The organism is Pokkaliibacter sp. CJK22405, from assembly GCF_046614695.1.
Taxonomy (GTDB): domain Bacteria; phylum Pseudomonadota; class Gammaproteobacteria; order Pseudomonadales; family Balneatricaceae; genus Pokkaliibacter.
Window position 1 is genome coordinate 1 of the sequence record NZ_JBKKHQ010000028.1, and the last position, 57,671, is coordinate 57,671.

General features: G+C 55.0%; 50 protein-coding genes (1 of these 50 running past the window's edge). 23 read left to right on the forward strand and 27 right to left on the reverse strand.

The annotated features are described in order from the left end of the window. Positions 1-129: 129 nt before the first annotated feature. The 7 genes from csrA to hpxO all read right to left on the reverse strand — a co-directional run bounded on the left by csrA (position 130) and on the right by hpxO (position 8,399). Positions 130-324: a carbon storage regulator CsrA gene (gene csrA, locus ACKC9G_RS17655; RefSeq protein WP_411407865.1), complete on the reverse strand. Its 195-nt coding sequence runs from the start codon at positions 322-324 to the stop codon at positions 130-132. A gap of 390 nt (positions 325-714) precedes the next feature. Further along, positions 715-1,950 (reverse strand): aspartate kinase, encoded by a 1,236-nt coding sequence (locus tag ACKC9G_RS17660; protein ID WP_411407867.1) that lies wholly within the window; start codon positions 1,948-1,950, stop codon positions 715-717. Between the two features lie 105 nt (positions 1,951-2,055). Beyond that, positions 2,056-4,689, reverse strand: coding sequence for an alanine--tRNA ligase (gene alaS / locus ACKC9G_RS17665; protein WP_411407869.1), 2,634 nt, complete (start codon positions 4,687-4,689; stop codon positions 2,056-2,058). A 237-nt stretch (positions 4,690-4,926) separates the two neighbouring features. Next, the gene (locus tag ACKC9G_RS17670; RefSeq protein ID WP_411407871.1) at positions 4,927-5,463 is read right to left on the reverse strand and encodes a regulatory protein RecX; all 537 of its coding nucleotides are present in this window, start codon (positions 5,461-5,463) and stop codon (positions 4,927-4,929) included. After that, on the reverse strand, positions 5,463-6,494 hold the full coding sequence (gene recA / locus ACKC9G_RS17675) for a recombinase RecA (RefSeq protein WP_411407873.1): 1,032 nt from the start codon (positions 6,492-6,494) through the stop codon (positions 5,463-5,465). The genes ACKC9G_RS17670 and recA overlap by 1 nt, the downstream gene beginning before the upstream one ends. 109 nt (positions 6,495-6,603) lie before the next feature. Beyond that, positions 6,604-7,155 (reverse strand): CinA family protein, encoded by a 552-nt coding sequence (locus ACKC9G_RS17680; RefSeq protein WP_411407875.1) that lies wholly within the window; start codon positions 7,153-7,155, stop codon positions 6,604-6,606. A gap of 83 nt (positions 7,156-7,238) precedes the next feature. Continuing rightward, a complete protein-coding gene (hpxO, locus tag ACKC9G_RS17685; RefSeq protein WP_411407877.1) occupies positions 7,239-8,399 on the reverse strand; it encodes an FAD-dependent urate hydroxylase HpxO in 1,161 nt (386 codons plus the stop codon). A 447-nt stretch (positions 8,400-8,846) separates the two neighbouring features. Here hpxO and ACKC9G_RS17690 point away from each other — a divergent pair, with 447 nt between their 5' ends. Next, on the forward strand, positions 8,847-9,731 hold the full coding sequence (locus ACKC9G_RS17690; protein ID WP_411407879.1) for a formate/nitrite transporter family protein: 885 nt from the start codon (positions 8,847-8,849) through the stop codon (positions 9,729-9,731). Positions 9,732-9,774: 43 nt separating this feature from the next. Continuing rightward, the gene (locus ACKC9G_RS17695) at positions 9,775-11,529 is read left to right on the forward strand and encodes a protein kinase domain-containing protein (protein WP_411407881.1); all 1,755 of its coding nucleotides are present in this window, start codon (positions 9,775-9,777) and stop codon (positions 11,527-11,529) included. Here the strand turns inward: ACKC9G_RS17695 and ACKC9G_RS17700 are convergent. The 3 genes from ACKC9G_RS17700 to ACKC9G_RS17710 all read right to left on the reverse strand — a co-directional run bounded on the left by ACKC9G_RS17700 (position 11,526) and on the right by ACKC9G_RS17710 (position 15,447). Next, positions 11,526-12,632, reverse strand: coding sequence for an MBL fold metallo-hydrolase (locus ACKC9G_RS17700; RefSeq protein ID WP_411407883.1), 1,107 nt, complete (start codon positions 12,630-12,632; stop codon positions 11,526-11,528). The genes ACKC9G_RS17695 and ACKC9G_RS17700 overlap by 4 nt on opposite strands. Positions 12,633-12,874: 242 nt before the next feature. Further along, positions 12,875-13,852: a GntR family transcriptional regulator gene (locus ACKC9G_RS17705; RefSeq protein ID WP_411407885.1), complete on the reverse strand. Its 978-nt coding sequence runs from the start codon at positions 13,850-13,852 to the stop codon at positions 12,875-12,877. A gap of 62 nt (positions 13,853-13,914) precedes the next feature. After that, positions 13,915-15,447: a UxaA family hydrolase gene (locus ACKC9G_RS17710; protein WP_411407887.1), complete on the reverse strand. Its 1,533-nt coding sequence runs from the start codon at positions 15,445-15,447 to the stop codon at positions 13,915-13,917. A gap of 192 nt (positions 15,448-15,639) precedes the next feature. On the opposite strand from ACKC9G_RS17710, the gene ACKC9G_RS17715 reads away from it, so the two are divergent. From ACKC9G_RS17715 to ACKC9G_RS17735, 5 genes are read left to right on the forward strand one after another with little or no spacing between them, the layout of a single operon-like run. Further along, entirely contained in the window at positions 15,640-16,659 is a 1,020-nt protein-coding gene (locus ACKC9G_RS17715) for a TRAP transporter substrate-binding protein (protein ID WP_411407889.1), read from the forward strand. A gap of 57 nt (positions 16,660-16,716) precedes the next feature. After that, a complete protein-coding gene (locus ACKC9G_RS17720; RefSeq protein WP_411407891.1) occupies positions 16,717-17,229 on the forward strand; it encodes a TRAP transporter small permease in 513 nt (170 codons plus the stop codon). Next, positions 17,223-18,485, forward strand: coding sequence for a TRAP transporter large permease (locus tag ACKC9G_RS17725; protein ID WP_411407893.1), 1,263 nt, complete (start codon positions 17,223-17,225; stop codon positions 18,483-18,485). Before ACKC9G_RS17720 ends, ACKC9G_RS17725 begins: the two co-directional genes overlap by 7 nt. 3 nt (positions 18,486-18,488) lie before the next feature. Beyond that, a complete protein-coding gene (gene araD1, locus ACKC9G_RS17730; protein ID WP_411407895.1) occupies positions 18,489-19,508 on the forward strand; it encodes an AraD1 family protein in 1,020 nt (339 codons plus the stop codon). Between the two features lie 40 nt (positions 19,509-19,548). Continuing rightward, complete coding sequence (locus ACKC9G_RS17735) at positions 19,549-21,114, forward strand: aldehyde dehydrogenase (NADP(+)) (protein ID WP_411407897.1); 1,566 nt, start codon at positions 19,549-19,551, stop codon at positions 21,112-21,114. Positions 21,115-21,249: 135 nt separating this feature from the next. Here the strand turns inward: ACKC9G_RS17735 and ACKC9G_RS17740 are convergent, their stop codons facing one another. From ACKC9G_RS17740 to ACKC9G_RS17750, 3 genes are all read right to left on the reverse strand, one after another. Then, entirely contained in the window at positions 21,250-22,230 is a 981-nt protein-coding gene (locus ACKC9G_RS17740) for a GTP pyrophosphokinase family protein (RefSeq protein WP_411407899.1), read from the reverse strand. Next, the gene (locus tag ACKC9G_RS17745; RefSeq protein ID WP_411407901.1) at positions 22,227-23,318 is read right to left on the reverse strand and encodes a nucleoid-associated protein; all 1,092 of its coding nucleotides are present in this window, start codon (positions 23,316-23,318) and stop codon (positions 22,227-22,229) included. The genes ACKC9G_RS17740 and ACKC9G_RS17745 overlap by 4 nt, the downstream gene beginning before the upstream one ends. A gap of 244 nt (positions 23,319-23,562) precedes the next feature. Next, a complete protein-coding gene (locus ACKC9G_RS17750) occupies positions 23,563-24,702 on the reverse strand; it encodes an iron-containing alcohol dehydrogenase (protein WP_411407903.1) in 1,140 nt (379 codons plus the stop codon). A gap of 227 nt (positions 24,703-24,929) precedes the next feature. Between ACKC9G_RS17750 and ACKC9G_RS17755 the strand changes: the two genes are divergently transcribed. The 5 genes from ACKC9G_RS17755 to ACKC9G_RS17775 all read left to right on the forward strand — a co-directional run bounded on the left by ACKC9G_RS17755 (position 24,930) and on the right by ACKC9G_RS17775 (position 30,539). Beyond that, complete coding sequence (locus ACKC9G_RS17755) at positions 24,930-25,865, forward strand: LysR family transcriptional regulator (protein ID WP_411407905.1); 936 nt, start codon at positions 24,930-24,932, stop codon at positions 25,863-25,865. 485 nt (positions 25,866-26,350) lie between these two features. Next, the gene (locus tag ACKC9G_RS17760) at positions 26,351-27,325 is read left to right on the forward strand and encodes a tripartite tricarboxylate transporter substrate binding protein (RefSeq protein WP_411407907.1); all 975 of its coding nucleotides are present in this window, start codon (positions 26,351-26,353) and stop codon (positions 27,323-27,325) included. A 63-nt stretch (positions 27,326-27,388) separates the two neighbouring features. Continuing rightward, entirely contained in the window at positions 27,389-27,835 is a 447-nt protein-coding gene (locus ACKC9G_RS17765) for a tripartite tricarboxylate transporter TctB family protein (RefSeq protein ID WP_411407909.1), read from the forward strand. Between the two features lie 9 nt (positions 27,836-27,844). Beyond that, positions 27,845-29,473, forward strand: coding sequence for a tripartite tricarboxylate transporter permease (locus tag ACKC9G_RS17770; protein ID WP_411407911.1), 1,629 nt, complete (start codon positions 27,845-27,847; stop codon positions 29,471-29,473). Between the two features lie 10 nt (positions 29,474-29,483). Continuing rightward, the gene (locus tag ACKC9G_RS17775) at positions 29,484-30,539 is read left to right on the forward strand and encodes an Ldh family oxidoreductase (RefSeq protein ID WP_411407913.1); all 1,056 of its coding nucleotides are present in this window, start codon (positions 29,484-29,486) and stop codon (positions 30,537-30,539) included. 272 nt (positions 30,540-30,811) lie between these two features. Here the strand turns inward: ACKC9G_RS17775 and ACKC9G_RS17780 are convergent, their stop codons facing one another. Beyond that, on the reverse strand, positions 30,812-31,999 hold the full coding sequence (locus ACKC9G_RS17780) for a fumarylacetoacetate hydrolase family protein (protein WP_411407915.1): 1,188 nt from the start codon (positions 31,997-31,999) through the stop codon (positions 30,812-30,814). A gap of 182 nt (positions 32,000-32,181) precedes the next feature. On the opposite strand from ACKC9G_RS17780, the gene ACKC9G_RS17785 reads away from it, so the two are divergent. Both ACKC9G_RS17785 and ACKC9G_RS17790 read left to right on the forward strand, forming a co-directional pair. Beyond that, positions 32,182-33,165 (forward strand): LysR family transcriptional regulator, encoded by a 984-nt coding sequence (locus tag ACKC9G_RS17785; RefSeq protein ID WP_411407917.1) that lies wholly within the window; start codon positions 32,182-32,184, stop codon positions 33,163-33,165. A 153-nt stretch (positions 33,166-33,318) separates the two neighbouring features. After that, positions 33,319-33,861: a hypothetical protein gene (locus tag ACKC9G_RS17790; protein ID WP_411407919.1), complete on the forward strand. Its 543-nt coding sequence runs from the start codon at positions 33,319-33,321 to the stop codon at positions 33,859-33,861. A gap of 31 nt (positions 33,862-33,892) precedes the next feature. Here the strand turns inward: ACKC9G_RS17790 and ACKC9G_RS17795 are convergent, their stop codons facing one another. Together ACKC9G_RS17795 and ACKC9G_RS17800 are read right to left on the reverse strand one after the other, a co-directional pair. Next, positions 33,893-34,861 (reverse strand): DMT family transporter, encoded by a 969-nt coding sequence (locus ACKC9G_RS17795; protein ID WP_411407921.1) that lies wholly within the window; start codon positions 34,859-34,861, stop codon positions 33,893-33,895. Then, complete coding sequence (locus tag ACKC9G_RS17800; protein WP_411407923.1) at positions 34,858-35,430, reverse strand: TetR/AcrR family transcriptional regulator; 573 nt, start codon at positions 35,428-35,430, stop codon at positions 34,858-34,860. Before ACKC9G_RS17800 ends, ACKC9G_RS17795 begins: the two co-directional genes overlap by 4 nt. A gap of 471 nt (positions 35,431-35,901) precedes the next feature. Between ACKC9G_RS17800 and ACKC9G_RS17805 the strand changes: the two genes are divergently transcribed. Both ACKC9G_RS17805 and ACKC9G_RS17810 read left to right on the forward strand, forming a co-directional pair. Beyond that, complete coding sequence (locus ACKC9G_RS17805; protein WP_411407925.1) at positions 35,902-36,609, forward strand: transporter substrate-binding domain-containing protein; 708 nt, start codon at positions 35,902-35,904, stop codon at positions 36,607-36,609. Positions 36,610-36,708: 99 nt separating this feature from the next. After that, a complete protein-coding gene (locus ACKC9G_RS17810; RefSeq protein WP_411407927.1) occupies positions 36,709-38,208 on the forward strand; it encodes a carboxylesterase/lipase family protein in 1,500 nt (499 codons plus the stop codon). 129 nt (positions 38,209-38,337) lie between these two features. Here the strand turns inward: ACKC9G_RS17810 and ACKC9G_RS17815 are convergent, their stop codons facing one another. From ACKC9G_RS17815 to ACKC9G_RS17835, 5 genes are all read right to left on the reverse strand, one after another. Beyond that, positions 38,338-39,792 (reverse strand): sulfatase-like hydrolase/transferase, encoded by a 1,455-nt coding sequence (locus tag ACKC9G_RS17815; RefSeq protein ID WP_411407929.1) that lies wholly within the window; start codon positions 39,790-39,792, stop codon positions 38,338-38,340. Between the two features lie 77 nt (positions 39,793-39,869). Beyond that, on the reverse strand, positions 39,870-40,601 hold the full coding sequence (locus ACKC9G_RS17820; RefSeq protein WP_411407931.1) for a class II aldolase and adducin N-terminal domain-containing protein: 732 nt from the start codon (positions 40,599-40,601) through the stop codon (positions 39,870-39,872). An 88-nt stretch (positions 40,602-40,689) separates the two neighbouring features. Continuing rightward, on the reverse strand, positions 40,690-41,523 hold the full coding sequence (locus ACKC9G_RS17825) for an ABC transporter substrate-binding protein (RefSeq protein ID WP_411407933.1): 834 nt from the start codon (positions 41,521-41,523) through the stop codon (positions 40,690-40,692). A 33-nt stretch (positions 41,524-41,556) separates the two neighbouring features. Further along, entirely contained in the window at positions 41,557-42,423 is an 867-nt protein-coding gene (locus ACKC9G_RS17830) for a phytanoyl-CoA dioxygenase family protein (protein WP_411407935.1), read from the reverse strand. A gap of 18 nt (positions 42,424-42,441) precedes the next feature. After that, on the reverse strand, positions 42,442-43,941 hold the full coding sequence (locus ACKC9G_RS17835; protein WP_411407937.1) for an amino acid ABC transporter permease/ATP-binding protein: 1,500 nt from the start codon (positions 43,939-43,941) through the stop codon (positions 42,442-42,444). Positions 43,942-44,356: 415 nt separating this feature from the next. Here ACKC9G_RS17835 and ACKC9G_RS17840 point away from each other — a divergent pair, with 415 nt between their 5' ends. The 5 genes from ACKC9G_RS17840 to argE all read left to right on the forward strand — a co-directional run bounded on the left by ACKC9G_RS17840 (position 44,357) and on the right by argE (position 49,010). Next, the gene (locus tag ACKC9G_RS17840; RefSeq protein WP_411407939.1) at positions 44,357-45,280 is read left to right on the forward strand and encodes a LysR family transcriptional regulator; all 924 of its coding nucleotides are present in this window, start codon (positions 44,357-44,359) and stop codon (positions 45,278-45,280) included. A gap of 166 nt (positions 45,281-45,446) precedes the next feature. Beyond that, the gene (locus tag ACKC9G_RS17845; RefSeq protein ID WP_411407941.1) at positions 45,447-46,703 is read left to right on the forward strand and encodes a flavin-containing monooxygenase; all 1,257 of its coding nucleotides are present in this window, start codon (positions 45,447-45,449) and stop codon (positions 46,701-46,703) included. 45 nt (positions 46,704-46,748) lie between these two features. Continuing rightward, entirely contained in the window at positions 46,749-47,183 is a 435-nt protein-coding gene (locus ACKC9G_RS17850; RefSeq protein WP_411407943.1) for a RidA family protein, read from the forward strand. After that, entirely contained in the window at positions 47,180-47,854 is a 675-nt protein-coding gene (locus ACKC9G_RS17855) for a DUF1028 domain-containing protein (RefSeq protein WP_411407945.1), read from the forward strand. Before ACKC9G_RS17850 ends, ACKC9G_RS17855 begins: the two co-directional genes overlap by 4 nt. After that, positions 47,847-49,010, forward strand: a complete 1,164-nt coding sequence (argE, locus tag ACKC9G_RS17860) for an acetylornithine deacetylase (protein WP_411407947.1) — start codon at positions 47,847-47,849, stop codon at positions 49,008-49,010. The genes ACKC9G_RS17855 and argE overlap by 8 nt, the downstream gene beginning before the upstream one ends. A gap of 50 nt (positions 49,011-49,060) precedes the next feature. On the opposite strand, the gene ACKC9G_RS17865 is transcribed toward argE, so the two are convergent. Further along, positions 49,061-49,852: a phage tail protein gene (locus ACKC9G_RS17865; protein WP_411407949.1), complete on the reverse strand. Its 792-nt coding sequence runs from the start codon at positions 49,850-49,852 to the stop codon at positions 49,061-49,063. Positions 49,853-50,186: 334 nt separating this feature from the next. Between ACKC9G_RS17865 and mutS the strand changes: the two genes are divergently transcribed. Together mutS and fdxA are read left to right on the forward strand one after the other, a co-directional pair. Beyond that, the gene (mutS, locus tag ACKC9G_RS17870; RefSeq protein WP_411408027.1) at positions 50,187-52,736 is read left to right on the forward strand and encodes a DNA mismatch repair protein MutS; all 2,550 of its coding nucleotides are present in this window, start codon (positions 50,187-50,189) and stop codon (positions 52,734-52,736) included. Positions 52,737-52,807: 71 nt separating this feature from the next. Beyond that, positions 52,808-53,131 carry a ferredoxin FdxA gene (fdxA, locus tag ACKC9G_RS17875; protein WP_411407951.1) on the forward strand — a complete coding sequence of 108 codons (324 nt, stop codon included), beginning with the start codon at positions 52,808-52,810 and terminating at the stop codon, positions 53,129-53,131. Between the two features lie 77 nt (positions 53,132-53,208). Here fdxA and ACKC9G_RS17880 read toward each other — a convergent pair whose 3' ends face one another. The 5 genes from ACKC9G_RS17880 to ACKC9G_RS17900 all read right to left on the reverse strand — a co-directional run. Continuing rightward, positions 53,209-53,628: an OsmC family protein gene (locus ACKC9G_RS17880; RefSeq protein ID WP_411407953.1), complete on the reverse strand. Its 420-nt coding sequence runs from the start codon at positions 53,626-53,628 to the stop codon at positions 53,209-53,211. Between the two features lie 64 nt (positions 53,629-53,692). Further along, positions 53,693-54,493, reverse strand: coding sequence for an indole-3-glycerol phosphate synthase TrpC (trpC, locus tag ACKC9G_RS17885; RefSeq protein WP_411407955.1), 801 nt, complete (start codon positions 54,491-54,493; stop codon positions 53,693-53,695). Between the two features lies 1 nt (position 54,494). Continuing rightward, positions 54,495-55,523, reverse strand: a complete 1,029-nt coding sequence (gene trpD, locus ACKC9G_RS17890; protein WP_411407957.1) for an anthranilate phosphoribosyltransferase — start codon at positions 55,521-55,523, stop codon at positions 54,495-54,497. After that, positions 55,520-56,113 (reverse strand): anthranilate synthase component II, encoded by a 594-nt coding sequence (locus ACKC9G_RS17895; RefSeq protein ID WP_411407959.1) that lies wholly within the window; start codon positions 56,111-56,113, stop codon positions 55,520-55,522. The genes trpD and ACKC9G_RS17895 overlap by 4 nt, the downstream gene beginning before the upstream one ends. A gap of 159 nt (positions 56,114-56,272) precedes the next feature. Next, positions 56,273-57,671 carry the 3' portion of a diguanylate cyclase gene (locus ACKC9G_RS17900; protein ID WP_411407961.1) on the reverse strand. It continues 86 nt past the right edge of the window, so the window shows 1,399 of its 1,485 coding nt (coding positions 87-1,485); the start codon falls outside the window, past its right edge; it ends in the stop codon at positions 56,273-56,275.

The following is a 57,671-nucleotide window of genomic DNA, read 5'->3' on the forward strand; positions in this document are numbered from 1 at the left end:
GGATTCGAACCCTCGATAGAGTTTCCCCTATACACCCTTAGCAGGGGTGCGCCTTCAGCCACTCGGCCAACTCTCCAAACAACGCGGCGAATATTACCGCATTGATTTTAAAAAGAAAAGAAAATTTTATTATTCAGATGAGGAAGGATCCTGATCCTGCTTTTCCTTCTGGATACGCTGATAAATCTCTTCACGATGAACCGACACATCCTTGGGTGCGTTAACACCAATACGCACTTGATTGCCTTTAACTCCCAGAACAGTAACGGTGACTTCATCACCTACCATTAAGGTCTCACCAACACGACGGGTAAGAATCAGCATCTCCGTTCTCCTTAAATTTGTCCTTAACTATGGGGCAGCGCTCCAGCGGCCCGCACATACCTAGACTTAGCTATCAATCCCGATAACTTCAAGCCTCGCGCGGGCGTCGAATTGTATGCAGCCCCCTGATCGGGTGTGAAGTAAAAAAAGCCACTTTTTTGTAGTTCATCGTTAAGCTGCGTAACCTTGGCGCCTGGGAGTGACATTTCAGTCCAAAAAGTCATGGTCGATACAAGCGTTACAAGATTTTTCCCATGATTTCAGCAGGCCGTTTCAGCCTCATCATGATGAGTTACGGGCATGTTTTTACTGTAGACAGATATAAAAAAACCGCACTTTTTTTAATGCCTTTCGGCACTATAAAGTGCGGTTTTTACATCAGGCTGACAATTACTCAGCGATGGTATCAGCTTTATCCAGCTCGAATGCGGAGTGCAGTGCACGCACAGCCAACTCCAGATACTTCTCGGCGATAACGACAGACACCTTGATCTCGGAAGTGGAGATCATCTGGATGTTGATGCCTTCTTTGGCCAGCGCAGCAAACATTTTGCTGGCAACGCCTGCATGGGAACGCATACCGACACCGACAATAGAGACCTTGGCAATCTTTTCATTGCCACTCACTTCACGTGCATTCAGCTCTTCACAAACACGCGTCAGCACTTCTTTGGTTTTCTCGAAGTCATTACGGTGGATAGTGAAGGTGAAGTCAGTGGTCTGATCAGCAGCAACGTTCTGCACAATCATATCGACTTCAATATTGGCATCGCTGACGGGGCCAAGAATACGCGAGGCCACACCAGGAATATCAGGTACGCCCAGAACGGTCAGTTTGGCTTCATCACGGTTGAAGGCGATTCCGGAGATAATCGGCTTTTCCACAGCGTCTTCGTCCTCTAAGGTAATCAGGGTGCCTGGGCCTTCGGCAAAACTCGAAAGGACTCGCAGGGGCACATTGTATTTGCCAGCAAATTCAACAGAGCGAATCTGAAGGACTTTAGAGCCCAGACTCGCCATTTCCAGCATTTCTTCAAAAGTAATCTTGCTCAGACGGCGAGCAGTATCCACAACACGCGGATCGGTCGTGTAAACACCATCGACATCAGTGTAGATCTGACACTCATCTGCTTTCAGTGCAGCTGCCAGGGCAACGCCTGTGGTATCAGAACCGCCACGTCCCAGGGTCGTGATATTGCCCTGCTCATCGACGCCCTGGAAACCAGCAACAATGACCACGCGGCCATCATTCAGATCAGCACGAATTTTCTTGTCGTCGATCTGCTGAATACGTGCCTTGCCGTAAGCGTTATCCGTATGAATCGCTACCTGCGCGCCCGTATAGGAACGAGCCGGAACACCACGCTTCTCAAGCGCAATCGCCAGCAAACCAATAGTCACCTGCTCACCAGTGGACATAATCGCGTCCATCTCACGAGCGCTAGGCTCAGGGGTAATGGACTTGGCCAGCTGAATCAGGCGGTTAGTTTCGCCAGACATCGCAGAAACCACCACGACCACATCATGACCCTGATCGCGAAAGCCTTTCACTTTCTCTGCAACGGCTTCAATACGCTCGACCGAGCCTACCGAAGTGCCGCCGTATTTTTGCACGTACAATGCCATTTTGAACTAAGTCCCCAACAGGTAGGTTCCCCAAAAGGAGAGGCCGGCGTCGAGGCCGGCGCTTGTTTCTTATAACGTTCTTTTGCGTATAGCTGAATTGGCAGCTTAGAGCTGGGAGCCAACCCAAGCAGTCGCTTCGCCCAGTGCAGCAGGCAGCGCATCAACCTGAGTACCGCCACCCTGAGCCATGTCAGGACGACCACCGCCCTTACCGCCCACTTGCTCGGCAACCAGACGAACCAGATCGCCCGCCTTGACCTTACCAGTCACTTCCTTGGCAACACCTGCCACCAGGCTGACTTTATCCTGCTCGGTGCTAGCCAGCAGAACCACGCTGTTACCCAGTTTGTTACGTAGCTGATCCATCAGATCACGCAGACCTTTGGCTTCAACGCCCTCGACAGTGGTGATCAGTACTTTCACACCATTGACATCCGTAGCACGCGCCAGCAGCTCATCACCGGCACTGCTCGCCAGTTTGCGCTTAAGCTGCTCGATTTCCCGCTCCATCTGACGACTGCGTTCAATCAAAGACTCAATCTTCTCAACCACAGAGTCGCGGCCACCTTTGACCAGTCCCGCCACTTTCTTCAGTGACTCTTCTGTCTGGTCAACATATTTAAGCGCTTCGGCGCCAGTCACGGCTTCAATTCGACGCACCCCTGCTGCGACACCGCCTTCAGCGATGATGCGGAATACGGCAATGTCACCGGTACGGCTAACGTGAGTACCACCACAAAGCTCCATTGAGAAGGTATCGTCGTCGTTGCCCATGGAAACCACGCGCACATCATCGTCGTACTTCTCGCCAAACAACGCCATTGCGCCAGCAGCCTTGGCTTCGTCAATCTTCATCAGCCGCGTACCGACTTCAGCATTGGCTCGAATATCGGCATTCACCAGCGCTTCGATCTGGCGCAGTTCTTCAGGTTTGACCGCCTCAAAATGGCTAAAGTCAAAGCGCAGACGTTCCGGTGCCACCAGAGAACCTTTCTGCTGAACATGCTCGCCCAGCACTTTACGCAGGGCTGCGTGCATCAGGTGAGTGGCAGAGTGGTTAAGGGCAATGGCCTGACGACGCTCAGCATCGACATGGCTCACCACCTTGGTATCAGCTGCCAGTCGACCTTCCACCATACGGCCGTGATGCAGGAAAACCTTGCCTTCCTTGGTGGTATCACGCACTTCAAAGCGGCCATTTGGCCAGGCCAGATAACCACTGTCACCTACCTGACCACCGGACTCGGCGTACATGGCGGTTTTATCCAGAACGACAACGCCTTCAACACCGGCCTCCAGTGCGCTTACCTTGTCAGAGCCCTGCAGCAGAGCAACCACGTTGCCTTCGGCTACCAAATGCTCATAACCATGGAAATCTGTGTGGCCATCCACATCCAGTGAGTCGTTATAGTCAACGGCAAACTGGCTGGAGGCACGGGCACGGGCACGCTGGGCTTCCATCTGTGCTTCGAAGCCTTCCATATCCATGTCAAAACCACGCTCACGTGCCACGTCAGCCGTCAGGTCGACAGGGAAACCGTAGGTATCGTAAAGCTTGAAGATGGTCTCGCCGGAAATCACATTACCCTGAATTTCTTCGATAGCCTGCTCCAGCAGCTTCATACCCTGGTCCAGCGTTTTGGCGAACTGGATCTCTTCTTTCAGGATCAGCTGTTCAACCTGCTGCTGAGCAGACAGAAGTTCTGGATAGGCTTCGCCCATCTCGGCAACCAGAGGCGCGACCAGACGGTGGAAGAAAGGCTCGATAGCACCCAGTTTGTGACCATGACGAATTGCACGACGCATGATACGGCGCAGGACATAACCTCGACCTTCGTTAGAAGGTACAACGCCATCAACAATCAGGAAGGAACAAGAGCGAATATGATCCGCAATCACCTTGAGTGACTGGCTGCTCATATCACTGGCACCGGTAACATCCGCTACCGCACGAATCAGATTCTGGAACAGGTCGATTTCATAGTTGGAGTGAACGTGCTGCAGCACCGCAGACACACGCTCCAGACCCATGCCGGTATCCACTGATGGACGCGGCAGATCGTGCATTACGCCATCCGCAGTACGGTTGTACTGCATGAAAACCACGTTCCAGATCTCAATATAGCGATCACCGTCTTCGTCAGGGCTACCGGGAGGGCCACCTGCGACGTCAGGACCGTGATCATAGAAAATTTCGGTACAGGGACCGCAAGGGCCGGTATCGCCCATCGCCCAGAAGTTATCGGACGCGTAGGGAGCACCTTTGTTATCGCCAATGCGAACGATGCGCTCAACCGGTACACCGATTTCCTTCGACCAAATATCGAAGGCTTCGTCATCGGTGGCGTAAACCGTCACCCAGAGTTTGTCCTTAGGCAGGCCCATCCAGTCGCCGGAAGTCAGAAACTCCCAGGCAAAACGGATAGCGTCCTGTTTGAAGTAATCACCAAAGCTGAAGTTACCCAGCATTTCAAAGAAGGTGTGGTGACGCGCAGTGTAGCCTACGTTTTCAAGGTCATTGTGCTTACCGCCTGCACGTACGCAACGCTGCGAGGTGGTCGCTCGGGAATAGCTGCGTGGATCTGTGCCAAGGAAGACATCCTTGAACTGCACCATACCGGAGTTGGTGAATAGCAGCGTTGGATCATTGGCGGGGATCAGAGAACTGCTGGGAACAATCTCGTGACCTTGACGCTTGAAGTAATCAAGAAAGGCTTGGCGAATTTCTGCGCTCTTCATATACCTGCCTAATTGGGGATGAGGTCGCTGTATACCAGCGAAGTTGATTGCCCTCGTGCAAAGCGCGACAACTCTGAACCGCTGGACAAGTTATTGCGGGCTAGTATATCTGCCTGTACGAGGAAAAACAGCCCGAATCCTTGTTGAGGTTTTGGCCAAAGTTCGAGGCAAAACAGCGAAGTGAGAAGTGAAGAGTTAAAGAAGCGTGATATGAAAAGAGGTAGCAGAGGAAGAGGCTCAGCTCTCCCACTCATTGACTTGCATCGCCGCCATCGCCTGAGATTGCGAAAAACCACGATAGAGTAAAAAGCGCAGTTGCCGTGCCTTCTCTTTAGGCGTTTCCGGCAAAGCCTCACCAAAGCGCCGGGTACGAACTTCGCGCGCCTGTTGCATCCAGTCAACGTCGTCTTCAACGTCATTGAGCGCAGTAGGGTTCAGTGACTTGTACTTCAGTTCAGCGGAGATACGTCGTGGCCCCTGCCCTTTGGCAACACCCTGACGCACCAAAGTCGCGGAGACTCGCTCATCGTTTAAATAACCGTAATCCAGCAAACGCAGAATTATCGCTTCGACTTCATCCCGGGCCTGAGCTTTAAACACTTCAGCATCCGCACCGGAAAACATCGGCTCATCACCAGACTGAGCCGCTTTGTGTTCATCCAGCAACTGCTTCTGGCGAAGCTGCTCAAGCCGTTTTGCCAACTCGGCGCGACCATAATCACGCCGGGTCAGCAAGCTCAAAGCCTTATCCCAGAGAGAGACCGTCTTGAGCATTAGTCTTCTGCGGTTTCAAGCTCAGCTTCTGCTTTCACTACCGGAGAGCTCAGCAGACGATTGCGCAGTTCAGTTTCGATTTCTTCTGCAATGGCCGGGTTATCTTCCAGGAATTTACAGGCATTGGCCTTACCCTGACCAATCTTGTTGCCCTGATAGGCATACCAGGCACCGGATTTTTCAACCAGCCCCTGAGCCACACCCAGATCAACCACTTCGCCCATACGGTAGATACCCTTGCCGTACATGATCTGGAAGTCTGCCTGACGGAAAGGAGGCGAAACCTTGTTTTTCACCACCTTCACACGGGTTTCGTTACCCACGACTTCATCGCCCTGCTTAATAGAACCTGTACGACGAATATCCAGACGAACAGAGGAATAGAACTTCAGCGCATTACCACCGGTCGTGGTTTCAGGGTTACCGAACATGACGCCGATTTTCATACGGATCTGGTTGATGAAGACCACCAGACAGTTGGCATTCTTGATGTTACCGGTGATTTTACGCAGCGCCTGGGACATCAGACGTGCCTGCAGACCGACGTGAGTGTCACCCATTTCACCTTCGATTTCCGCTTTCGGTACCAGCGCCGCCACGGAGTCAATAATGATGACATCAACCGCGTTGGAACGAACCAGCATGTCGGCAATTTCCAGTGCCTGCTCGCCGGTGTCTGGCTGAGAAACCAGCAGGTCATCCACGTTAACGCCCAGCTTTTCCGCATAAATAGGATCAAGAGCGTGCTCAGCATCGATAAAGGCACAGGTTTTACCCTGACGTTGTGCCTGAGCAACCACCGACAGCGTCAACGTAGTTTTACCGGAGCTTTCGGGGCCATAGATCTCAACGATACGGCCATATGGCAAACCGCCGATTCCCAGGGCGATATCCAGGCTCAGGGAACCGGAAGAAACAGCAGGAATGGCTTCACGGGGCTGATCGCCCATACGCATGATGGCGCCTTTACCAAACTGACGCTCGATCTGGCCAAGAGCAGCTGTGAGAGCTCGCTGTTTGTTCTCGTTCATTCCAACCTCGCAAAGGAAAAATACTGTATATATGATCAGCATTATTCCACAGATTTGAGTTTACGCAACCCCAAGACAGGAAAAACTGACAGGGAAAATATTGTGGGAATCAGTGGCCGTTAAAGACCTGCGGGGGGAGCTTTCGAAAAGCCGAGCGGCTTAAAATGGCTTGCGACGCCAGTGCCAACAAGCCTTCCGCAGCCGCAATGGCTGCAGCCTCACGCACCTCATTACGGTTACCGGGGAAGAGAAAACGGGCTGACCATGTCTGTAGCGGTGTGGACCAGGCAATCCAGACCGTACCGACGGGCTTCTCCTCAGAGCCACCATCAGGGCCTGCAATACCACTAATAGCAGCAGAGAAATGTGCCGCACTTCGCGTACAGGCGCCCTGTGCCATTTCCTCGACGACGATCCGGCTCACCGCCCCCGCCGCCTGCAGACTCTCTGGCTGGACGCCAAGCATCTGAATCTTGGCCTGATTGGCGTAGGTGACCCAACCAAAACCAAACCAGCGCGAACTGCCGGGGAGTGCCGTAAACGCCGTCGCAAGGCCACCGCCCGTACAGGACTCTGCCGTGGCCACTTGCTGTTGCTTGTTGATGAGTACATCCGCCAGCTGGCTCACCAGTGATTCCAGTACAGCATTGGATTCCGGCACGTTTTGCTTCCTTATGTCGCGAAGATAAGACTTAGGGCTGTTTGTAGCTTATGGCTCTTCGCATCACAAGGGTGAGGTTGACGCTAGGGTAACGGGCAGCCATCGACGGTCTGTTTCAGGCCCGCCAGAATATTGGCGCCGGATTCATTCGCCAACTCGTCGTACCACTGCCGGGTTTTTTCAGGCTCCGTGCCGTGCGTAATATCACAGCGCTTGCGAGCCCGAAGCACAATGTCACCGACGCGTTCAACCCGCCGGGCATCATAGGCATTCAGGGCAGAAATCAGTGAACCCGAGGTTTTCAGGCATTCGGTGAGCACCCAGGCATCCTCCATCGCCTGACAACCGCCCTGCCCCAGGTCCGGTGTCATGGCATGAGCGGCATCGCCAATGAGCACAACCCTTCCCCGATGCAGGCTGCCAAGAGGTGTCACGTCATGAATCTCCACTCGCGCCATGCGCGCGGGGTCCAGCCGCTCGATCAGCCGCTGCACCGGCTCAGCCCAACCGGCAAAGTGCTGGCTTAGCTCCTGCCGATACTGGGACCGGTCATTCTCGGTGCCAGCAGGCAGTGGCACGTCAAAGAAAAAATAGAACTCATCATTGCCCATCGGCATGAGTGAACAACGCTTGTGATCGCCGACAAACTGGCGCCACTCATGGGCATTGGCCAGATCCGGCGCAATCCTCACCCGGCCATTCCAGTTCACATAGCCGCGATACTCACGCTGAATAGTTTGCCCGACGACATAATTTCGCAGCTGTGAATGGGTGCCATCGGCGGCGACAAGAAGATCTGCGGCGATTTTCTCGCCAGAACTCAGGGTAATCGTCACGCCCTCGCTGTGTTCTTCGACCTGCTCGCAGCTCACTCCCAGAGTCACGGTGTCTGACCCGACCGCCTCCAGCAACATATCCTGCAGCAACGCCCGCGCGACCGGATGCGCCCGCTCTTTAACCTGCGCATACAACGGCTCCAGGCTGAAATCCGTCAGGACCTTGCCGCTCTTGTCGTAGTAACTCATCTGCTGCATGTCGCCACTGATCGCATCCAGCTTGTCCTTAAGCCCCAGCGCGTTGAGGACTCGCACACCGTTAGACCAGATAGAAATCGCGGCACCAATGGGTGCAAGCTCACGAGTCCGCTCAAAAATGCGTACCTGATGTCCAGCGCGCCTGAGCGCCAGTGCCATGGTCAGTCCACCCATTCCGGCGCCCGCAATGACAATATTCAGCGTCTCCATTCGTCATCCTTATTGAATCTGTACAGGGTCAGAACTTCACAAGCAAAAAATCAACCAACTGGTTAATTTTAGCGCTCAAATCCTGTAAACCCGGCTTTTCCGGTCGTTGACTTACACCTTAAGGCTAGTTCAGTCGAAGGAAGTGCGCCCATCAAGTGAACTTGAGCGTCGCAATTGACGCCCCGCTGCACCAGAAATGGACAACGAAGCACGGCGAAAACCTTCAGCGATTGCTAAGTGATTGATTTATAAATAAGGAAGAAAATGGCACATCCCTTGCTAATCTGATGACAGATCAGACGCTCAATGGCGAGTGTTTGCTCCAACAACAATGTGCTGGTTTGGGTAAAGAAGCCCTGAGCACTGCAGCTAAACGGTTGCAGCGCTCAGGGCTTTTTTCGTTTTCGGCACCGGCATTTGATCACTAATGATTGAGAGGCAATGACAATGTCTTACTTAGAACCGAGCGAGTTTGTGACCAAAATGGTCGATCAGGGCGAAGCCAAGGTTTATATGTCAGCCAAGGACACCCTGATTCGTGCCTTTATGGCCGGAGCCATTCTGGCGCTGGCTGCTGTTTTTGCTATCACTGTCGCAACCAAAACCGGCTCGCCACTGACCGGTGCCATCCTGTTTCCTGTCGGCTTTATCATGCTCTATCTGATGAAGTTTGACCTGCTGACCGGGGTCTTCACGCTGGTGCCACTGGCCCTGCTGGATAAGCGTCCCGGTGTGAATATCAGTCAGGTGCTGCGCAACTGGGGTCTGGTGTTTATTGGCAACTTCGCTGGTGCCCTGACCGTCGCTTTTATGATTTCCTTTATTCTGACCTATGGCTACAACACCGATGGAGGCGAGCTGGCGGCCAAAGTCGCCAAGATTGGTGAGTCCCGAACCCTTGGCTATGCCGCTCACGGAGTGGATGGCTGGTTCACCATTTTTATCCGCGGCATGCTCTGCAACTGGATGGTGTCCATGGGAGTGGTCGGCGCGATGATCTCCACCTCCGCCAGCGGCAAAATGGCGGCCATGTGGATGCCCATCATGCTGTTCTTCTTCATGGGCTTTGAGCACTCCATCGTGAACATGTTCCTGTTCCCCTTCTCCATGATCATGGGCGGCGACTTCACCTTTGCCCAGTACATCATCTGGAACGAAATCCCCACTGCGCTGGGAAATCTCGTGGGAGGTTTTGTACTCGTCGGCCTGCCGCTGTATTACACCCATGTGCGCACCAGCCCTGAGCGTGCGCTGAAAAACCGCCCTGCCGCAGCGACAACTCCTGCGCCCTCGAAAGAAGCCGCGTCCAGCTCCGTTCGCATCGGCGCCTGATGCCACCATGCACTCAGCAGATCCGATAACTGAGCGCCCGATAATGCCGGACAGCCCGACTCGCCAGAGCCGGGCTTCTGTGCCGGGCTTGCGTATTTCGCTCGGTCAGGTGACGGATAAAGGCACCAAGCCCGTAAATCAGGACTTTCACGGAGCTGTAGTGCCTGCGCCTCATCTGGTGGCAAGTAAAGGCATCGCACTGGCTCTGGCCGACGGCATCAGCAGCAGCGATGTCAGCCAGATCGCCAGCGAAGTGGCCGTCACCAGTTTTCTACAGGACTACTTCGCAACGCCGGAATCCTGGTCGGTTAAAAGCGCTGGCCAGCGGGTGATTCAGGCGGCCAATTCCTGGCTCTTCTCCCAGACGCGCCAGAGTGAGGGCCGCTACAACCTCGATAAAGGCTACGTCTGTACCTTTACCGCACTGGTGCTCAAAGGCCGCAGCGCGCACTTCTTTCATATCGGTGATGCGCGTTTGCTGCGCTTAAGCGGCAACGCGCTGGAGCCACTGACACAGGAGCACCGGCTTTGGTCGAGCCCGGAAAAAAGCTATCTGAGCAAGGCGCTGGGGATTCATGCCAGTCTGGATATGGACTATGGCCAATGTGAGCTGGACCTGCACGACTGTTTTATTCTGATGACCGATGGCGTGTATGAGTTCGTCAGCACCACGCTCATCAGGGAGCACATCCGTGAACATGCCGATAATCTCGACCTTGCCGCGCAGGCAGTTATTAATGCCGCACTTGAGGCCGGCAGTGATGACAACCTCAGCATTCAGATTGTGCGTATTGATGCCCTGCCCGAACATGGGGTGAGTGATCTGAACCAACAGCTGGCCCAACTGCCCTTTGCCCCGGAGCTGCGCTCACGCATGCCGTTTGATGGCTATACCGTGCAGCGCGAACTGCACGCCAGCAGCCGCAGTCACGTATTTCTGGCAACCGATGATGCGAGCGGTGACAAGGTTGTCCTCAAGCTGCCCTCTGTTGATTTACGCGGCGACCCGGACTATCTGGAACGCTTTCTGATTGAGGAATGGGTGGCGCGGCGGGTCGATAATCCGCACCTGCTTAAGCCTGCTCACCCGGATCGCACGCCCACTGCGCTCTACACCACTTTTGAATACATCGAAGGCCAGTCGCTGCACCAGTGGATGCTGGATAACCCAACGCCTGAACTTGAAACAGTGCGGCGCATCGTTGAGCAGATTGCGCGGGGGTTACAGGCGCTGCACCGGCAGGAAATGCTGCATCAGGACTTACGCCCTCATAACGTGATGATTGATGCCAGCGGCAACGTCAAGATTATCGACTTTGGCTCGGTACGCATCGCCGGTGTGGCGGAGCTGGCGCGTGACACGGCCTCCCAGCCAATACTTGGCACCGCTCAGTACAGCGCGCCGGAATATTTTATTGGTGACTATGCCGATGAGCGGGCGGATCTTTATTCCCTCGCTGCCATCACCTATCAGATGCTGAGTGGCCGCTTGCCCTACGGCCCGGATATCGCCCGAGCAACCACAAGGGCTGCGCAAAAACGGCTGCGTTATCAGTCCGTGCTGGACCCTGAAAGGTCGATTCCACTCTGGGTGGATGATGTCCTTCGAAAGGCGCTGCAGCCAAACCCGGACAAACGCCAGCGCGTGCTTTCCGAATTTATTCAGGATTTGCGCAAGCCCGATCCTGCCCTGCTGCAACGCCATCGCCCTTTACTGGAAAGCCGTCCGCTACTGTTCTGGAAAGGCCTGTCGCTTGGGCTGTTTATCATCATTCTGCTGTTACTGGCTTATCGCTAAAGACTTTCCTGGTTACCGGTCAGCCACCATTGCTGGCTGGCACCCACCGGGTTATCCAGCGCCATCACGCTGCCCATTTCCGGCGTGACCAACTGCCACGGATGATTCGCACTGGCGCTTGTCACGCGCTGGAAAGGATCCGCCCAGGAATGAAAGGCCAGAGAAAACCTGCCCACATGGGCAGGCATATAGGCTTTGGCGCGAAGATCATCCGCCGCCTGTACGGAATCTTCCGGCATCATGTGCACATAGCGCCATTGCTGGTTGTACTGACCAGAATCCAGCATCACCAGATCAAAGGGGCCGTACTGATCGCCAATGCGCTTGAAGTGGCTGCCGTAACCACTGTCGCCGCTGAAATAAATACGACGGCTCGGCGTTTCCAGCGCATAGCTGACCCACAGGCTCTGGTTCCGATCAAACAGGCGACCCGAGAAATGCCGCGCCGGCAGCACATGTATCTTCAGGCCATTATCAAGTGCGACGCTGCTGTCCCAGTCCTGCTCACGCAGCTGTTCCTCTGCAAAACCCCAGCGACGAAAATGCGCGCCGACGCCCACACCCATAATGGCCATGCCGATTTTGTCTTTCAGTGCCGTTAACGTTGGGTAATCGAGATGATCCCAGTGGTCATGGGAGATCAGCAGGTAATCCACTGCGGGAATGTCTTCCGGCTGATAGGGCGAAGTGCCGGGAAAAGCGGTGATCGTCATAGGCACCGGCGAGGCATTCTGGCTCAGCACCGGGTCAATCAGGAGACGCTTTCCGGCAAGCTGAATAAAGAAGCTGGAGTGCCCAAGCCAGACCACCAGATCCTGCGTGGGGTCGAGGCTGTGAAGATCCGTTTTTTCGAAGGGTAGCGCATGGTCAGGCACGCGATTGCCATCGGAGAACAACATGTCCGTCCAGCCTTTTCGCTCCTCGCCTTCAGCCAGCGTACTGACAGGCATGGGTTCAAGGTTCTGAAAGGCGCCGTTCTGGTAATGAGATGACTGGCTAAGCACCGCCTGATCGGCAATGGCGCCAAACTTCGGAAGTTGCAGATAGCCGACCACACCAGCCCCGAGCACAGCCACCGCGCCCAGCAGACTGCCGCCCCACACTTTCCACCGGCGTCTGTTTACACCCTTTTTAGTCACACTCGCCTCGCTTACACAATTCATTCAAAGTTTCATCATAGCCATGAATGTGCGCGGTAAAAGCCAGCAGTGCTTGAACAGACTTATTAATAATCCTCATCAATGACGAAGGGCGCTGGTCGCAATAAGTAAAAATGCCGGAGCAGACAAAAGGTCCACTCCGGCATTTTTATTAACCATCAGACGGTTTATTAACAGTCAGGCGTTTATTCCGCCGATAACCAGCGCAAATACTCCGGTGAGGGTACGTGCTCCTTCTGCCGGTATTCCGCCAGACGGGTGCGCACCTTGGCCTCCGACGCCTGAAGGTGGCGCTTTAGCGCTTCGCCCGCTTCCTTGCCCCGTCCTTCCAGCATCAGGTTGAGCACCGTGCTGTGCTCTTCCAGAAACGGATCAGCCGAGGGCAATTCCACATAACCACCGAGCAAATGCTTGCTGATCAGCAGAATCGGCCGCGTACGCCCAAGCATGGTGAGAATTTCCTGATTACCGCCGTAATCCAGCGTTTTGGCGTGCAGGTCATGCTCAAGCGCATCCAGCTCATGGGCTTCCACATTGGGATAGCTGCGCGACACCCGCTCCAGATCCGCAAGGAATCCCTGAAGAATCTCACTGGGAATGCGCGCTGTCGCCCGCTCCACCATAAAAGGCTCCAGCAGCAGACGTGCCTCATAAAGCTGATGCAGACGCTCATCATTGAGCGGCACCACATTCCAGCCGCTGTACTTCTCACGCTCAACCACACCGATATACTGCAATTGCAGCAGGATTTGCTGCGTCACCGCCCGGCTGACCCCCAGGGCATTGGCCAGTTGCAGCTCGTTGATTTCCCAGCGCCCGACCATGGAACAGAGCACGGCATCGCGCTCGACTTCTGCTGCCAGGTCATACCAGGAATGCTCGCGGGTGATGGAGGTACCACCACCTGGCTTGAATTCATCGCTCTGAATTTCCCGACGAATCACCTGCTCAGGCGACTGGCCGACCAGATAGCCCCGCCCTTCAAAGCGACTGACCAGCCCTTCATCGAACAGACGCTGCAACGTATCACGCACCGGCGAGCGGCTCATGGTGAAAAGCCGCGCAATGCGGCTTTCCAGTAACACCAGCCCAGGCTCAAGGGATCCTGCTTCAATGCTGGATTTCAGTGCCTCATAAAGCTGGTCTTTCAGGGTTTCAGCCATACCTATCCTATTGGCCAAGAGAGACTAAAGTGAGCAGCGCCTGCCGCTACAGGGGTCAGCGATCAGGTGATCGCCCCCACCGGCCAGGGCACAAACTCGTTATTGCCATACCCCAGCGCTTCACTGGCGGTTTCCTCACCCGAGGCCACGGCAATAATCTTCTCAAAAATTTCCTCACCGACTTCTTCAATGGTGCGACGGCCATCGGCGATGGTGCCGCAGTTAATATCCATATCCTCGGCGATACGCTCATACATGGCGGAGTTGGTCGCCAGTTTGAGGCAAGGCGCGGGTTTGAAGCCGGAAACGGAACCACGTCCTGTGGTGAAACATACCACATTCGATCCGGTGGCAATTTGCCCCGTCACCGAGATGGGATCATAGCCGGGGCTGTCCATAAAGTTAAAGCCGGGCACGGTACGAGGCTCGGCGTACTCCAGAACATCGTTGAGGCTGGAGCTACCTGCCTTGGCCACCGCGCCGAGGGATTTTTCCAGAATGGTCGTCAGGCCACCGGCCTTGTTACCGGGGGACGGGTTATTGTTCAGCTCGGCATGGTTGATCCGGGTGTAATGTTTCCACCAGTCGATTCGCGCCAGTAGCTTCTCCGCAACGGGCTTGCTGATGGCGCGGTCGAGCAGCAAATGCTCAGCGCCGTAGATTTCCGGCGTTTCCGCCAGCACGACACTGCCACCGTGTTTGACGATCAAATCCGCCGCATAGCCCAGCGCCGGGTTAGCGGTAATGCCGGAGTAGCCATCGGAGCCACCGCATTGCAGGGCGACACACAGCTCGCTGATCGGTACCGCCTGGCGGGGCGCCGCCCGAAATTCAGTCGCCATTTCCAGCAGTTTTTCCCGCGCCAGCTTGATACTGGCACGCGTGCCACCGGCATCCTGAATGTTGAAATAGTAAATATTGCGCTCGCCGCCGGCCTTCTCCTGACGGGCAATCATGTCCTTGACCTGATAGGTCTCACAGCCCAGACCAATCACCAGCACAAAGGCAAAATTCGGGTGCGCCGCATAACCGCGCATCACCCGATCGAGGAACTGATAGCCCTCGGCTTCGGTATTAATCGCGCAGCCGGAACCGTGGGTAATCGCCACCACGCCGTCATAGCCCATGGCTTTAAGCTCTTTGGATTCATCGAGTTGGCTCGCCACCGCCTTGGACACCGTTGCCGAGCAGTTCACCGTCGACAGAATGCCGATGAAGTTGCGCGTTCCCACTTTGCCGTTCGGGCGAACAAAGCCCTGGAAGGTTCGCTCATGAGCCATCACAGGTGTCGGTGCATGGGGCTCGAAATGCTCAACGGAGGAGGAACGCTCGTGCATGGCAACGTTATGCATATGCACATGGCTACCGGGGGCAATGGCCTGGGTCGCATAACCGATCACCTGCCCGTACTTGAGAATATTCTCCCCTTCAGCGATGGCCTGAATCGCAATTTTATGACCGGGCGGAATGGTCTGCAGGGTGGTGATATTGCCAATGCCTATCGCGCCCCCTTCGGGGATGCCATCGATGGCAACGGCGACATTGTCTCGCTCACTGAGCCGTCTGACGGTACTTGAAGACGTAATGAGTTCCATGGGATTCCTCGGCGTTTTATTTATTTTCTGAGTGCTCACACCTCACTTCCGAAAGGTCATTCCGGACAGTGCTGACTGCCATACTCACACAAATGTCTATTGCAGACAATGTTCAATTACTGTAGTTTTGAAAATATGAAATCTTTGAAAGATTCATAAGTAGTTGAAAAATAAATATAAAAGGCGAAAACAATGAATAAGAACGCAAAGAGACTCCTTGCCAATCTCTCCTCCTGCCTGTTCGTCGGAACCCTGTTAGCGGGCGCTGTCCAGGCCCACGCCACCACCCTGCGACTGGCCCATACCTTCAACCCCGGTGAAGCCAGTTATGAAGTGCTGGCCAAGCTGAGCAAGACGGTCGCGGAGAAGAGTGATGGTGATCTGAAAATTCAGGTCTTCCCCAGTGAGCAGTTGGGAAGCGAAGTGCAGTTGCTGCAACAGGCCAAGAACGGCTCGGTCGATATCGTCGTCCCCGGCTATTCCGGTGCCAGCACCCTGCTGCCTGGCCTTGAAATCTCCAACGCCCCTTTCATGTTCAAGGACTGGAAGGAAGCCAAGTACGTTATCGAAAGCGATGCCTATCAACCGATGTTTGATCAGCTGGAGAAGCAGGACAACCTGATTCCCCTGTCAAAAACCTGGTACTGGGGCTGGCGTAACTTCACCTTCAAAGGTCACGACGTGCATAGCGTTGCAGACATGAAAGGCCTGAAGGTGCGTGTGCCGGAATCCCCCATCTGGGTTGAGATGATCAAATCCTTCGGCGCATCTCCTGCACCGATTCCCTTCAGCGAAGTCTATCTGGCGCTGCAACAGGGCACCGTCGACGGACAGGAAAACCCCACCCCGACCATCTACTCCCGCAAGTTCTATGAAGTTCAGGACGAGCTGGTTGTCAGCCACCACATGCTGCAAAGCCAGGTGGTACTGATGAACGCCCAGCGCTGGAAATCCCTCACCGACAAGGAACGGGACATTCTGACCCAGGCCTTCAAGGACGCGGCAGAAGAGAACTATCAGCTGCAAACCTCCCGCGAAGACAAGATGCTCGATGAGCTGAAACAGGGCGGCAAGATCAAAGTAGTCACCGATATCGACCGTGATTCCTTTGAGAAAGCCGCCGCAAGCGCGCGTGAGAAGCTGATCGACCGCTGGGGTTCTGATAACTACCAACGTGTCATGCAGAAAATCGAAGCCTACCGCCAGCAGTAATCGACGGTTCTGGTAACAGGCTTCTGCCCGACGGTGGAAGCCTGACGGAGAGATCGCATGAAAAGTATCCTGTTGTCCTGCAACCGTCGGATTCTGCAGACAGAGAAAGCCCTGCTGGGCCTGTGTCTGACGCTGATGGTCGCCCTGCTCGCCGCAGGGGTGTTCTTCCGCTACGTGCTCAATGACCCGCTGGTCTGGAGCGAAAGCATCGCCAAGCTGTTAATCGTCTGGATGACCTTTATCGGCACCAGCGTCTGCTTTGCCGAAAATAACGCCATTCGCGTTGATTCTCTGGTGGAGTGCTTCAGCCCCAAAGCCAAGCGCGCGGTGCGCACCCTGATTGACCTCATCACCCTGGGCACCATCGCCTATATGGCATGGCTCGGCTTTATTTACTTCAGCACCACCCTGACCTCGACCTCACCGATCCTCGGCATTTCCATTGGCGTGTTCTCCCTCGGCATGCCGCTGATGTTCGTGTTCTCGTGCCTGCACATCATCACCAACCTGATCGCGCCGCTCTCGGCAGAGTTCAGTGCCGCGCAGGATCTGGAGGTAAAAGCATGCTAGCCACCATCGTCGTCCTTCTGCTGATTGCGATTCTGCTGGGTGTGCCGGTGGCAGTTGCCATGCTGGGCGCCTCCGTCATGGCGATTATCTCCCTCGATATTCCCATGAATGTGCTGGCCCAGCGCGTCTCCTCCGGGGTTGAATCCTTCCCGCTGCTGGCGATTCCTCTCTTCATGCTGGCCGGTGCCATCATGAACAAAAGCGGTATCAGCGAGCGCCTGTTCGATTTCTGCCGCTCACTGGTCGGCCATGTTCGCGGTGGCCTGGCCCATGTGAATGTGCTCTCCAGCGTGCTGATGGCCGGTATTTCCGGCTCGTCACTGGCCGACTGCGCCGCCACCACCCGGGTGATGGTGCCGCAAATGGAACGTCACGGTTATGACCGCGGTTTCTCTGTGGCTCTGACCGCCTCCTCCGCTACGCTTTCGCCGATTATTCCGCCGTCGATCCTGATGATCGTCTACGGCTGGCAGGCCAACATCTCCATTGGAGACCTGTTCCTCGCGGGCATTCTGCCTGGGCTGCTGATTGCCGCCGTGATTACCTCCCTGATCGTCTGGATCAGCATTCGCAAACAGTATCCGAAGGATGAGGCCTTCTCCCGTCACCGGGCGATGCGTACCTTCCGCCAATCCCTTTGGGCGCTGCTGATGCCACTGTTGATCATCGTCGGCTTTCGTCTGGGGGTTTTTACCGTCACCGAGATTGCTGCCATCGCCGTGGTCTACTCCTTCTTTGTCGGTAAATTCGTTTACCGCACCCTGAGCTGGAAAGACCTTGTCGAGCTGCTGCCGCAGACCGGCCGCGAGGCTGCCAGCATCCTCTTTATTATTGCCGCCTCGGCACCGCTGGCGTGGTCCTTCAGCATTCTGCAGGCGCCGCAGGAAATGGTGACCTTCGTTACCGGCCTGACGAACAGCCCCTGGGTCACCCTGCTGCTATTAAATGTCGCGCTGCTGGTCATCGGCATGTTTATGGAAACCATCGCCGTCATCATCGTACTGGTGCCGATTCTGGTGCCCCTGCTGCAGGCGATGGATATCAGTCTGGTGCACTTCGGCATCATCATGCTGGTGAACCTGCTGATCGGGCAGATTACGCCACCTCTTGGCGTGCTGATGTTCGTCAGCTGCGATATCGCCAAGCTCAAGACCGTCGCCTTTATTCGCTCGGCGGTGCCTTTCTTCTTTGCTCTTCTCGCGGCGCTGGTGGTCATCACCTATGTGCCCTGGTTCTCACTCGCACTGGTTGGATAACACATGAGTCACTTAAACCTTGTTCAGATCAACACACCCGCGGGCGAGCGTGCAGCGCTGGTTCGTGACAACACCCTGCACGTCCTGAGCCTTGGCATGTATGACCTGGCGCTCAAGGCGGCGAATCAGGAAGTTTCCATCGCCTCCCTGCTGGACAGCCACTACACCGGCGAGACGCTGGATTATGACCAGACCATCGCCGCCGGTTTAATCCGCCCGCCGATCACCCAGCCCAACGCCCAGAACACCATTCTGAGCGGCACGGGTCTGACGCATCTGGGCAGCGCGGCGCCACGCAACAAAATGCATGCAGCCAATAAACAGGACGCCGCCCCGAAAACCGACACGGCCGCCGCACCTGTCACCAAAACCGATACCCAGCGTATGTTCGAGCTGGGCATGGAAGGCGGCAAAGGCACCCTCAGCAATCCGGGTGTCGCGCCCGAGTGGTTCTATAAAGGCACAGGCGATTGCGTCAGCGCTCCTTTCGCGCCCCTGACCATGCCCGAGTTTTCACTGGATGCCGGTGAAGAAGCGGAGCTGGCGGGTATCTACGTCATCAGCGATGCGGGCAAGGTGTTCCGTGTTGGCTATGCGCTGGCGAATGAATTCTCTGACCACGTGACTGAAAAGCAGAACTATCTCTACCTTGCCCATTCCAAACTGCGTAACTGCAGCTTCGGGCCGGAAATTCTGGTGGGCGAGCTGCCTGAGGAAGTCACCGGCGAAGTGCGTCTGAGCCGTGGCGATACCGTACTGTGGGAACACGATTTCCGCAGTGGCGAGAAGCACATGTGCCACAGCATTGAGAACCTCGAGTACCACCACTTCAAGTACGACCATTTCCGCAAACCCGGCCAGCTGCACGTGCATTTCTTCGGTGCCGCTGTGCTGAGCTTCTCTGAGGGCATCCGCATGCAGGCGGGCGATGAAATCAGCATCAGCTGTAATTTCATGAGCCGTCCGCTGGTGAATCAGGTCGGTATCACCGCGCTGTCGCCCCTTTCCATCCAGAGCCTTTAAGCCATCACCCGCCTTTCAGGCCAAGCCAAGGAGACCCACGATGCTGAACGGAAAACTGTTAATTGGTCAGGAAGCCATCCGCGGCACTGAGCAGGACATTCACGCCGAAAACCCCGCCACCGGCGAAACCCTTTATCCGGCCTACCCCGGTGCCAGTCTGGCTCAGGTCAGGGAAGCCTGCGCACTGGCCCAACAAGCCTTCGACCCTTTCCGCGCCCTGTCTGATGAAAAGCGCGCGGTATTTCTGGAAACCTGCGCTGAGGAAATTCTCGCCATTGGCGATGAGCTGATCGAACGCGCCATGGCCGAAACCGGCCTGCCACGCGGCCGTCTGGAAGGTGAGCGTGGCCGCACCTGTGGCCAGCTTAAGTTGTTCGCCAGCGTGGTTCGCGCCGGTCATTATCTGGATGCCCGTGTGGACCCGGCCCTGCCTGAGCGTGCGCCCCTGCCCCGGGCAGATCTGCGTTTACGCAAAATTGGCCTTGGCCCCGTCGCTGTGTTCGGTGCCAGTAACTTCCCGCTGGCCTTCTCCGTCGCCGGTGGTGATACCGCCTCAGCCCTGGCCGCCGGTTGCCCGGTCATTGTCAAGGCTCACTCGGCGCACCCAGGCACCGCCGAACTGGTCGGTAAAGCCATGCAACGGGCGGTGGAACGCTGCGAACTGCCTGCCGGGGTTTTCTCCCTGCTGTACGGTTCCGGCCGCATTGTCGGAGCTGAGCTGGTGCAGAACCCGGCGATTCAGGCCGTCGGTTTTACCGGCTCCCGTAGCGGCGGCGAAGCCCTGATGAAACTGGCCAACGCCCGTCCGGTGCCGATTCCTGTGTATGCAGAAATGAGCGCCTGCAACCCGGTCTTCCTGATGCCCCACGCCCTTAAGCAGCGCGGCGAAGCGATCGCCAAAGGCTTTATTGCGTCCTTAAGCCTGGGTGCCGGTCAGTTCTGTACCAACCCCGGTCTGGTGGTCGCCACTCGCGGCGCTGAACTGGATGCCTTTCTGAAAGCCGCCGATCAGGCCATTCGTGATGTGGCTCCACAAACCATGCTGACGGCCGGTATTCATCAGGCCTACGAGCAAGGCGTCAGCCAGCTGCAACACCATAGCGCGGTAAAGGCTGTGGCCCAGGGCCATGCAGCGGATGGCGTCAACCAGTGTCAGGCGCACCTCTTTACCACCAGCGCGGCGGAGTTTCTGGCCGATGAAAGCCTGCAAGGGGAAGTGTTCGGCGCCTGCTCACTGGTCGTGGTCTGTGACAATAACGCCGAGTTCGCCCAGGTCGCCGAACATCTGGAAGGCCAGCTCACCGTCACCCTGCAACTGGATGCCGAAGACCACGCCGAAGTCGCGCAACTGCTGCCCATTCTGGAACGCAAAGCCGGCCGCCTGCTGTGCAACGGCTTCCCGACCGGCGTTGAAGTCTGTCATGCCATGGTTCACGGCGGCCCTTACCCTGCCACCTCCGACAGCCGCACCACCTCCGTCGGTTCCGCAGCGATCCAGCGCTTCCTGCGCCCGGTCTGCTATCAGGACTTCCCCGACGCCCTGCTGCCTGCAGCGCTCAAAGCCGGAAATCCGGATAACACACCGCGTTTGGAAGATGGCAAGTAAGGAAAGCTGGAAGTGAGATTCAGCAAGGGATTGCTGAGGGTTTAAAAGGAAGAGGTCACAAAAGGGATTTTGGAAAGATTGGCGAGGCCGTTGGCCTCGCTGGTTTTGACTCTCAAGAATCTTAGATCAAATGATCTATGGATCTAACGCAACTCCAAGATCATTTGCTAAAAACTCTAGAATGTCTCTTGAGAGTGGCCAGTCTTGCACAAGTCTTCTTCTTTTTTTGTGCAACATCCAATAAATAAATAGCACTACGCTTTGTTCATATATAGAGTTAAATCTATATCTTGTCTTTATAATATCTACTAACACAGAGTTCTTTGATAGAAAATCATTAATTTTATCTATTAAATCACCATCAATAAATCTCTTATAATCCTCCCATATTACGAGAGATGACTTCTGGAAGTTAGGACGCATCCCAGTATAGCTTTCATAGAGTCCATTAAGTCTATCGACTATTGAATACTCTTCTAAAGGACCATAATTAATTTTTTTAGTAGCTTCTAAGAAAAAACCATCTGTAGTTTCTATAAGAGCCATACTTTTTGCAACGGTACGATGAACTTCAGGCTCTATCTTTCTATTCGCTTTATATATAGCATCATGTGTTAGCTCTGCATGAGCATGCTGAAGAAGCGTCCTAATTTGTAACTCACATGGAATGTCCGTACTAATCAAAATATTATTATGTTCCACATCACTATTTGGACGAAGAATATAATGAACTGACTGATAAGTGAAAAGTAACGGATTGGCCTGCCGCTCTTCATTAAAATGTCGACATCTGTCTTTTCTCCAAACATCTACACCTTCAATTATGTCACATATAAGATCTACTTCATCTAATAATAGAACGACAAATCTTGCTCCTACTTTATCTTCTATATCTAGATATGGATCCGAATAATTTTTCTCTGTTCGATAGAAAGCCTTATCTATCAACGAATTATCATCTTTGAGTCTAAATTTAGGCGGAATTTTCAGAACCACATCAGGATCAAGCCCTTTTTGACGTAGTTTTTCGCATATAGTGGTTACTATATAGTCACCCCAAGCTGCATAAATGGGTTTCTCTGATACCCACCTCTCTCTAAATTCCTTTTCGTTCATGATTGTTCAGATATTTGATCTTTAATAATTACTTTCGTCCACCTTTGAACTTGACCATTGCTATCGGGCAGCCCATCAATACTGCTCATTTCAATAAGACTTTCAAAAGCTTCCGTAGACGCAGTTATCGTTACATTCTTTCTAAAGCTTACACGTCTTTTCTTAAGAAAAGACTCAATATGCTCAATATCCTTAGTAAAGGCAGATGTTGGAACACCTTGAGTCTGCATATAATCAGAAAAAAGATCTTGCGTATCAGTATCAAAATAGCGTTCAGCAAAATCACTACTGCTTATAGATCCGGTATTATCTAGCTTAAGATATATATTTAGAGCATTATAGAACTCGCTCTTATTCTCTTCTGGAACATCCATATTAGAAATAAACTTTTTCGCAGAGTCATAAAAATTCTTGGTTGTTCTAGCGCTTGTTTCTGGGTAGCAACATCCTAAAAACCCCGAATAAAAATATTGCGCAGCAGCTTTACCATCAGCTTTTCCAATCTGATAGTCAGATATGAAAACACTCCACTTCTCATTAAGATCTTCGAAGTTATCAGGAAATTCATCTCTTTCAAAAAACGCAGCTGTTTTATATAATCTTGATGTAGGAGTTAGAAGCAAGTCTTCAATAAACCTTAGACCAATTTTACCCTCAGCCGAATCAAATCTTTCATACCCACTATGGATCTCCGCTTTAATCAAACCTAAAAAACTTTTGTTTGAATTCCCATAACTTCCAGAAAAAACAACCAAAATACCACCCGGTATATTTTTCTTATTTTGAGCTTCAGCCAACTTAGTAGCAAAATCATATGAAGATACGGAAAAATCCTCATCATTCATACCAATAACTGTATTAACAAGATCAGGTACGTATCCGGCTGACTGCTGAAAAATTTGCATCGGAACCGCTTTTGAATCTTCACCTAATGCATCTAACAGACGACGCTTGAAAGCCTCCATCGCAGCATCATCAAAATTAGTATACTCTGAGCTCCTTGAAGGGATTACTATCTCACCATTAACATCTCGCGGATAGATTTGATGGATAATAATCCTATCAATCTGAATATTAATTAGCTGCATATCTCTCCCTGTGCAAAAAATCGAAAAAAAACAAAATATAGCTTCAATGAAAAACAAGTTACAACTATTTATATACAATATACCAATTTTTAAAAAGATTTTTTTTAAATTAGCCGTTTACATAGGTGCCCTCCACACTTACTTATAGGCATGAAAGATACGAATTTTATGTATACAGCAAAAAGGGCCTTAACGGCCCTTTTTTATTTATCCAACAACGTCAGTTTTTCAATAACGCCTTGTTTTACATCGATATTTCCAGCATGCGGCGGTAATCCTCGGCGCTGGCATCGCGCGGGTTGGTTTTATGGCTGTGGTCGGCCAATGCACCCTGAATAATACGGGGGAATAAATCCTCGGTGACACCCAGGGCGGCAAGGCCTTTGCCTAAACCCAGCCGCTCATTCATGGCTTTCAGGGCGGGAATCACCTCATCGCCGCCGGACAGGTTCATCGCCTGTGCCATGCGCGCGAGTTTGTCGCCTTCCACCATGGTCGGGGCGCTGGCATTAAATTCCACCACCGCTGGCATAAAGGCGGCATTCAGGGTGCCGTGGTGCAGTTTTGGATTAATACCGCCAAGGGAATGACTGAGGCTGTGCACACAACCCAACCCTTTCTGGAAGGCCAGCGCTCCCTGCATGGAAGCGGACATCATGTTAAAGCGGGCTTCGCGGTCGCCGGGGTTTTGCGTGGCGCGTTCAATATGCAGCCAGGCGCGACGCAAACCATCCAGCGCGATGCCTTCTGCCGGAGGGTTAAAGAGCGGTGACATGAAGGTTTCCATGCAATGGGCAATGGCATCCATGCCCGTCGCGGCGGTGAGTTGCGCTGGCAGTTTCATGGTGAGTTCCGGATCGCAGATCGCCACGCGGGGAATCAGATAAGGTGAAAGCACACCGACCTTGCGGCCATCCTCCAGAATCAGCACGGCGCCGCGCCCCACTTCACTGCCGGTGCCGGCGGTGGTGGGAATGGCGATCACCGGCGCGACCTTATCGGTAATCCGCGCCACGCCGCCTTCAATCACCGCGAAGGTTTTCAGCGGGCCTTCGTGGGTTGCCAGTACGGAAACGCCTTTGGCCAGGTCAATGGAGGAGCCGCCACCGACGGCAATCACCCCATCAAAACCGCCTTCCCGGTACTGGGCAGCGGCCTTTTGTACGGCGGCTTCGTTGGGGTTTGGCGGGGTGTCATCAAACACCTGGGCTTCATCGAAGCTTCGCAGGTGGCGGGTGACCTGCTCCAGTAATCCGGCGGCGCGGATGCCCTTGTCGGTGACAATCAGGGGTTTCTGAATCCCCAGGGCATCGCATTCGTCCTGTAACAGGGCGGTGCTTCCGAATTCAAATTGAATTCGGGTAAGGTAATTAATCAGACTCATATCAGCTCCTTGAATTTCTTATTACTAGTATGTGAGCGTGGTCGTAATTGAGCGCAAATGTGGGCATTCACGACAAAGGTCGTGTTTACAGAAAGCCCGGTCTTACCTTTATTCACTGAAGTGATATTGCGAGGGATAAGTCGGCTTTGCGGCTTTCAGCCTAGAACAGTCGATGATGGCCTGACCAATGAGTAGCCAGAATACAAATATAACTCCGGGCTATACCTATGATTCCTGCGATCCAAACCCTGTTCTCCCGCTTGCGTTTCAAGCAGCTGCAATTGCTGGTGGCGCTGGAGGATCACCGCTCGCTGGTGAAGGCCGCCGAGCACATTGCCATCAGCCAGCCGGGGGCGACCAAAGCCCTGCAGGAGGCGGAGTCCACCTTTGGGGCAAAGCTGTTTGAACGCACCCCGCGGGGGCTGGAGCCAACGGAGCTTGGGCATTGCGCCATTCGCTATGCGCGGCTGATTCAGACCGACCTCGCCCACATGCGCGATGAGATGGAAGGTGTACTGCAGGGCCACGGTGGGCGCATTACCATCGGCACCATTATGGGCGCGGTGCCACAGGTGAGTAGCATCATCACCCAGCTGCTGGCCGAAACCCCCTCGGTGTCGATCGAGATCGTCGAAGACACAAGCTTTCGGCTGCTTAACCTGATGGAACAGGGGCGGCTCGATCTGGCCATTTGTCGCGCCAGTGTCAGCCAGCGCCCGGACCTCTACAACGCCCTGACCATCAGTGATGAAGCCCTCGCCATCGTCGCCCATCAGGCCCATCCGCTGGCACAGCAAGAGCGCGTTTCCCTGCAGGATCTGGCGAAGAACAAGTGGGTGGTGTACTCGGCCAATATGCCGATGCGAATTACCCTTGAGCGGGAATTTCTGGATGCGGATATTCCCTTTCCACGCTATCTGATCGAGACCACCTCGGCCTTCGCCACCCTGTCACTCCTGCACACTGACCCGAGTTTTGTCGCGCTGCTTTCAGGAGAAGTCGCCCGTTTCTGCACCAGCTTCGGCATTATCCGCACCCTGCCGGTGTCACTGCATAACCGCAGCGAACCCTATCAACTGGTTACCCGCAAGGATGCCAACATCACCCCGATCACCCGCCGTTTTATGGCACTGCTTACCGAGGATTTGGGCCTCGCGCCCTGATGCCGCACAGGGGATTAACGCCCTAACACAGCCTCGCTTTTTTATGGGCTAAACGCTGGCGCAGAGACGTTTTTTTAGCGCCTGTTCGAGGCTTTTGCCTGGCCTTGTTTAGCCTTCCTCGCGGCAATGGGTGACGCTATTGCCAGCCCTTTTTGACGCTTTTCGACAGCTGCCAGACGGGGTTTTGACTGATCAAAAGGTTTTGCTGGATTTTATTTGCGCTCAAATGGGAAAAATCACCTTTTCACGCCACGAAAAAAGCACACAAAATCCATCAATATCAACCACTTAAAAAAGCAATAACTCCCTGTTATAGCTCAATCACCAAGTCTCATTAGACAACCCTTGAGGCCCTCCCTAGGGTTAATTGCATCATTCAGTTTTCAATAAATTTAATAACCGAAACGTGAATGAAATTACCGGTCTTGGGTTTCCCAAAACAAATGTCCGGAATCACTAAAAAATAATTCCAACAGGTGATACGCATGAATAAAAAAGCCGTCATTTCCCTTAAGTCTCTGTGTTTTTCTCTGCTGTGTATTTCGGGTATCGCCCATGCGGAATATCCCGACCGCCCTATTCAGTTAATCGTGCCCTGGGCTGCCGGTGGTGGCAGTGATTCCGCCGCACGTGGCATTGCCGCAGCGCTGGAAAAAGAACTCGGCACCACCATCAACGTGGTCAACCGCGCAGGCGGTGGCAGCGTGGTCGGCATGACCGCCATGTCCGTGGCCCGCCCCGATGGCTACACTCTGGGCTTTGCCACCGGCGAGATGAACATGCTGCACTGGCAGGGCTTGTCGAAAATCACCTACAAAGACTTCACCCCTATTGCCCTTACCAACTATGACTACGCCGGTGTGCAGATCGCCGGTGATGCGCCCTACGCCAACCTGAGCGAGCTGCTGGCCGCCATCAAGGAAAAACCCGCTGGCTCCTTCGGCGCTTCCGGGACAGGTCTTGGTGGTATCTGGCACGTGGCTTTTGCCGGCCTGCTGCTGGATCAGGGCATCGCGCCCGATAAAGTCCGCTGGATTCCAAGCCAGGGCGCAGCTCCGGCAATGGTCGAGCTGGCCGCAGGTAACCTTGAAATCGTGCCCTCCTCTGTGCCTGAAGCACGCTCCATGATTTCCGCAGGCAAAGCCAAAAGCCTTGCGATCATGGCGCCTGAGCGTAACCCCGCCTTCCCCGATATTCCGACCGTCAAAGAAGCCGTCGACAGCAGCTATACCCTGGGTGAATGGCGAGGCGTCGTTGGCCCCAAAGGCATGGACCCCGCGGTCGTGAAGAAGCTCGCCACCGCACTGGAAGCCGCCTACAAAAGCGACATGTATCAGGACTACATGAAGAAACAGGGCTTTGGCGTTGAATGGCGTGACCCGGAAGGCTTTAAAACCTTCCTGGAAGAGAACGATGCCTATATGGGCGACATCATCGGCAAAATCGGACTGAAAAAGTAACGACAACCTAACCAGATGCTCCTGCCTGTGCGGGAGCATCGCCGCTTCAATGAGGTGTTACTTATGAAGGATCTGCTACTCGGTCTGGTCTTCACGGCGCTCGGCATCACCACCATGGTCATGTCGCGGGACTTTCAACCCGTCAGCGGGCTTCAGTACGGCGCCAATCTCTTTCCCACCCTGATCGGTGCGGGCATGACCATCGGCGGCATTTTGCTCAGCATCAGCGCCAGCCGCCAGTGCTTTGCCAGCGCTGCCGGGCAGACCACGCTGGACCTGCCTTCCATCGCCGCCGTCGTGCCGGTGCTGATCGTGGTCGGCTACATCCTCTTTTCTGATGTGCTGGGCACCACCCTTTGTCTGGCGATTGGGATGTTGCTGCTCTTTCTCACCCGCGGGGTTCGCCCCCTGCCTGCCATCGGCATTTCCGTGGTGTCGGCGCTGGTGATCAGTTTTGCCTTTACTCGATTGCTCGCTGTGCCTCTGCCCAGCGGCCCACTGAATTTCTGAGGAGGCATCATGACTGACTTACTCGATGGCATTTTGCTGGTACTGAATTTCCAGACGCTACTGGTGATTCTGGTGGCCGCCCTCTTTGGGGTGTTCGTCGGCGCCATTCCGGGCTTATCCGCCACCATGGCCGTGGCCTTGTTAGTGCCGATCACCTTTTATATGGACCCCATCTCGTCCATCGCCGCGATTATCACCACCGCTGCCATGGCGATCTTCGCCGGTGACATTCCCGGTGCCTACCTCAACATTCCCGGCACCCCTGCCTCGGCGGCGTATGTCACCGATGCCAGCGCCCTTGGCCGTCTCGGACGGGTAAAAGAGTGCCTCGGCACCAACCTCATTTGCTCGGTGGTCGGCGGTCTGGTCGGTACGCTGGTGCTGGTACTTACCGCACCGAAACTGGCCGAGTTTGCGCTGAACTTCAGCTCCTATGAATATTTCTGGCTGGCGATTCTGGGCCTCAGCTGCGCGGTGTTTATCTCCGCAGGTTCGCCCCTCAAGGGCTTTTTATCCCTCACCCTTGGCCTGCTGCTCTCTACCGTTGGCCTCGACATGATTACAGGCACACCGCGTTTTACCTTTGATGTTCCCGACCTGATGGCAGGCATCAACTTTATTCCGGTGATGATCGGCTTCTTCGCGCTCAATGAGGTGATTTCACTTTATAGCCGTCGCCGTAAAGCCGCCGCCAGCGACTCAAACAGCAACGACTCGAATAACGGCGACGAGGACACGCCCAAGGAACTCGACGTTCCCCAGCAAGGTTCCGTCTTTGGTGAAGTGCCCGGCCATCTTCGCCGCTACTGGAAGAACATGATCCGTGGCAGCAGCATTGGCGTCATTATCGGCGCACTGCCCGGTGCCGGTGCCGATCTTGCTGCATGGATTGCCTATGCCGTCAGCAAGAAAACCTCGAAAAATCCTGAGGCTTACGGCCGGGGTCACATTGAAGGCATTGTCGATGCCAGCTCCGCCAATAACGCCGGTATCAGTGGCGCCTGGGTGCCTTCGCTGGTGTTCGGTATTCCGGGGGATTCCATCACCGCGATTGTAATCGGCGTGCTCTATATGAAGGGCATGAATCCGGGGCCAACGATTTTTCTGGATAACGCGGCCATGGCGTATGGCCTCTTCACGGCGTTCTTTGTAGCGAATCTGGTGCTGATTCCCATCGGCTATGCCGCGATCCGCTGCGCTCACGTCTTTGCGATTACCCCTGCACGTCTGCTGATGCCGATCATTCTGGCGTTCTGCATCGTCGGCTCTTTCGCCATCAATAACACCATGACCGATGTCTGGATCATGCTGGCCTGCGGCGTGATTGCCTTCTTCCTGAACTCTGCCAACTTCCCGCTGGCCCCGGCGATTCTGGGTCTGGTCCTTGGCAAGATTCTGGAAAACAACTTTATGACCTCGGTCATCCGCGCCAACGGCGACCTGACCGCCTTCTTTGAGCGCCCTATCAGCGCCGTGCTGGGCACCCTTGCCATTCTGGTGCTGTTCTTCCCGCTGATCACCCGTCTGTGGAAGTACCGCCATGCGCTCAAAAACCGACCCGCGCGCGACAAAGCCCCGCAGGATGCCTCCATGAAAAACGCCGCACTGAGCGGACATAACCGCCATGCCAACGACTAAGGACACGCTTATGAAACCGGTCAGCGCCAAAAAACTCTCTCAACTGGTTGAGCGCCTTTTCCTCAAGGAAGGCACCGAAGCGCATATTGCCAGCGCCGTGACGCAAACCCTGGTGGAAGGTGACCTGCTCGGCCACTTTACCCACGGCACCAAGCTTGCCTGCGGTTATCTTAAAGACATCCGCAGCGGCCATGCCCGCACCGAAGACGCGGCACTGGAAGTGATCCAGCAAAGCCCGGTGGCCACCCAGTACGATGCCCACTATCTGCTTGGCCCTTATGCGGTATTGCATGCCCTGCGCCAGTGCGCGGTATCGGCCAAAGCCTCCGGCATCGGTATCGCCAATATTCGCCGCAGCCATCACATTGCCTGTCTGGCGGCCTATCTTGAGGAATTCACCGAACAGGGCCTGATGCCGATTGTCTACACCTCGGACCCCGCGACAGCCTCCGTTGCGCCCTTCGGCGGCAAGGCTCGGCTGTACACGCCCAATCCGCTGGCGATAGGCATTCCCACTTCCGGCAAGCCGATTCTGATTGATATCAGCATGTCGGAAATCACCAACGGTCAGGTCAACAAAAGTCACAGCATGGGCGAGCGCCTGCCTCAGCCGTCCCTGCTGGATGATCAGGGCAACGCCAGTGATGACCCGTCCCTGTTCTTTAGCTCCGGCGCCAGCATTCTGCCATTGGGTGGTCTTGGCTTTGGTCACAAGGGCTTTGCCCTCGGCATCATGGTGGAAGCCCTGACTTCAGCCCTTGGCGGTTTTGGCCGCAAGGATTCTCCGGAAGGCTGGGGAGCCTCGGTCTGCGTGATGGTGATTGACCCTGCCCGCTTTGGTGGTATCGATGCCTTTAAAGCCGAGATGGATCACTTCGTCGCCGCCAGCCTGAACAGTGGCAAGCGCGTGCCCGGTCAGCCGGTTCGCCTGCCGGGGCATCGTGGACTGCAGCTGAAAAAGCAGGCGCTGTCCGATGGCATCTTCCTGCCTGCCGATGTGATTGCCTCACTGGAGCAGGCAGTCGCCGATGCCGGTGGCGTGCCGCTGGATATCTATCTCGATTAATCTCTGGAGAGCCCCTCAACCAAGGCGTTTTTCGCCTGCTGACCGGCCCTCAGCGCTGCCGCTGATGAAGGCCGGATCAGCACCTTGCCTTCGGTTCGGGCGACCTCCTGACAGGGTCTGCCCAACACCTCCCAGACCGAAGGCCTTGCCCGCCCTGAGTTCAACGCTCAGCGCGGGCTTTTTCTTGCGCTACATAAACGTTAGCCACAAAAAAGCCGGAAGGCTGTGCTTCCGGCTTGCTTATGATTCCGCCCTGAGACTGGCGTGCCTGATTACCTGAGTCTGGCGGTGGCCCGGGCGCAGATCAGATCCGTCAACGCGGCAAGACCAAACTGCCAGTGCGGTGCGCGGTCGCTGTAGGTGACGGTGTTGGCCAGTGCGCCAAACCTGTCCGAGCGGATTTCCACCTGATCCCCCAGCTTGTGGGTAAAACCGCCACCCGGTTGGTCGCGGTCCTCCGTCGGCGCAAACAGTGTCCCGAGGAACAGCAGAAAGCCATCAGGGTACTGATGGTTACCGTTCAGGGTCTGCTTCACCAGATTGGCAGGATCACGGCTGATCTGCGCCATGGAGCTTGCGCCTTCCAGCACATAGCCTTCAGGCCCGCTGACCTTCAGCGTCACCTCACACTGGCGCACATCATCCAGACTGAAATGAGTATCAAACAGGCGAATAAAGGGGCCGATAGCGCAGGAGGCGTTGTTGTCCTTGGCTTTGGACAGCAGCAGTGCACTGCGGCCTTCGAAGTCCCGCAGGTTCACATCATTACCGAGAGTCGCACCGAGAATATCGCCGCGGCTATTCACCGCCAGCACCACTTCCGGTTCAGGGTTATTCCATTCGGACGCCGGATGAATGCCGATGGAAACACCCGTTCCCACCGCCGCCAGCACCGGCGCTTTCGTGAAGACTTCCGCATCCGGCCCGATGCCGACTTCCAGATACTGCGACCACATGCCTTTCTGGATCAGCACCTGTTTCAGCGCCATCGCCTGCGGAGAACCGGGCTGCAGATTGCGAAGGTTATCGCCGATCACATCCGTGACCAGCTGGCGAATCTGTAGCGCCTTAGAGGCATCACCGCCCGCCTGCTCCTCAATCACCCGCTCCAGCATGCTCGCCGCAAAGGTGACACCGGCGGCCTTGATCACCTGCAGATCCGCCGGCGCCAACAGAAAAGGCTTGTCGGCATCCGGGTGATCCTGAGTGTTGGCCAGCAGTTCATCCACACTGCCGAGGCTGTCACCGTCGAGCTGCGTCACAAGTGCCGCCACCTTCGGCTGCTCCAGCAGATGCGCCAGTGTCGGGTAATGGGCGGAGAGATCCAGCACCTGATTACCGCGCACCACCACCGGCACCGGCCCGGCCAATGAGCCGGGTTTCCAGGCGCGGCCAACCAGCAGCGCGCGTTCTGCATCCAAAGGCAAGGCCGAAGCGGCGGTGAGTGTGGTGGAAGTCATGGGGTTAGCCTCTTGTCGTTATTGTAGGTCTCCCAAACTAGAAGGCAGGACCGATAAACTCCAATGACATATTTGGAATCCTCAATAACTACCAATTATCAATATTCCCGCACTGCACAAAGGCCTAGGCTAGGTGCGGCAGATTGACCCTGACTCAACTCTTTCCTCAACAGGAGCGCAGCATGACCTCATCACCCAACGCCGGTTCACGCGGGCAAAGCATGAGTGCATCCAGCTTCTGTAACTGGCTTAAGTACCGGCATCTGGTGCTGATCGATACGTTGGGCAAAACACGCAATATGCATCAGGCATCCCAGCAGATGAGCCTGAGCCAGCCCGCGCTTAGCAAGATGCTAAAGGAGATCGAGAACCTGCTGGGCTTTGAAGTGTTCGAGCGGCTGCCGCGCAGCATGATGCCAACACCATTGGGTGAGCGGGTACTGCGCTATGCGCAATCGGTACTGAATGATGCCGAGGGCTTTGTCGCTGAGATCAACAGTCTGAAGGACGGCGGCCACGGCCATTTGCGGGTCGGCGGTATCTTTGCCGCGACGTCGGTGATTCTGCCCCGCGCCCTGCTGGAAATTAAACGGCGCTGGCCACTGCTGGAGATTCAGGTGATCGAACAGACCAGCGTGCGCCTGCTGGAAATGCTGGAGGATAAAGAACTGGATCTGGCCATTGGCCGCTTTAACGAGCACAGCCAGCGCCATCACTTTGATTACACCCGCCTTGAGCCGGAAGCCTTTTGTCTGGCGGTGAACAGCCAACATCCCTTGCTGGCAACGCTGAATGACAGCGGCGCCATTGAGCATCTTGAGGAGTTACTGGCCTGGCCCTGGTTGCTGTATCCACAGGGCACGCCGATTCGGGAGCGCATGGAGCAAGCCTTTCTGGAAGCCAGACTGCCGATGCCGGGCAACACCATCGAAACCATTTCCATGCAGACCTTCCTCACCCTGATCATGACCTCACCGATCATCGGCATGCTGCCCGAGGCGATGGTCAGCGCCTACGTCGCCCGCGGGGAAATGACGATACTGCAAACGCCCCTGAACTTTACCCCGCAGGACTTCGGCATCCTTACCCATAAGGAGAAAAAACTCAGCTCCACCGCACAGGAGTTTCTGGGAATACTGCTGCATCAGGCTAAAGAGTCACACTGAGGCTTTCCTGCCCCACGCTTCTTAAGCAACGCTTAAGCTTCGGCTCTCACAATGCGTGCCTGATCAAGCCGGGGTTAGCCCCACGTTTGAGCAACCCCAACAGCTCTTTCGGGAAGGATTCCCGCTAAGCCTGCGGAGCGCGCACTGCCAGACATGACCTCCACAACCCGCTTTATCACGCTTCCCGCCCTCGGCCTTTGTGCCTTGCTGGGCTGGTACTTCACAACGCAGATTCTGGATTTTGAGGATCTGGTCTCCTGTGGCATTTCCGATGATGAGTATCGCTGGGATTATTCTCAGGAGCTGTGCTTTTTCGTCCTTCGCCATATCCCGATTACGCAGGGCAGCCTTGAGGACATCAACGAAAACGGCGGGCTGGATTATGTGCTGAGCGGGGAAAACCCGGCCAAATATTCCATCGCGGAGATTCTACTTAACAACGGCCTGCCGGTGGATGGCGATGCCGAAGAGGATGATATCGAGGAAAACGATGACTTCCCCTCACCTCTCGTTACCGCCATTTTTATGAATGACCCCAGGCGTGTGGGCTTTTTACTCGACCACGGCGCCAGCACCCTGGTCAGCCGTCACCACCACAAGACCGCGATGGATCTGGTGCATGAACTGATGCGCAAGAACCCCGGCGTGGACCGCTCGGCGGTGATTCACCTGCTGGAGCAGTACTCCGCGAGCTGAGCGATCAGACCGTGCCCCTGCCCGAAACCGATCAGGGCAGCATCAGATCCTGACCCTGTTGGGTCCGCCGGGCATATTTATAAAACTGGTTGATCGCCGTGACCACTCCCACAAACACCATCACTGTGCCCAGCGCTTCCAGCGTTGATGGCCAGCGGTGCTCCATCATCAACCCCATAATGGTGGCGTAAATGGTCTGGCTGGCAATCAACTGGCCGCCCAGCGCCAGTGGAATTTTGCGCGCCGCAATCGACCATGCCCAGGCACCACCAAGGGTGGCGACCAGCCCCTGAATCACTCCGGACATGAGCAGCTCCCAACCGCCACTCAACGGTCCACTCTGGCTCACTACTGCTGAAAGCTTCATGGCAACCCCCACCGGCAGGAACATCACCATCTCAATACTGCAGGAAATGATCAGCAGTGCTGACCAGAGCAGAGGGTTCATCTCGGGACGTCTGGCCAGCGCCCGTTCGTTAATGATGCCAAAGCCGGTCCAGAATCCGATGGCGGTGAGTGAGGCCAGAATGCCAAGGGATACCGATAGCAGGCTGTAGCTGGCATCCAGCCGACTTGAGACCAGCGTGTCCAGATTCACCAGCATGATACCTAACGCACCAGCCAGCAGTGGCAGGCTGATACTGCGCCAGGGCACCGAGCGGCTTTTCAGGTTTCCGGCAATGGCAAGCACAATGGGCACACAGCCCAGCATGACCGGCGGCAGCACCGGCCCGGCACTCATCACGGCACTGGTGATCAGGAAGAAGTAGCCAATATAGCCGAGAAAACCCAATAGCCCGACGGTCAGCCAGTCGCGCAGAGTCAGGGCTTTCACCTGAGTTCTATAGCGCCAGAGAATTACCAGCGCCCCGCTGCCAGCCACCGCATAACTCACCACCGCCAGATCGAAAGCGGTGTAGTCACCAATAATACGGGGGAAGATATACAGTAATGACCAGGCAAGCGTGGCCGCGACGGCCGCCAGTAGTCCTCGTTTCATTGACGCCGATCCTCATGCAATTGCTGATACAACCAGTGAGACGCCACTTGCCGGGCAGTCATAAAAACCTCGGCAGGGTTTTCCAGAGTCGCTCTTGCGAACGCGCCTTCCAGAAGAAGAAAGACCGTATCCCCGACGATAGCAGGTGCACTAAAACCGGCAGACTGAGCCAGCGTGATCAGCTGCTCCCGCACCCCATCCTTATGCTTGCGAACCGCCAGATAAATGGGATGGTCAGCCGTGGGAAACTCCGCCGCGCTATTAACGAAGATACATCCGCGGCCGCTGTCATCCTCGATATAAGCCTGATAGAGCGGGAAAAAAGCGAGAATGGCAGTCACCGGATCCGGCTCGGCGGCCAGCAAGGCGGCGACTCTTTCCCGCCAGAGCTGATCGCGCGTCTCAAGGCAGGCAACCACTAAGGCTTCCTTGGAGGCAAAGTGGCTATACAGCGTCATCTTGGTGAGTTTGGCTTTCGCCGCCACCGCAGCCACCCCGGTAATGTGAATGCCCTGACGGAGAAACAGCTCCAGCGCAGCGGTGATCAGGCGTTGACGGGTATTTTCCATGAGCGTAACTCGATGAAGAGGCTGATGAGCAGAACTATACTGACCGGTAAGTTTTAGACAGGTGGTTAAACGACGGGATTTGCTGCTTTAACGACAAGGTCGTGCCGCCTTTGCCTGGGGTTCAGCCGGCAGCGCATGCATTAATCATTAGCCAACCCGCGCCGCTCCTGAGTAACGTGGGAGTAATGAACCAGAACAAGAGACTGCCGGGGTGAAGGATAAAAAAAATCTAGGCTGTAAGAAGTTAAAAAGTATTTTAACTATCCAATCTTCTATGCTGATATAGAATCCATAATAAATACCAAGCTCAATATTAAAATCACAACATGCAATCTCAATCACAACTTACAGGTGGAACGACACATGAAGATGAAACTTGCGAAAAAGATTGCACTTTGCTGCGCACTCTTACCTTGTTTAGCGAGCGCAAACGGATTTAATAATGAAAAACAGGCCTTAATTGGCTCTGACATGACTTATTATCCTTACGAATATGTGAAAGATAATAAGCCAATGGGTTTTGATATTGAGTATATGAAACAAGTCACGAAATATATGCATCGTGAACCGGTATTTATGGATACTCGTTTTACCAACCTGATCATCGGCCTGCGTAGTGGCAAATACGATATTATGAGCTCTTCACTCTATATCACGCCCAAGCGCCTCGAAGTGATTGATATGGTGCCTTACCTCAAGAGTGGTCAGTCCATCCTGATGCGTAAGGATGCCACCGAAGACCTGAAAACCATGGCTGACCTCTGCGGCAAGAAAGTGGCGACCATGCAGGGTTCCTACGCGGTGAAACAGCTCAAGCTGGCTAATGAATCCACCTGTAAGGGCAAGGGCGACATTCAGATCCTGGAATATCCTTCCGCGCCAGAATCCACGTCGGCTCTGTTCAGCCACGCGGCGGATGCTCAGCTCACCGATGCGGCACTTTCCAAAGGCATGATCGAGCGTATGGGTGACCGTCTGAAAGTGACCTCCACCGAGCCTCTGACTCCTATCCTGAACGGTATCGGTATCCGCAAGGGTGACACCGAGGTGAAGGAAGCGCTGGTTTCTGCCATGAAAGAATTTGAAAAAACCCCTGAATACCAGCAACTGCTGGATAAATATGGCTTTAAGCGTTTGACCCAGGAAGACATTGATACTTTGATGCCGAAAGCACCCTGACAGCGGCATTTTTCCAAGGCGGTTTTATAACCGCCTTTTTTTTTTGAATAAATTACCGATACACTACCAATCTCTATTTACCAGCATCACAGGCCGGCGATGAAAGTAATAGCACAACAAACAACCCTGGGAACGGTGCAGGGTCATAATAACCAGGGGGTTAATACCTATATTGGCATTCCTTATGCGGCTGCACCGGTGGGTGAATTACGTTTTCGTGCACCACAACCTTTTATTGCCACCGATGAATTAATTAATAAATCTCCTTTTAAAGGCGCTGCCATGCAGCCCAAGCGGATGGGATTTACTAATTCATTTATGGTGAACCCTGATCTATTCACCGAGGATTGTCTTTACCTGAATATTTTCACCCCCGAACAGCCTGATTCAGAGCAGCCTTTACCCGTGATGGTCTGGCTCCATGGTGGCTCGGCAATGTTTGGCAGCGCCAATCAGTCCATTTATGCCGGTGAGCATCTGGCTCGCGAAGGCATCATTGTGGTGACGGTGAACTATCGGGTCGGTCTGTTTGGTTATTTGGAACTCGGCTCGTTTACCGCAGGCGACTATAGCGGCAGCGGTAATAACGCCATGCGCGACCAGCTGATGGCGCTGCAATGGGTGCATCGCCACATCAGCGAGTTTGGCGGAGATCCGGCACGTATCACCCTGACCGGCGAATCCTCCGGTGCCAAGTCTATTGCTGGTTTACTGGCCCTGCCTGAAGCACGAGTCCTGCTCTGCGGCGCCATTCTTGCCAGTGGCACCGGGGATTGCGTTCATAGCCTCGCCAGTGCCGAAGAGGTCACGGCACTATTCGCCGGACAGCTCAGCATGAGTCAGCGCAAACGCCTTTTGACACTCGATAGCGCCAGTTTGATAGCCGCACAGGAAGCGACAGCTGCGCAGTACAGCCGCCAGTTTCCCTTCCGTGCGGTGATCGACCAGATGCTGCTGACCGATACGCCAGAGAAAATGCTCCGCCGGAAGGATTTGTCCTCCCTTAACATCCTGATGGGCTTTAACCGGGATGACGGCTGGTTCCAGCTACCGCCTGCGGCATTGCGCCCTGCCGGTGAGCGTAATGCCTCGCGCTATGCCGGACGGCTCACCCACTTTAGCGCTGAGCGCAGCCGCCCCCTGCTTGAGCGGGCATTGAGCCTTGCCCCGGAGAAGAACCTGCTGCAGCTGGTCTCGGATCTGGAATACATCCAGCCCGGTCTTGCCCTGCTGGATACCCTGAGTGACAGCGGCGCCCGCACTTATCTCTACCAGTTTGCCATTGAGCAGACCGAAGGCCCGTTTGCTGGTTTCAGCGTTCACGCCAGTGATGTGCCTTATGTCTGGCGTAATTTTGATGATGACTACATGAGCGTGTTTGCCCGCCCGGATGCCGCCAGTCATGAAAGCGGTCAGGCGTTAATGCACACCTGGGTAAGCTTTATCAAAACCGGCCTTCCTCGCAGCAAACTGGCGACCCTGCCCCGCTACCGTCCGATAGAAAAAGCTGCGCTGTCTTTTGATAATGACGGCGTGGCAGACCTCGGCGATGAGCTGCGCCAGCGCGAGGCCTTCTGGCAGCGGGTGCTCAGTTACTAGGCGATGACCCCGGCAGCAACAGTGCTGCCTTTGCGTTTCAGTTCAATAGCGTTCTTCATTAAAAAAGCCCCTGTGCACATCATCGCATCAGGGGCTTTTTAATCATGGCATCAAGTAAGACTGACGCGGTCAGACGGCAGGCGGCGGTGTTGGGCCAACGCCTACAGCGTTGAGCTTGGCTGCGGCTTCCAATCCCCCGTAGGAGTTCACCAGATCCTGCTGATCCTGATGTGCCTGACGGTTGACGTCCTCGGGGGAACAGATCTTCTCAAGCTCGGCGCGCATGGCCAGCAGCGCGTCCCGGTATTCCGGCTTGTCGGCCAGATTCACCAGCTCTTCCGGGTCATCAGCGAGGTTAAAAAGCTCAGGCTCAAAGTTCACGTAATGGATGTATTTCCAGTCACCCTTGCGCACCATAAAGCCACCCTCGATTGAGCCAATGGCATGGTATTCACTGAAGACCACACGCTCCTTGTCATAGGGCGCATCCATCAGCTGATACAGCGAAGTGCCGGGGCGCTGGGTATCCACGCTGGCCGCAAAGTGATCCATGATGGTTTCGGAGAGATCCACCAGACTCACCGGCGTTTCACAGATGCCGGGGGTGACATTCGGCCCCGCCATGATCATCGGGATCTTCGCGGACTCTTCATAGAGATTGCCTTTCCCCCACATGCCACGGGTGCCAAGGTTCTCACCGTGATCGGTGGTGTACACAACGGTGGTGGAGTCCGTAAGCCCCATCGCTTCCAGCGCCGCCATGATCAGACCAACGTTGTGGTCAAGGAAGGTACAGAGCCCGTAATAACTGGCGAAGGCACGACGGCGCTCTTCGGCATCCTCAAAGCCGCTTTCGTTATCAAAGAGCTGGTTTTCAAACTCTACCCAGGGGTGTTTTTTGTAATCGGTCTGCGGCCCAAGCTTGGGCTCGGGGAAATCGATATCACCGTAAAGGTCATAAAATTCTTTCGGCGCGATCAGCGGAAAATGCGGTGCGACCAGGCCCACATACAGGCACCAGGGTTCGCCTTCTGCCGCAGGCCGGGCATGGGCTTTCAGCCACTCGACGGTTTTCTCAACCACCGCACGGTCGTACCTGGTGTAGGGGCTTTCGCCGGGGCCAATGTAATCCCCCAGCATACGGCCGGTGGCCTGCATGCGGGTGTCTTCGCCACGAATGGAAGCCCAGATCATGCCGACTCCGCCCGCCACATTCATTGGAATGAGCTGACGGTCAAAACCGGTGGGGTCTTCTTCATCGCGATAATGCAGCTTGCCGATGGACTCCACCGGCACGCCCTTGGCCTGCAACCCATGACCCCACCCCTGCTGCTTGCCAATGTAGGGCATGGCGTTGTCCCACAGGCGCAGCTGATGCACATACTGACCCGTCGCAAAGGCTGCACGCGCAGGCACGCAGATCGGGCTGTTGGTATAGGCATTGGTAAACCGCTTGCCCCGGGCAGCCAGTGCATCGAGATGCGGGGTTTTAACAATCGGGTGACCGGCAATACTGAGCGCCTGAGCCTGATGCTCATCCGACACCAGTACCAGCAGGTTGGGTTTACGGGGGGAATTCGTCATGGGGGCCGCCTTTACTACAGAGTAAGAAGGCCCCGCAGGCTCTGGAGAGGAAACCTGCAGGGCCGGAACCTTCAGGATCAATCCAGTACGGAGGGGTCCATCTGAATCATCAGCGTTTTCATTTCTTCAAAATGCTGACGGGAGAAATCAGTGATTTTTTCCCAGTCCTGTGCGGTTTTCTCAGCGACTTCATCGGACAGCACTTTCAATGGGCGACCGGTAGACATGGCGGTCACCAGAATCTGGCAGGAGCGCTCCAGGGTCCAGATATCATCAAAGGCTTCGCCAATCGTGGGCGCTGTCACCATCACGCCGTGGTTCCCCATCAGCAGACGGCTGTTATTGGCCAGCAAACCGGAGAGACGCGCGCCCTCTTCCACGGTATCGGCCATGCCGCCGTAGAGGGTATCGACGGACACTCGGTTGAAGTAACGCGCGGTGTTCTGGTCGATAGGCAGAATTTCGGGGTTTTCCAGCGCCGCAATGGCGGTGGTGTAGATCGGGTGCAAATGCAGCACCACACGCACTTCGGGAAGACGCTGGTGAATCTGGCCATGAATGGACCAGGCAGTAGTGTCGACGTTGGGGTCGCTGGCGTTGGAGGCATCGTCCGCATCCAGCAACAGAAGATCACTGGCACGAATGCGGGAGAAGTGCTTCCACTTGGGGTTCAGCAGAAATTTTTTGCCATCGGGAGAGATTGCCGCGCTGAAGTGGTTCGCCACCGCTTCGTGCATCCCCAGATGGGCAATGATGCGAAAGGTCGCGGCAAGATCGATACGTGTCTGTTCTTCAAAAGACAGGGACATGGTATTTCCTCAACGAATAACCGGTGCCTGAACTGACGCCCAGGCACCTTAATTAAAATCGGCGTGCCCTTGCTACCTCAGTGAGGTATCACTCTTTTGGCATCATCGCCGCGATGTCAGCCTCGGTGGGCGCCTGGAAGTTGTATTTCTTCAGCAGTGCCGCGTATTCAGGGGTTTTGCTGAACTTCGCCAGACCGTCAATCAGCGCCTGTTTCACTTCATCATTGCCCTTTTTCACCCCCCAGCCGTTCAGCACGGGATAGATCAGCTCTTCGGAGGAAATCACCAGACGACCGCCCAGCTTCTCAATTACTCCGCGAGCAACACCGGCATCCGTCATCTGTGCTTCGACGGCATGAGACAGCATGGCCTGGGTGGTTTGCGGGTCAGTACCGTACTCACTGATAGCGATAGGCTTCAGACCGTTCTTTTCACAGTAATCCTTGGACAGCTCCTGCAGACGCTGCAACCAGGACGTGCCGGCCATGGAACCGATCTTGTGACCACAGAACTCTTCAGGGGTTTTGGGCTGATAGTCGCTGCCCTTGACGGCCAGAATGGATTCGCCGCTCTTGAGGTAAGGGATCATGTCGATCACTTTGACGCGATCGGCCGTGATGTACATGGAGGAGTTAATCATGTCGAAACGGCCACCACGCAGACCCGGAATCAGGTTCGCCCAGCGCGTGTCGAGGTTTTCGACCTTAACGCCCATGACCTTGGCCATGCCTTCCATGAATTCGATATCAAAACCCTGCGGGGTGTTGTCCTTCATGTATTCATAGGGGAAAAAGGTCATGTCGGAACCCACGATGATTTTGCCTTCCTGCTGAAATGCCGAGGCATTCAGGGAGGTAAAAGCCATCACTGCGCCAAGAACACCCGCAGCCAGTGGACGTACAGAACGAGCGAAGAATTTCATGATTACCCTTCCTAAAGCATTAATCAGTTAGCGTTAAACCGCGTCTTTACCGGCTTGCTGAACAAAGAAAGAAGCGCCTTTGGGCTTCTGTGGCATTCTCAGCTGGTTAGGCGTGCAGCGAATTTCGCCGCTCTCCTCACCCCAAACCAAAGTGCCGGTCTGTTCGCTGGGTAATGGGTTATCACTCAGTGGCATCGCATCTTCCGCGGCATACACACTGATAAAGAGCGTGCGTGGCAGCTCGGTCTCATTCGGGCTGGAGGCATGCAGCAGGCGGGTATGCATAAAGCAGACAGAACCTGCCGGGCCAAAACAGGACACCGGATTCTTGCAGTTGGCTTCGATCACATCGGCATCGACAGCGCCGGTGAAACGGCCTTCCTGCCAGTGGCTGAAAATCGGGCCTTTGTGGCTGCCGGGGATCACATTCAGCGGGCCATTGGCGGGGGTGACTTCGCTCACCATCAGCAGGGAAGTCACCAGGTCATCATTGGTGTGAGGCGTGAACGGGAAATCCTGATGCCACTTCACCTTGGTGGCGGTGTGAGGCAGCTTGGAGTTGATCTTGCTGTGGTGCAGACGCGCACCTTTGCTGCCCACCAGCTGACCGGCGATCTGCGCCACACGGGACTCAAGCGCAGTGCGCTTGAAGACATCCGAGATTTCCGTGGGAGAAGACACACGGCGCAGGGAGGGATGCTCGGCGCTGTGGTCATCCTCGATATCAAAGCGTGAGCGGCCATCCTGTGTTTCGCCCCAGGGAGCGGTGTAGTTGCGGCTGTCTTCAACCCAGGTATCAAAGGTCTGTTGCAGCTCTGCGACTTCTTCCTGAGTCAGTACATTCTCGACGACCAGAAAGCCTTGTTTGTGGTACTGGTCGATCTGCCATTGTTCAATCATGTCGAACTCCATCAATCATTAAGCTAACGAAACATCTTTCAGGAAGGCTTCCACACGGGGGTTATTGCCCTCGCGCAGCGCTTGAGGTGTGTCATCACAGACCACACGACCCTGCTCCATAAACACCACGCGGTTGGAGACCTTGAAGGCGAAGTTCATTTCGTGCGTCACGATCACCATGGTGATGCCTTCACGGGCCAGGTCTTCGATAACCTGCAGAACTTCATTGACCTTTTCAGGGTCGAGGGCGGAGGTGGGCTCATCAAACAGCATGATCTGGGGACGCATCATCAGCGCTCGGGCAATGGCCACACGCTGCTGCTGACCACCGGACAGCTGGTGAGGATACTTCCAGGCGTGCTCTAACATGCCGACCTTGTTCAGCAGCTGGTAAGCCTGCTGTTTCAGTTCAGCCACAGGCGCCAGACGGTGATAACGCGGAGCCAGCAGCAGGTTGTCGAGAACGCTCAAGTGCGGGAAGAGGTTAAAGCTCTGGAACACCATGCCGATCTTGCGGCGATGCTCACTGTGCTCGATAAAGCGGTATTTTTCAGGGCCGAAGCGGTGCAGCTTGATAAAGGGCTGGCCGTTCAGGTCAATTTCACCGTTATCGAGTTGCTCAAGACCATTCAACAGACGGATCAGCGTGGTTTTACCGGAGCCTGACGGCCCAATCACGGAGACCACTTCACCCTGTTTGATACTGAGATCCACGGAGCCCAGCACTTCCACATTGTTATAAGCCTTGTGCAGCTTGCTGGCATTCAGGGCCGGACCTTCATAGTCGCTGGCTGCATTGAACTGAGGGGCCGGGGCATTCTTGATCTGCTCAAGCAGTTCTTCACCGGGCTGGCGTGCCACTTTCTTGGTGGTCACATCGAGGTAGGCTTCCAGACGCTTCAGCAGGAAATCGAACAGAGTCACGATCAGCACGTAGTAGATCGCTACCGCCGCCATGGTTTCCATGACCAGGAAGTTCTGGGTATAGAGGCGCTGACCGACCATCAGGATTTCAGTCAGGGAGATGACCGAGATCAAGGACGTCAGCTTAACCACCGAGGTAAATTCATTCCCCAGAGCAGGTAACGCCACGCGCAGAGCCTGGGGAATCACCACCAGCCACTGGATACCGACAAAGCGAATACCGAGGGCCTTGGCTGCCTCACCCTGCCCTTTGGGGATGGAGAGCAGGCCGCCACGGTGTACTTCGGCAATATAAGCACTTTCACAGATCACCATCGCGATCACACCGGCCCAGAAGGGGTCACTGAGAAGACCGGAGGTGCTGGGCAAGGCTTGTGGCAGGTTGTAGATAAAAATCAGCAGGACAAGGAGAGGTAAACTTCTGAACAGCCAGATATAGAGACTGGCAGGAATGTTCAGGAACTTGAAGCGGGACTGTTTTGCCAACGCCAGCAGAAATCCCACCACATTACTGATACCCCAGCTGACCACGCTGAGCTTAATGACTGTCCAGCATGCCCACCAAAAGTCGGCTAAGCTGAACAAGCTAAACATGTAGTTCCAGTCAAAGACCATAGGATTTTCACTCACGCAAATATAAAGTGTTTAGGTCCGCTCCATTCAGAGCAATTCGTTCTTCCTGAATATCTTCAAATACTATGGCGGGAGTGCTTCTCCACTAGCAATTATTAAATTTTTCTCTTCGGCATCAAAAAAAACTATCTAGCCAAGAGTGCACCTGAATAGACCATTACCCCCGTAATTAATCCCCGGTCAATTACGCCAGAACAGCAATAAAGCACGCCACCCATTTCAAAAACGCCCCTTAAACGATCACTCCCTCCCCAAAACAGTGCGCATAATATTTTTGCTTCTTTATACGAGGTAAAAACCGTGGCATGGCACTTGCTTAATTACATAAAAAATATTCTTTAACAAAGTTTGAATACATTTCTTAAATGAGCAACAAATGAAGAACTTCACTCTCAAGCAGCTTAAATACTTCGTCACCGTGGTAGAGACCGAGAGTATCGCTGAGGCCTCGCGCCAGCTGCATATCGCCCAGCCCTCCATCTCCATTGCGGTGAAAAATCTGGAAGACAGCTTCGGCCAGCAGCTGTTTATCCGCCATCATGCACAAGGCGTGTCCCTGACCCCTGGCGGGCGCCGTTTCTATGAGAAAGCCCAGGAATTACTGCGCCTGGCCTATGAGTTTGAACAGAACTCCATGGCCGATAATGAGCAGGCCTCAGGCACCATCGCCATTGGCAGTTTTGAGTCGGTCGCGCCGCTGTACATTCCGCGGATGATCGCGGGCTTCAAGAAGATTTACCCGGAAATCACCATCCAGCTTTACGATGGCGAGCAGCATGAACTGATGGATGGCCTGCACCGTGGGCGCTTTGATCTGGCGTTTTTGTATGACCTCGACCTTGATGGCTCGATCCGCAAGGAAAAGCTGAATGCCCCCCACAAGCCTTATGCGCTGCTGCCTGCAGTCCATCCTCTGGCACAAAAAAAATCCGTGAGTCTGGAAGAGTTAAGCCGGGTACCGATGATCCTGCTGGATGTGATTCCCAGCAAAAATTACTTCCTCAGCATCTTTACCGAGAAGGGCCTTCGCCCTGAGGTTGCCTACAGCTCACCCTCAATCGAAATGGTGCGCTGCATGGTCGGACAGGGACTTGGCTTCTCTGTGCTGGTCACCCGCCCTCGCACCAACCTCACCTACGACGGGCAAGAGCTGGCAGTGGTGGAGATCGATGATGAGATGGAAGAGTCGACCCTGATCATGGCCTATCTGAAAAATAACGAGCCCACCCGTCCGGCGCGTTTATTTATGGACTATTGCAAAACCTTGGAATTAAATACGCTGCAAAACAAGATAGATTAAAAGTATTCATTGGCTATAAAAAATATAGCCCCTATTTAAAAACAGGGTGACTAATAATTTTATAGTCAGAGATTAGATTTATAATAATTTACTGCTTTTGTTCGCTCCCATAATCTTGGCTTATTCATTCCAAGGTAATAAGACCGGGAAAAGAAAGGCGTTCAAAATGACAGTCAATAAAACGGAAATAGATACTCTAATTGTTGGGGCTGGGCAGGCAGGTATTGCCATGAGCGAACACCTGACTCGCCAGGAAGTTCCCCATCTTGTCCTTGAGAAAAACCGTATTGCTGAAGCCTGGCGCAGCGGGCGTTGGGACTCTCTGGTCGCCAACGGCCCGGCCTGGCATGACCGCTTTCCCGGTATGACCTTTCCGGGCAGCGACCCTGACAGTTTTGTACCGAAGGATCAGGTCGCCGATTACTTCGAAGCCTATGCGGAAAAGTTTAACGCTCCGGTAAAAACCGGCGTGACCGTACTGAGCGTTGAGCGCAATGAAGGCAACCGTGGCTTTACCGTCACCACCTCTGATGGCGTGATTGAAGCCCAGCGCATTGTTGCCGCCACCGGCCCCTTCCATAAGCCTGTTATTCCGGCCATCGCGCCAAAAGATCCTGAGCTTTATCAGATTCACTCCGCCAAGTACTACAACCCCGAGCAATTGCCGGAAGGCGCTGTGCTGGTGGTCGGTGCGGGCTCCTCCGGCGTACAGATTGCCGATGAGCTGAACCGCGCAGGCAAGCAGGTCTTCCTGTCTGTTGGCCCCCATGATCGTCCCCCGCGCAGCTATCGTGGTCGTGACTTTGTCTGGTGGCTGGGAGTACTTGGTCTGTGGGATGCCGCAGCCAATGAACCCGGTAAAGAACACGTCACCATCGCCGTCAGTGGCGCCCATGGCGGTCGTACTATCGATTTTCGTCAGCTGGCGGCTGAAGGCATTAATCTGGTCGGTCGTACCAAAGCCTTCACTCACGACAGCGTGACCTTTGATGCGGATCTCTCTGCCAACATCAATGCCGGTGACAACAACTACCTGTCCCTGCTGGATGCTGCCGATGCCTACATCGACCGCAATGGCCTCGACCTGCCTTTGGAGCCGCAGGCCCGTGAGTTTCTGGCCGACCCCGAGAGCATGACCCAGCCGACACTTGAGCTGAACCTCAAGGAAGCCGGTATCAGCGCCATCATCTGGGCGACCGGCTACGCCACGGATTACAGCTGGCTGACCGTTGATGCGTTCGATGAAAAGGGCCAGCCCAAACACCATCGCGGTGTCTCCAAAGAAGCCGGCGTGTATTTCCTCGGTTTACCCTGGCTGTCCCGCCGTGGCTCCACCTTTATCTGGGGTGTCTGGCATGACGCGAAGTACATCGCCGACCAGATCGTGATCCAGCGTCAGTACCAGCAGTACCGCAACGCCTGAACCGGCGCCGGAACCTCACTTATTTAACGGTATTCAGGATTCATCATGGCAACTCATACTCGTATCCGGATGTTCAACACCAAGGAAACCTATCCTAACCAGTCGCTGGACAATGACCTTTGTCAGGCCGTGCGCGCTGGCAACACCGTTTATGTTCGCGGTCAGGTAGGGACGGATTTTGATGGCAAGCTGGTCGGCCTTGGTCTGCCGCAGGCGCAAACCGAACAGGCGATGAAGAACGTCAAGCAGTTGCTGGAAGAAGCCGGCAGCGATCTTTCCCACATCGTCAAAACCACCACCTACATCACTGACCCGCGCTTTCGTGAGCCGGTCTACCGTGAAGTCGGCAAATGGCTAAAAGGGGTCTACCCCATCTCCACTGGTCTGGTGGTGGCAGGTCTTGCCCAGCCTGAATGGCTGATGGAAATCGACGTAATCGCGGTGATCCCTGATGACTGGGAAGCCAAGGAGGACAAATGACTATTTCCATTACCGCACGCTGTGCTGAAACCGGACAACTGGGCATTGCGATCAGCTCTTCCAGTATTGCTGTAGGCGCGCGCTGCCCCTGGCTGCAAGCCGGTGTCGGCGCGGTATCAACGCAGAACATTACCCTTCCAGCGCTGGGCCATCAGATTCTTTCGCGTCTGGAAGCAGGTTTGTCGCCTGATCAGGCTATGAAACAATCCCTCGCGGATGATCGCTTCAGCAGCTATCGCCAGGTCACAGTGATCGGCGCCACTGGTGAAACCAGCTGCTTCAGCGGCACCGATACCCTTGGTGTGCATAACATGGTTCAGGGCAAAAACTGTGTGGTGGCGGGTAATATGCTCTCCAGTCAGGCGGTCATCAATGCCATGGTTGATGCCTTTGAAAACTCCAGCGGCGAGCTGACCGAGCGTTTGATTAACGCCCTGCAGGCCGGTGTGGACAATGGCGGTGAAGCGGGCCCTGTGCACTCAGCGGCAGTCAAAGTGGTCGATGACTACACCTGGCCACTGGTAGACCTGCGTGTCGACTGGGCCGATGACGCCCCGGTCGCCGAGCTTGCCAAGCTCTGGCATGATTACGAGCCGCAGATGCAGGCTTATGTGACGCGCGCTCTTGATCCGCGTGAAGCGCCAAGCTACGGCGTGCCCGGTGATGAATAATTCACTTCGGGCAATGCTGAACCAGCTGCTGAGCTTTGATACCACCAGCCGCGAGTCCAACATTGAGCTGATTCACGCCATCCGTGATCATCTCGAGCGGCTCGGTATCGAATCAACACTGATCTTCAATGACGAACACACCAAGGCGAACCTGTATGCTCGCCTTGGTCCAGCGGGCGATGGCGGCGTGATGCTTTCCGGGCACACGGACGTTGTCCCCGTGGACGGTCAGGCCTGGAGCCACCCGCCGTTTCAGCTCACTGAGCAGGATGGCCGCTGCTACGGCCGTGGCAGTGCCGATATGAAAGGCTTTATCGCCTGCGTGCTGGATGCCCTGCCCCGCTTTCAACTGCAACCATTGCGTATGCCGCTTCATCTGGCGTTTTCTTACGATGAAGAAGTCGGCTGTCTTGGGGTACGTAGCCTGATCGAACACCTGAAGGCCTCACCGGAAAAGCCCGCGATGTGCATTATCGGTGAGCCGACCAGTATGCAGCCGGTGTACGGCCATAAAGGCAAGGTCGCCATGCGCTGCAAAGTGCAGGGCCATGCCTGCCATTCGGCCTACGCACCGGAAGGGGTCAATGCCATTGAGTACGCCGCCAGGCTCATTGGCAAAATGACGGAAATTGCCGAGCCGTTAAAAGCCATTCGGGATGCGCGCTTTGACCCGCCTTTTAGCACCCTGCAAACAGGCACCATTCGCGGCGGCGCTGCGCTCAATATCGTCCCGGAAGCCTGCCAGTTCGACTTCGAGATGCGCTACCTGCCCGAGGCAGATGTCGATGGAACCATGGCGGCGATCCAGCGCTATGCCAGTGACAGCCTGGTACCGGCGATGCGTCAGGTGCATGCGGATTCCAACATCGCATTTGAACCCCTGAGCGCCTATCCGGGCCTGCTGACAGACCCACAATCCGACTTTGCCCAATGGCTGAGTGAATGGGCAGGAAGCGATCGCTCCAGTACCGTGGCCTTTGGTACCGAAGGAGGGCTCTTTGATGAGATGGGCATCGCTACCCTCGTCTGTGGCCCCGGCAGTATGGAGCAGGGCCACAAACCCGATGAGTTTGTGAGTGTCGATCAGCTCAACGGCTGTATGACCATGCTGGATAACCTTTGTCAGTGGATGAGCGATAACGCCGCAGACCGATAAAACGAAAAAAGCCGAGATTGACTCTCGGCTTTTTACTGCAGGCTCAGCGATTAAGGGCGGGGAGGATAAACCCCTCCTTCCGCCATAATACAGGTCGTCATTCCCAGCGAAGGTGGCAGCGTAGGCGTAGTCATCGTCGCGCCATTGATACCTGTGCCGCCAACGGCGACGGTGCCTCCGGTCACTGCTTGTACCGATGTACCCGGGAAGCCCGACGAACCGCTCACCTGAGTACTAACGGCAACGGTCGATGTCGCATCAGGCGTCTGGGTTGAGTAAGGCCCCACCACCGTGCTTTGTGATACCCCCGCAGTCACTTTTACCCCTCCAAGATAGTTCTGGCCTGCCGCAGGTGTAGAGCTTCCCACTTGAGTGGTATTAACAGGAATACTGGAAGTCACTTGCAGCGTGGAAGGCGTAGCAGGTATTGCCACCGAAGAGGTTTGAGGGACAAAGGTGGCAGTATGAGTATGCGCAGGCAACGGCACCAGTTGGGTTATCTGCTTCTGCCCAAACTGGGTGCCAACATTGATGGTGGCTCCCAGAAACGGACTCGCTCCTGTTCCCACCGAAACCCGACCACGCAAATCAGGAAGGTTAAAGGTTGTAACCCCGGATCCGCCATAATAGTTACTCAAGAGTGAATACAACGCCGGATTTGAATTTACCGTGATCGAACGACCATCGGCAGGCAGCCATCCATCAGGACAGAAATTGGCGGCAAAGGTACAGACCGTACCCAGGTAATCATCAGGGCCACATGCCATGGCTTTATTCGGTGTTCCAAAGGAGCCTGCTGACACTACAGCAATAGCGATACCCAACTTCACTAATCCTTTCATGCTCTATCCCTTAAAGGTCTGATTTTGAAACATTTCAAAGCTAGATTAAGGAACAGACCTCCGCCAGCCATTTAGACTAACGAAAGGGTAATAGTGTTGATTTAAGGCAGCTTTGGTTGAGTTAAAACGCCAGCAAAACGAGTGACGGGCTAACACCGCTGAATATTTGAAGCCAATTCGGAACAATGGCAACATTACCAGCCACATCCGCGGTGCCCATTTGCGTGAATTCATTCGCCACAATGAATTGCCCCAATACCGCCCCAAAGTATTCTCAAGGATTGCCAAGTCATTGAATACCAAAGCAAATCTCGACCTTGCTGCTCATACGCCCATGATGCAGCAATACCTGCGTCTCAAGGCTGATCATCCCCATCAATTGCTGTTTTATCGCATGGGGGATTTCTACGAGCTGTTTTATGACGATGCGCGTAAGGCGGCCCGTTTGCTGGATATTACCCAGACCACTCGCGGCCAGTCCGGCGGTCAGCCCATCCCGATGGCGGGCATTCCCCATCATGCGGCGGAAGGCTATATCGCACGGCTGGTGCGTATGGGTGAGTCGGTCGTGATTTGCGAACAGGTGGGCGACCCAGCCACCAGTAAAGGCCCGGTGGATCGTCAGGTAAGCCGTATCGTCACACCGGGAACGTTGTCCGATGAAGCCTTCCTGGAAGACCGTCGAGACAACCTGCTGATGGCGATTGCGCCTCACGAAGGTCACTTTGGCTTATCGGTACTGGATATTTCCAGCGGCCGTTTCAGCGTGATTGAAATTGAAGGTGAAGAGGCACTGCAGAGCGAAGTCGAGCGCTTGAACCCTGCCGAAACCCTGATTTCTGAAGAACATCGCTGGCCCGAGTGGTTAAGCAAGCGCCGTGGCGTGCGCATGATGCCCCCCTGGAACTTTGAGTTGGATACGGCCATGCGCCAGCTGAATGATCAGTTCGGCACCCGCTCCCTCGAAGGTTTTGGTTGCGCACACCTGAAACTGGCGCTGACGGCGGCTGGCTGTCTGCTGCAGTACGCCAAAGACACTCAGCGTACCGCCCTGCCCCATATTCGTTCCATCGGCACGGAAAACCGCGAAGAAAGCGTCATTCTCGATGCGGCAACGCGCCGCAACCTGGAGTTGGAACGCAACCTTAACGGCGGCCCCGAGAATACGCTGGCCAGTGTGATTGATCAGTGCGTCACGCCGATGGGCAGCCGTATGCTGCGCCGCTGGTTGCACCGCCCCCTACGTGATATTGAGCGTCTCGAAGCACGCCAGAATAGCCTGAAGTTACTGCTCGACACTTTCCTCTGGAGTGAGCTGCAAGCGCATCTCAAACCCATTGGCGATCTGGAGCGCATTCTGGCCCGTGTGGCCTTACGAAGCGCCCGCCCCCGAGATCTGGAAAAGCTCAAACTGAGCCTCGCCGCACTGCCCGGCCTGCAAGAGAGCCTGACGCAGGCGGAAACGCCACTGCTGCGTCACCTCGCCGAAGGCATTGGCACCTTTCCGTCGCTGGCGGATGAACTGGCCCGCGCCATCATTGATAACCCGCCCGTGGTGGTGCGTGATGGCGGAGTGATCGCTCCCGGCTATGATGCCGATCTTGATGAACTGCGCGGCCTTAGCGAGCATGCAGGCGAGTTTCTGGTCAAGCTGGAAACCCAGGAGCGTGAGCAAACCGGCATTTCGACCCTGAAGGTGGGTTACAACCGTGTGCACGGTTATTACATCGAAATTGGCCGCAGCCAGTCCGACAATGTGCCCGCCCGCTATATTCGTCGCCAGACCCTGAAAAATGCCGAGCGTTTTATTACCCCTGAGCTGAAAGCCTTTGAGGATAAAGCGCTGAGCGCCAAGAGCCGCGCGCTGGCACGTGAGCGTGAGCTGTATGAGTTGCTGCTTGACCGCCTCAATGAGGAGCTGGGCGCATTACAGGATTCCGCCATGAGCCTGTCCGAGCTGGACGTGCTCACCAATCTGGCCGAACGTGCCGACAGTCAGAATTACTGCTGCCCGACGCTGGTGGCAGACAGCACCCTGCTGATCGAACAGGGTCGCCACCCGGTGGTTGAGAATGTCAGCCGTGATCCTTTTGTCGCTAATGATATTCGTCTTGATCAGGACCGCCGCATGCTGGTCATTACCGGTCCGAACATGGGCGGTAAATCGACCTATATGCGCCAGATTGCCCTGATCACGTTGCTGGCCCATATCGGCAGCTTTGTACCCGCACAAAGCGCAGAGGTGGGTGTCGTCGACCGGATATTTACCCGCATGGGCTCCTCCGATGATCTCGCGGGTGGTCGCTCCACCTTCATGGTCGAGATGACGGAGACAGCCAATATTTTGCACAACGCGACCCGCCAGAGTCTGGTGCTGATGGACGAAGTCGGTCGTGGTACCAGCACTTTTGATGGTCTGTCCTTGGCCTGGTCCGCGGCAGAATGGCTGGCCACACGCCAGGCGCTGACGCTCTTTGCCACCCACTACTTTGAACTGACAGCCTTGCCGGAGGATTTCTCCACCACGGCTAACGTCCACCTGACTGCCACCGAGCATCAGGACAACATCATCTTCCTGCACAGTGTTGAGGAAGGCCCGGCCAGCCAAAGCTACGGGATACAGGTCGCCAAACTGGCCGGAGTGCCGGGTGGCGTCATCAGCAAGGCACGCGAAAAGCTGCACTACCTTGAGAACTTGCAAAAACCGGGTGCGACCAGCACTGAAAACAAAGCAGTTCAACAGCCACACCAGCCGATGCAAGCTGATATGTTTGCCGCGATGCCCAGTGCGCTTGAAGAGAAACTGCAATCCATTGATCCGGATAACCTGACGCCCCGTGAGGCGCTGGCATTGCTGTACGATCTTAAAGCACTCAAGGCCTAAGGTCGTCGCAATCACTTTGATGAGCCCCTGAGCTGTTGCAGCGTAGGGCAAGGGAAGCACAGGAGAATCCCATGACTTATGTCGTCACTGAAAACTGCATCCAGTGCAAGTACACGGACTGTGTCGATGTCTGCCCCGTCGACTGTTTTTATGAAGGGCCCAACTTTCTGGTTATTCATCCTGATGAGTGCATCGACTGCGGTCTTTGCGAACCGGAATGTCCGGCAGAGGCGATCTTCTCTGAGGATGACCTGCCGGCAGAAATGGTGCCCTTTGTGGAGATTAACGCTGAACTGGCGGAAATCTGGCCCTGTATTACCGAACAGAAAGCGCCCCTTGAGGATGCTGCCGAGTGGGATGGAAAGCCGGATAAACTGGCATTGTTAAAGCGCTGAGCGCTGCAGCCTTCCCCAATAAAAAAAGCCTGTCACAAGACAGGCTTTTTTGTATTCGCAACATGCGGCGACTGAAATCAGGCTTCCTGAATTTCATAGGTGTGGGAGATTTCCACGCCACCTTTGCTCAGCATGATAGACACTGAGCAGTACTTGTCAGCAGAGAGCTGAACCGCACGCTTTACGTGGTTTTCGTTCAGGCCAGTGCCTTTGACGACAAAGTGCATGTGGATCTTGGTGAAGATGGCAGGCACGGCATCCGCACGCTGAGCTTCGATCTGCACCTGACAGTCCTTAACGTCCTGACGGGACTTCTGCAGCATGGTCATAACGTCGATGGAGGAACAGCCACCCAGACCGGCCAGTACCATTTCCATTGGGCGAGCGCCCTTGTTTTCACCACCGATGGAAGGCGCGCCATCCATATCCAGAGTGTGGCCACTATCGGTGTCAGCCTGGAAGTGTACGCCTCCACGCCAGTTCACTACGGTTTTCATTCTGACTCCTCAGAAAATCCAATCTTCAAAACACAACTCTTAAGGCCCGAGGTGATATCCGGCCTCAGAAAAACAGGGTACGCAGCTGCTCGCCAGGCTCCTGGGCACGCATAAAGGCTTCACCCACGAGGAACGCATTCACCTGATGCTCACGCATCGCATCCACATCCGCGCGGGTATGGATGCCGCTTTCAGTCACGACCAGACGGTCTGCCGGCATACGATCCAGCAAGCGATAGGTATTGTTCAGGCTCACCTCAAAGGTGTGCAAATCACGGTTGTTCACACCGACCAGCGGGGTCGACAGGTTCAGCGCGTGTTCCAGCTCATCCTCACCGTGTACTTCCACCAGCACATCCATGCCGAGTTCACGGGCCTGATCGTGCAGGTCTTTCATCTGTGGGAAGTCCAGTGCCGCGACGATCAACAGAATGCAGTCAGCACCAATCGCACGGGCCTCAGAAACCTGATAGGCATCGACGATAAAATCCTTGCGAATCACCGGCAGTGCGCAGGCTGCACGCGCCTGTTGCAGGTAGTCCTCATGACCCTGAAAGAAATCACGATCCGTCAGAACTGACAGACAGGCAGCACCGCCTTTCTCATAGGACTGGGCAATTTCAGCAGGACGAAAGTCAGCGCGCAGCAGCCCTTTACTGGGGGAGGCTTTCTTCACCTCGGCGATAACCGCCGCATCACCGGCTTCAATACGGGCTTTCATGCTGTTGTAAAAACCGCGCGGCGCGCTTTGCTCTTTGGCCAGCGCCTCCAGGGCAGCCACTGGCGTACTTTTCAGACGCTCGGCAATTTCTTCCTGTTTGCGAGCCAGAATGCGACGCAAAACGGTAGGTGCACAGCTACTCATGTTATTTCTCTCCTGCCATTTTCTGCGTAAGGGCGACCAACGCTTCGAGCTTGGCGATCGCCTTGCCGCTAGCAATCATATCCGTGGCGACATCAATCCCGCTTTGCAGGCTGGACGCCAGACCTGCTGCGTAAATCGCCGCACCTGCATTCAGGCGAACGATATCGGTCGCACCACCACCCTGCCCGGTTAGCGCATCACGGATCAGCGCATAACTTGCCTGCGGGGTGTCAACGACCAGCTCATTCAGCGGGCTGCGAGCCAGGCCAAAATCTTCCGGGGAAATCTGGTATTCACGGATTTCACCGTCTTTAAGTTCTGCAACGAAGGTGTCCGAGGCGATGGAAATCTCATCCAGACCATCGGCAGCATGCACGACCAACACATGGTCGGAGCCAAGCTGGCTCAGGGTTTCTGCCACCGGACGCAGCCAGCGATGACTGAAAACACCCAGTAACTGATTGGGGGCCAGCGCGGGGTTCGTCAATGGGCCTAGCAGGTTGAAAATAGTACGAACGCCCATTTCCTTGCGCGGCCCGATAGCATGCTTCATCGCGCCGTGATGGGCTGGTGCAAACATGAAACCAACACCCACCTCTTTAATGCACTGCACGACCTGGGAAGGTGTCAGCGCGAGGTTCACGCCCGCGGCTTCCAGCACATCCGCACTGCCGCTGGAGGAAGATGCCGCACGGTTGCCGTGCTTGGCTACGTGACCACCGGCTGCCGCGACCACAAAGGCCGATGCGGTGGAAACGTTAAACACATGAGCACCGTCACCGCCTGTACCGCAGGTATCAATCAGGTTCGGCACATCCACATCGACGCGAGTGGCGAGGCTTCGCATAGTGCGCGCAGCACCAACGATCTCATCCACGGTTTCGCCTTTCATGGTCAGGCCAATCAGAAAACCGCCGATCTGGGCAGGGGTTGCTTCCCCGGTCATCACCAGCGCCATCAGCTCCTGCATCTGCTCGGCAGAGAAATCTTCATTAGCCATTACCTGCCGAATGGCTTGCTGCATATTCATCGACGACCCTCCTGGCGAGTGAGAAAGTTGGCCAATAACGCATGGCCCTGTTCTGTCATTATGGACTCTGGATGGAATTGTACCCCTTCTACCTCAAGCTGTTTATGACGAACGCCCATGATTTCTTCCATCTCACCGTTCTGGTGAGTGGTCCAGGCGGTCACTTCCAGACAGTCAGGCAGGCGTGTCTTGTCAATCACCAGCGAGTGATAGCGGGTAGCGCGAAGAGGTTGGTTCAGCCCCTGAAAAACGCCTTGGTTACGGTGCGTCACCAGCGAGGTTTTACCATGCATCACCTGCCCTGCGCGCACCACGTGGCCGCCAAAAAACTGGCCAATACACTGATGCCCGAGGCAAATGCCTAGCACAGGTACGCGTCCGGCAAAATAGTCGAGTGCTTCCAGAGAAATACCGGCCTGATCAGGATCACAGGGACCGGGGGATATCACCACATGGGTGGGATTAAGACGCGCCAGTGCCTGGCGATCCAGCTCATCATTGCGCTTAACGCAGACATCGGCGCCCAGTGTTTGCAGATACTGAACGACGTTGTAGGTAAAGGAATCGAAGTTATCGATCATCAACAGCATGAATCGACCCGCAATAGCCTGACAATGATGATGTCCTTGCTAGATAACAAAGAGTGAGAAAACCAAGAAGAAAACCCGACCCTGTGGCGCGTTTTCTTCTTCTGATTCGAGGCGGGGATTGTACGGGAAGATCGCAGCAATGTCCTGCATCAGGGCGTTTTAGGCCTCATCAGGTTCAGGGGAAATATCCGGAGGGAGCATCGCCTTAGCATCAGCGACATCATGACAGCCATAGCACTGATCATTTTCATCAACGATGCAGTTGCGCCCCTGATGCTTGGCCTGATACATCGCCTTATCCGCGCGGGCGTAAAGTGTCTGCAAGTTATCACCCTCGGCGTAGGTTGCCACCCCGGCGCTCAGGCGCAAGATCACAGGGTCACCCTCCACATAGAGAGGATGATCAGCAAGATAACAAGCCACACGTGCGATAAAGGTCGCAGCGCCCTGAATTGCCGTGCTGGGAAGAATGGCGACAAACTCTTCACCGCCCCAGCGGCAAATCATGTCAGGCGCCCGCTTGAGCTGCATGATCGCATCGGCGAAATAACACAACGCCAAGTCTCCCACTTCATGGCCGTATTTATCATTCACATTCTTGAAGTGGTCGAAATCAATCTGCACCAGAGTAAAAGGCTGGTGGTAACGGCGACTGCGGTCGATTTCCTGCACCAGCGCCTGTTCGGCAAACCGACGGTTATAAAGTTGGGTCAGAGTATCGGTGGTGGCGAGTCGCTGCAGACGCTCCTGCGCTTCTTTCAGCGCTTCAATATCCTTTGCACGGGCAACTTCGTTTCCGATCCATTCGGCAAAGAGACGCACCAGCTCCACATCCTGATTCGAGAAAGGCACACAGGTCACGGGGCTCAGAAAATTGAGGGTGCCATAAGGCTCACCATCAAGAAATACCGGTGCGGCAAGCACCGCCTCAGCACCCAAGGCGTGGAAACTGGCCTGCGCCGACAGCGGCGCACTGGCCAGATGGCTAAAGGCCAGCACATCGGCGCTATCCAGAATCTGGTGGTAGTAGGTTTGGCTCAGATTAAGCTGAGCGCCGGGCGGATAGGCATTCTCGGGGTGGCGGCTCCAGAGCACCTGGTAATGATCATCCTGTTTCTTGCCGAAGAAGCCGATGGGTAAACCGAAGTGACAACAGCCCAGATCAATAATGGCCTGCACCCGTTCATGATGAGACATCTTGCGCGATGAAGTGATTTTATGCAGCGCACTGAGTGCCTGATCAGCGGCCAGGCGGGAAGTCACATCCTTCACAAAGCCAAGGTAGTAAAGGCCATCTTCCTTACTGGGGCGCATCTGCCCGCCATGAACCTCACCGGTAAAAATGCTGCCATCCTTACGGCGGAACTGCACGTAGGACTGCACATCCGAATGAGTTCCCAGTGGGTAGTTGAAACGCTGGGCGCCCTGAGTGACGTACTCTTCCTGCTCTGCGTAAAGACATCGCACTGACTGCCCAAGAATCTCCCCTTCCCGATAGCCGAACATCTTCAGCCCGAAAGGATTAATCATCAGGATCTGCCGGGTCGCATCCGTCAGG

Bases quoted from the DNA above. Each gene is read 5' to 3' on its own strand.
- csrA (WP_411407865.1), bottom strand. From the start codon at position 324: ATGCTGATTCTTACCCGTCGTGTTGGTGAGACCTTAATGGTAGGTGAT.
- ACKC9G_RS17660 (WP_411407867.1), bottom strand. From the start codon at position 1,950: ATGGCATTGTACGTGCAAAAATACGGCGGCACTTCGGTAGGCTCGGTC.
- alaS (WP_411407869.1), bottom strand. From the start codon at position 4,689: ATGAAGAGCGCAGAAATTCGCCAAGCCTTTCTTGATTACTTCAAGCGT.
- ACKC9G_RS17670 (WP_411407871.1), bottom strand. From the start codon at position 5,463: ATGCTCAAGACGGTCTCTCTCTGGGATAAGGCTTTGAGCTTGCTGACC.
- recA (WP_411407873.1), bottom strand. From the start codon at position 6,494: ATGAACGAGAACAAACAGCGAGCTCTCACAGCTGCTCTTGGCCAGATC.
- hpxO (WP_411407877.1), bottom strand. From the start codon at position 8,399: ATGGAGACGCTGAATATTGTCATTGCGGGCGCCGGAATGGGTGGACTG.
- ACKC9G_RS17690 (WP_411407879.1), top strand. From the start codon at position 8,847: ATGTCTTACTTAGAACCGAGCGAGTTTGTGACCAAAATGGTCGATCAG.
- ACKC9G_RS17695 (WP_411407881.1), top strand. From the start codon at position 9,775: ATGCCGGACAGCCCGACTCGCCAGAGCCGGGCTTCTGTGCCGGGCTTG.
- ACKC9G_RS17705 (WP_411407885.1), bottom strand. From the start codon at position 13,852: ATGGCTGAAACCCTGAAAGACCAGCTTTATGAGGCACTGAAATCCAGC.
- ACKC9G_RS17710 (WP_411407887.1), bottom strand. From the start codon at position 15,447: ATGGAACTCATTACGTCTTCAAGTACCGTCAGACGGCTCAGTGAGCGA.
- ACKC9G_RS17715 (WP_411407889.1), top strand. From the start codon at position 15,640: ATGAATAAGAACGCAAAGAGACTCCTTGCCAATCTCTCCTCCTGCCTG.
- ACKC9G_RS17720 (WP_411407891.1), top strand. From the start codon at position 16,717: ATGAAAAGTATCCTGTTGTCCTGCAACCGTCGGATTCTGCAGACAGAG.
- ACKC9G_RS17725 (WP_411407893.1), top strand. From the start codon at position 17,223: ATGCTAGCCACCATCGTCGTCCTTCTGCTGATTGCGATTCTGCTGGGT.
- araD1 (WP_411407895.1), top strand. From the start codon at position 18,489: ATGAGTCACTTAAACCTTGTTCAGATCAACACACCCGCGGGCGAGCGT.
- ACKC9G_RS17735 (WP_411407897.1), top strand. From the start codon at position 19,549: ATGCTGAACGGAAAACTGTTAATTGGTCAGGAAGCCATCCGCGGCACT.
- ACKC9G_RS17740 (WP_411407899.1), bottom strand. From the start codon at position 22,230: ATGAACGAAAAGGAATTTAGAGAGAGGTGGGTATCAGAGAAACCCATT.
- ACKC9G_RS17745 (WP_411407901.1), bottom strand. From the start codon at position 23,318: ATGCAGCTAATTAATATTCAGATTGATAGGATTATTATCCATCAAATC.
- ACKC9G_RS17750 (WP_411407903.1), bottom strand. From the start codon at position 24,702: ATGAGTCTGATTAATTACCTTACCCGAATTCAATTTGAATTCGGAAGC.
- ACKC9G_RS17755 (WP_411407905.1), top strand. From the start codon at position 24,930: ATGATTCCTGCGATCCAAACCCTGTTCTCCCGCTTGCGTTTCAAGCAG.
- ACKC9G_RS17760 (WP_411407907.1), top strand. From the start codon at position 26,351: ATGAATAAAAAAGCCGTCATTTCCCTTAAGTCTCTGTGTTTTTCTCTG.
- ACKC9G_RS17765 (WP_411407909.1), top strand. From the start codon at position 27,389: ATGAAGGATCTGCTACTCGGTCTGGTCTTCACGGCGCTCGGCATCACC.
- ACKC9G_RS17770 (WP_411407911.1), top strand. From the start codon at position 27,845: ATGACTGACTTACTCGATGGCATTTTGCTGGTACTGAATTTCCAGACG.
- ACKC9G_RS17775 (WP_411407913.1), top strand. From the start codon at position 29,484: ATGAAACCGGTCAGCGCCAAAAAACTCTCTCAACTGGTTGAGCGCCTT.
- ACKC9G_RS17780 (WP_411407915.1), bottom strand. From the start codon at position 31,999: ATGACTTCCACCACACTCACCGCCGCTTCGGCCTTGCCTTTGGATGCA.
- ACKC9G_RS17785 (WP_411407917.1), top strand. From the start codon at position 32,182: ATGACCTCATCACCCAACGCCGGTTCACGCGGGCAAAGCATGAGTGCA.
- ACKC9G_RS17790 (WP_411407919.1), top strand. From the start codon at position 33,319: ATGACCTCCACAACCCGCTTTATCACGCTTCCCGCCCTCGGCCTTTGT.
- ACKC9G_RS17795 (WP_411407921.1), bottom strand. From the start codon at position 34,861: ATGAAACGAGGACTACTGGCGGCCGTCGCGGCCACGCTTGCCTGGTCA.
- ACKC9G_RS17800 (WP_411407923.1), bottom strand. From the start codon at position 35,430: ATGGAAAATACCCGTCAACGCCTGATCACCGCTGCGCTGGAGCTGTTT.
- ACKC9G_RS17805 (WP_411407925.1), top strand. From the start codon at position 35,902: ATGACTTATTATCCTTACGAATATGTGAAAGATAATAAGCCAATGGGT.
- ACKC9G_RS17810 (WP_411407927.1), top strand. From the start codon at position 36,709: ATGAAAGTAATAGCACAACAAACAACCCTGGGAACGGTGCAGGGTCAT.
- ACKC9G_RS17815 (WP_411407929.1), bottom strand. From the start codon at position 39,792: ATGACGAATTCCCCCCGTAAACCCAACCTGCTGGTACTGGTGTCGGAT.
- ACKC9G_RS17820 (WP_411407931.1), bottom strand. From the start codon at position 40,601: ATGTCCCTGTCTTTTGAAGAACAGACACGTATCGATCTTGCCGCGACC.
- ACKC9G_RS17825 (WP_411407933.1), bottom strand. From the start codon at position 41,523: ATGAAATTCTTCGCTCGTTCTGTACGTCCACTGGCTGCGGGTGTTCTT.
- ACKC9G_RS17830 (WP_411407935.1), bottom strand. From the start codon at position 42,423: ATGATTGAACAATGGCAGATCGACCAGTACCACAAACAAGGCTTTCTG.
- ACKC9G_RS17835 (WP_411407937.1), bottom strand. From the start codon at position 43,941: ATGTTTAGCTTGTTCAGCTTAGCCGACTTTTGGTGGGCATGCTGGACA.
- ACKC9G_RS17840 (WP_411407939.1), top strand. From the start codon at position 44,357: ATGAAGAACTTCACTCTCAAGCAGCTTAAATACTTCGTCACCGTGGTA.
- ACKC9G_RS17845 (WP_411407941.1), top strand. From the start codon at position 45,447: ATGACAGTCAATAAAACGGAAATAGATACTCTAATTGTTGGGGCTGGG.
- ACKC9G_RS17850 (WP_411407943.1), top strand. From the start codon at position 46,749: ATGGCAACTCATACTCGTATCCGGATGTTCAACACCAAGGAAACCTAT.
- ACKC9G_RS17855 (WP_411407945.1), top strand. From the start codon at position 47,180: ATGACTATTTCCATTACCGCACGCTGTGCTGAAACCGGACAACTGGGC.
- argE (WP_411407947.1), top strand. From the start codon at position 47,847: ATGAATAATTCACTTCGGGCAATGCTGAACCAGCTGCTGAGCTTTGAT.
- ACKC9G_RS17865 (WP_411407949.1), bottom strand. From the start codon at position 49,852: ATGAAAGGATTAGTGAAGTTGGGTATCGCTATTGCTGTAGTGTCAGCA.
- mutS (WP_411408027.1), top strand. From the start codon at position 50,187: ATGATGCAGCAATACCTGCGTCTCAAGGCTGATCATCCCCATCAATTG.
- fdxA (WP_411407951.1), top strand. From the start codon at position 52,808: ATGACTTATGTCGTCACTGAAAACTGCATCCAGTGCAAGTACACGGAC.
- ACKC9G_RS17880 (WP_411407953.1), bottom strand. From the start codon at position 53,628: ATGAAAACCGTAGTGAACTGGCGTGGAGGCGTACACTTCCAGGCTGAC.
- trpC (WP_411407955.1), bottom strand. From the start codon at position 54,493: ATGAGTAGCTGTGCACCTACCGTTTTGCGTCGCATTCTGGCTCGCAAA.
- trpD (WP_411407957.1), bottom strand. From the start codon at position 55,523: ATGAATATGCAGCAAGCCATTCGGCAGGTAATGGCTAATGAAGATTTC.
- ACKC9G_RS17895 (WP_411407959.1), bottom strand. From the start codon at position 56,113: ATGCTGTTGATGATCGATAACTTCGATTCCTTTACCTACAACGTCGTT.